Here is a 56,191-nt window from a genome sequence, read left to right as displayed (position 1 = left end):
GGCCGACAGCGACCTGACCTCGACGTTGCAGGACGGAGCTGCGGTCGTGGCCAGCCGGATCAGCGCTGCGCTGGCCCGGGAACTCACCGATCCGCGGCGCAACGGTGACCCGGCCGGCGAGGGTGTCGGCACCGGCCACGAAGTCGGAGTCGCCGGTCCGATGTGGCTGCACGGACCGGCCGCGATCTGGCGGTCGCAGGTTCCCGTCGCGGCCGGGATCCTCACCGTCGCGCTCCAGCTGACCCTGTCGGATGCGGTGGCCGTGCTCCGGGCACACGCCTTCGTCACCGACCGGACGGTCGACCAGGTCGCCGACGACCTGGTGCACCACCGCATCCGCCCGGAGGAGCTGGCACCCGGAGCCGGGTGATCCACCCACGGCCGCGGGCCGTCCACCCCGGGAGCGGCGAGACGCCGGGGGCGGGCGGCGTTCTCGGGGTGTCCGCTCATCCCGAGGTGGGATCTCAGGAGCGGCCCCGCCGGCGGCGCGGCGCCGCCGACCGCGGCGGGGCGGAGCGCATGTGGTCGCGCACGGGCGTCAGCAACCGGGCGAGCGTCTCGACGTCGTTGGGCGAGAGCGGTTGCAGCAAGAGGCTGTTCACCACCTCGATGTGGCCCGGCAGCACCTGCTCGAGCAGCGCGCGACCGGCGTCGGTGATGGTGACCGTGACGCCGCGTTCGTCGTCCGCCGCGGGCGCGCGCACCACCAGGCCGGCCTCCTCCAGTAGCCCGGCCTGATAGGTCAGCCCGCTCCGGCTGTAGACGACGCCGTCGGCCAGGTCGGTCATCCGGGCACTGCCGTCCGGTGCGTCGAGGCCCAGGCGTGCCAGCAACTGGAACTGCACGTAACTGAGATTGCCCGCCTCGCGCAACTGCTGCTCGACCGCGTGCCGGAGCAGGCCGGCCACCTCGATCAGTGCGAAGTAGGCGCCGAGCTGGACCGGGTCGAGCCTGGGTGCGGGATCCGACATGCACCGAGTCTACTTGCTTCGGATTTGAAGCACTGCTACTGTCGTCCCTAGTGCTTCAAGTTCGAAGCACAACGACACGAGAGCGAGCAGGATCATGAAGGCAGTGCGTTTCCACCAGTACGGCGATCCCCAGGTGCTGCGGCACGAGGACGTCGAGCAACCCGTCCCCGCCGCAGGTCAGGTCCGGATCCGGGTCGCGGGCACATCGTTCAACCCGGTCGACGCGAGCATCCGCGCCGGCGGCATGCAGGGCCCGATCCCGGTGGCGCTGCCGCACACGCCGGGCATCGACGTCGCCGGCACTGTCGACGCGCTCGGGCCGGAGGTGACCGGCCTGGCCGTCGGTGACGCGGTCGTCGGATTCCTGCCCATGGTCACGGACGGCGCGTCCGCGGAGTACGTCGTCGCGCCGGCCGACGTCCTGACGGCGGCTCCGACCACCATCCCGCTGGCCGACGCCGCGGCGCTGCCGCTCGTCGGCCTGACCGCTGACCAGGCACTGTTCGACCACGGCGGGCTGGTCGCCGGCCAGCGGGTGCTCGTCAACGGCGCCGGGGGAGCGGTCGGTGGGTACGCCGTGCAGCTGGCCAAGGCCGCGGGCGCCCACGTGGTCGCCGTCGCCGGTTCGCGCAGCCGCGACCGGCTGGAGTCCGCCGGCGCCGACGAGGTGGTGGGCCACCTCACGGCCGACACGGTCTCGGCCGTCGCCGGGCCGTTCGACGTCGTCCTGAACCTGGCGCCCGTCGACCCGGCGGTGCTCTCGGCCCTGGTCGGCCTGGTGCGGGACGGCGGCGTCCTCGTCAACACGACGGTGTGGATGCCGGCCGCGTCCGACGAGCGTCGCGGCGTGCGAGGTGTCGACCTGTTCGTGCGCAGCGACGCCGCGCAGCTTGCCGAGCTCGTCGCCATGGTGGACACCGGCCAGCTGCGGGTCGACGTGGCCGAACGCCTGCCGCTGGCGCAGTTGCCGGAGCTGCACGCCCGGGCCGCCGCCGGCACGGTGTCCGGCAAGGTGGTCGTGGTTCCCGACGCCGGCTGACCGGCCGGCGACCGCGCCGGTGGACGGGCGTCTGTGAAGACGTTGCCCGGGCGTCGCGCGCAGGCGCCCGACCCGGACTCGCGGAACCGTGGTCGGGCGGTCAGTCGGCCGTCGATGGATCGTCGGGGTCCATCGCACCTGCTCTCGGCCGCGGCAGGCCCAGGTGCTCGCGCAGGGTGGCGCCGGTGTACTCGGTGCGGTACCGGCCGCGGCGCTGCAGCAAGGGGACGACATGGTCCACGAAGGCGGTCAGCTCGTACGGCAGCGTCGAGCCCATGAGGGTGAAACCGTCACTGGCGCCGGCGTCCTGCCACGCCAGGACATGGTCGGCGAGCTGCTCCGGGGTGCCGACGAAGTGCATCTGTCCGGCGCCGCCGGTGACCTGCTGCGCGACCTCCCGCAGCGGCACCTGCGGCCGAGCCTGCGCCGCGGCGAACAACTGCCGCGCCCGCTCCGAGACCGTCGAGGGGTCCGCCCACAGGCTCGCCGGCAACGGCGCGTCCGGGTCGAAGGCGTCCGGGTCGAGACCGGCCGTGTACAGGGCGTTCTGCCACCGGAAGTCCGCACTGGCCAGCTCCTCCAGCCGTCCCGCCCGGGCCCGGGCCTCGGCCTCCGTGCCGCCCAGCGTGATCATCAGCGCCGGCAGCAGGGTGACGTGGGCCGGATCGCGGCCGGCGGCGACCACCTGCTCGTCGAGCCGGCGCCGGAATGCGGCGGCGGCCTCGATGGACGGCGGACCCGAGAACACCAGCTCCGCGTAGCGCGCCGCCAGCGCGATGCCGTCGGCCGACTGCCCGGCCTGCACCAGGACCGGGCGGCCCTGGGGTGAGCGCGGGAACGGCAGGATGCCCTCGACGTCGTAGTGGCGGCCGTGGAAGTGCGGGGCGTGCAGCTTGCTCCGGTCACCCCAGACGCCGCGGGCGCGATCGGCGATCACGGCGTCGTCGTCCCAGCTGTCCCAGGCCCGGATGGCGACATCGACGAACTCGTGCGCGCGGGCGTACCGGTCGGCGTGCTGCGGCAGCGGCGGTTCGCCGTAGTTCGCCGCGGCGAGCGGCGTCATGGTGGTGACGATGTTCCACCCGGCGCGGCCGCCGCTGAGGTGGTCGAGCGTGGCGAACCGGCGGGCGAGGTCCCACGGCTTGTTGTACGTGGTCGAGCCCGTGCCGATGAGTCCGATGCGGGTGGTCACAGCGGCCAGTGCGGAGAGCACGGAGATCGGGTCGAACTGGGTCTGCGGCAGGTGGGTGACCCGGTACTCGGCGATCGCGATGTTGTCGGCGAGGAAGACGGAGTCCATCAGGCCGCGCTCGGCGAGCCGCGCGAGGTCGGCGTAGTAGGGCAGGCGCAGCACGTCCTGCCCGTCGTCGCCGACCACCCGCCACGCGGACTCGTGGTACCCGTTGGGCCAGACGAAGGCGTTGAAGTGCAGCTGCCGTGCGCTCATGGGGACGACTCTGGCGGATGCGGCGCCGGCCGACCGCGTCCGCCACGCGGGAAGCCGTGCCGGGAGCCGTGGACCGGAGCGGCGGTGGACCGCGCCCGGGAACCTCCCCACCGTCCGGCGGACGTCAGGACGGCACGGGTCGGACGAACGGGAAGGCCAGCACCTCGCGGATGGTCGAGCCGGTCAGCATCATGACGATGCGGTCGACACCGAGCCCGAGACCGCCGGTGGGCGGCATCCCGAGTTCCAGGGCGGCCAGGAAGTCCTCGTCGAGCTCCATCGCCTCCTCGTCCCCGGCGGCGGCCCGCAGGGACTGGGCGGTCAGCCGGGCCCGCTGCTCGACGGGATCGGTCAGTTCGCTGTACGCCGTGCCGATCTCCATCCCGAACGCGACGAGGTCCCACCGCTCCGCGAGTCGGGCGTCGCGCCGGTGCGTCCGGGTCAACGGCGACGTCTCGACGGGGAAGTCGGTGAAGAAGGTGGGCTCCCAGGTGGCCGGTTCGACGAGGTGTTCGTACAGCGCCGTCACCAGTTCGCCGGCCGATGCCCGTTCGGAGACCGCGACGCCCCGGCGGCGGGCGAGGTCCTGCAGGGCGGCCACCGGCGTCTCGACCGTGACGTCGCACCCGCACGCCAGGCCCACCGCTCGGTGGACGGTCTGCGTGCGCCACGGGCCCGACAGGTCGACCGTCGTCCGCTCACCGGCCGGGCCGGTCCGGATCGCGACCGGCGCGCCGTTGACCGCCTCGGCGACCTCGCGGACCACGTCGGCGGTGATGTCGCGCATGCGGAGGTAGTCGGCGAAGGGCAGGTAGGCCTCCACGGAGGTGAACTCCGGGTTGTGGGTGCCGTCCGCCCCCTCGTTGCGGAAGTTCCGGCCGATTTCGAACACCGGCCCGCTGCCGCCGACGACCAGCCGTTTGAGATACAGCTCCGGGGCGATCCGCAGCGACAGGTCACGGTGGTAGGCGTTGATGTGGGTGCGGAACGGCGCGGCCGACGCCCCGCCGTGCACGGCGTTCAGGATGGGCGTCTCGACCTCGTCGAACCCGCGGCTGCGGAAGGCGTCCCGCAGCGCCGCGACGGCGGTGCTGCGCCGCCGGATCATCCGGGCCGCGTCGCGGTTCACCAGCAGGTCGGCCGACCGGTCCCGGAGCCGGGTCTCCGGGTCGCGCAGCCCCTGTCGCGCCGGCGGCAACGGGCGCAGGGACTTCGCCGCGGTGCCCCACCGGTCGACCAGCAGCGACGGCTCGCCGGTGCGGCTGGCACCGACGACGCCTGTCGCGCTGACGATGTCACCGCGGTCGACACCGCGCCGCCACAGGCCCATCGAGTCCGGTCCGGTCAGCGCCCGGTCCAGGACCAGCTGCAGCCGCGCGTCACCGTCCCGCAGGTCCGCGAACAGCACACCGCCGAGGTCCCGCACCGCCTCGACCCGTCCGACGGCGCTCACCGGCGAGCCGTGCGGACGGTGCCGCAGCTCGGCCAGGTCCGCGGTCCGGGGCACCGCGACGGGGTAGGGATCCATGCCGGCCTCGCGCAGCCGCGCGAGATGCTGCCGGCGGATCCGCTCCTGGTCGCGCAGACGCCGGACCGGTGCCGCCGAGACCGCCGTCCGCGCGGCCAGTTCCGCGACCGCGGCGATCAGCGCACCCTCGCTGACGGGCGCGGCGGCCGCGCCGCCCGCCGGCAGGAAGCCCTCGGCCATTCCGGCCGCGACGGCCACCCGCGGCAGGGACAGCGGCGAATCGATGCACAGGTAGCGCGGCACCCAGCTGGGGCGGTACTTGGCGTTCGACCGGTACAGGCTCTCGAGCTGGAAGAACCGCGAGAAGACGCCCAGCACCGCGTTGTTCAGGCGGACGACCGGTCCGGCGCCGAGTTCCTCGGCCGCGGCGAACACGCCCCGGAACATGGCGAAGTTCAGCGACACCCGCCGGACACCCACGTCGACGTGCCGCTGCACCAGCGCCACGACCATGGCCTCCAGCAGGCCGTTTGGGGCGTCCGGAGCCCGCCGCATCAGGTCGAGCGAGACCGCGGACGGCCCCCACGGCACGAACGAGAGCACACCCGCGGGCCGCCCGTCGGCACGGTGCCCGACCACCATCAGGCAGTCGCCGTCGACGGGATCGCCCAGGCGCGAGAGCGCCATGGAGAAGCCTCTTTCAGGTGCGTCACCGCGCCAGCGGTCGGCCAGCTCCGCCAGCTGCGCGAGCTCGGCGGGGTCGACGTCGCGGTGCCGCCGGATCGACACGGTGAAGCCTGCGCGCTCGATCCGGTGCACGGCCTGCCGGACCGGCTTCATCCGCGGCCCGGCGAGGCTGAAGGACGGCAGATCGAGGATCGCCTCGTCGCCCAGCGGGATCGCCCGGAAGCCGGCCGCGACGTACGCCTGCGCCGCCTCCCGGCCCACGGAGATGGCCGCCGGGACCCACCCGTAGCGTCGGGCCTGCTGCAGCCACTCGCGGATCGCCGCCGGCCAGTCCCGCGGATCGCCGAGCGGATCCGCGGAGGCCAGGCACACCGACGCGAGCACCCGGTAGCTCACGGCCGCCCGACCGTCCGGTGCGAACAGCACGGACTTGTCGCGGCGGGTCGCGAAGTACCCGAGCGAGTCCTGGTGGCGGCTGGTGGCCAGCAGCCGGCGGACGGCGAGCTCGGTGCCCGCGTCGCCGGCGGCCGGCGCCCGACCGGACCGCAGGAACACCGCCACCGCCGCGATCAGCACCAGCGCGGACAGCGTGCTGGTCAGGCTCACCGCCCACGGCGGCAGCCGCGGGGCACCCGCCGGGCGGGGCAGCAGCGAGTCCAGGCCCAGTGCGGCCCGCACCGCCTCGACCACCCGGACCCACGGGTGCCGGACGTCCGGGAGCTGCCACTGGGTGACGGCGATCGCCACGCCGACCGAGAGCGCCCCGCCGGCCAGCAGGACCAGCAGCGCGGCCCGCCGCGATCCGGGCGACCGTCGAGCGGGGAAGGCCGAGCGCGCCGACCACAGCACCACGGCCAGCACGGCACCGACCACGCCTCCGAGGTAGGTCAGCACCGCGTCGCCGACCGACGGCGAGGGCGCGGGACGGGGGAACCAGAACCAGTGGCCGGTCGCCGCCCTGGCCAGCACGACCAGTGCCCACACCACACCGAGCAGCTGGGTGGCGAGCACGATCCACAACGCGAAGCGCTTGCGCCGCACCAACGCTCCGGTGAGCAGGAACATGATCAGGACGCCGAGGACGTTGTGCAGCACGGGAAGGTTCAGCGTGTCGGCCACCGCGTCGAGGGGGTCGAACTCCCGTGCACCGATGCGGTGCGGCAGGTCCAGCACCGTGAACAACGACGCGACGACGTAGACGACGACGGTCCACCGGGCCACCCGCTCGGCGGACCCGACGGGATGCCTGCGGACCTGGGTCGCCACGTCGCGCAATGTACTTACCCGCCGCGAAATTCCGCGTGAGCCGGGTACACCGACGGCCGCCGGACGCGGAGCCGGTCGTCAGCAGCCGTCGTCGGGGGCAGCCGGCACGTCGTCGCCCGGGAGCCGGAGCAGTGCCCGCACCAGCAGCAGCAGCATCCCCGCGTCCCACGGCGGCGAGTACGAGGTGTCCGTCTCGCACCCGCCTTGCCGGTGGCCGCCGATCAACCCGACGACCACCGGCTCGCGGCCGGGTCCGGCCGTGCCGGTGGCACCGGCCAGCCAGGGCGCACCGCTGGTCCCGCCCGGGTAGCCCTCGCAGTCGAACGCCGGATGTCCGTCGTCGAGGTACACGGTCGCCGTGCACGCGACCGGCGCGTCGCCGGAACCGGCCGCGTACGCGGGCACCCACACCGGGGCGCCCGCGGGCGCCGCGTCGCCGAGCTCGACGCCACCGCCGGTGAGATGGGCGAGCCGGCCCGCCGTCCCCGCCGGTCCTGCCACGCGCAGGATGGCGTAGTCGTCCGCCTCGTCCGCATGCGTCCGCCACCCGGCGGGGACCCAGGCCGTCACGACCCGCCACTCGCCGAACGGCGCCGGATCCCGTGCCGTGCCGTCGTAGCCGGGGACGAACGTCGTGCCGACACCGGTGCCGGACACGCAGTGCGCCGCGGTCAGCACCAGGTCGGCAGCGCCGGCCAGCACGGCGCCGGTGCACTCGTGGTCGCCGGATCCCAGGCCGCGCGGGAAGAGCGGCCCGACAACCGGATCCGCGGCCACGGTCACGGCGTGCGGCGTCGCGGACGCGACGTCCGCGCGCGGGCCGGCGACGCCGAGTGCCGTCGTGGCGACGACCGCGGCGGCCAGCGTGCGCAGCGCCCTCCGGTGTGCCGCGCCTAGCCCCGGCGTCGGGCCACCCCCGTCCCTGCAGGGCCGCCGCCTCGGTCGACTTCCACGGCGACGACGGCGACGACGACACCGACGACACCGACGACACCGACGACACCGACGACACGGTGTGGCGGAGAGGGCATCCCGACAGTGTCCGCCGGAGACCTGTGAAGCCGGCGTGTTCACACCTGTTGCCCATGGGCCTCCGCCCGCGCTCGCGGCAGGCCGGCCTACGGTCGCGCGGTGCCGGACGGCCGGCGCAGTGTCGCTGCGCCCGGTCGCATCCGGCGCGGGACAGGGGATGAGGGACCGCCATGTCGCTGACCGGACCGCTGCTGGAGTGGCTGCTCTGGGTCGCCGCCCTGGCGCTCTTCGTCTGGTGCGTCGTCGGCTGGGCGCGCTGGGCGCGTCCGGGTTGGTGGCCGGTGGTGGTGCGCATCCTGCACCAGCTGGGCATCGTGACGCTCGTCGTGCTGGCCCTCGCGGTGACCCTGAACGACGACTATCTCTGGTACGCCGACTGGTCCGACCTGCTCGGCGGCGGAGGCGTCACGGCGGCCGGTGTGGTCACGGCCGGTGCGGCGGCGTCGGCGGCCGCCGCCGTGGTACCGGGCGGAACCCGCCCGGGCGCCGGACTGGCCCAGCTGGCCCTGGAGGAACCGGCGCTGCACCTGCGGCAGCATCCCGGCGTCGACGGGCAGTACCGGGACTTCGTCATCCCCGGGCCGACGCCGGGGTCGTCGGGGCGGTTGACCGTGTGGTTCCCGACGGACTACACCGAGAAGGCCTTCCAGGACCGGCGGTACGCGGTCCTGGAGGCGTTCCACGGCGTGCCCGGCACACCGACGCAGTACACCAGGACCATGCGGCTGGGCAACACGATGGCCGCGGTGATCGGCCGGGCCGAACTCGCCGACACGGTGGTGGTCATGCCATGGATCTCGCCGGGCGGCGTGGACACCGAGTGCGTCGACGGCGGGGCGGGCGGCATCCCGATGGAGACCTGGCTGACCGACACCGTGACCGGGTGGGTGGATCAGCACCTGCGCGTCGACACGTCGCGGTCGGCCTGGGCCACCATGGGGTTCAGCGCGGGCGGGTACTGCGCGACGATGCTGGCCATGCTGCATCCCGCGCTGTACTCCGCGGCGATCAGCCTCGGCGGCTACTACCAGGCCGAGTTCGAGGGCGGCTACCAGCCTTTCACCGCCGGAAGCCCGGAAGGCCGCCACTACGACCTGGTCCGGCTCGCGCAGGACGCGCCGCCGCCGACCGCGCTGTGGGTGCAGACCTCGCCGGCCGACCCGCTGTCCTACGGCAGCACGACGCAGCTGCTGCACGACGCCCGTCCGCCGCTGTCCGTGACGGCCGAGATCCTGCCCGACGCCGGTCACCGGCTGGGCGTGTGGAACCCGCTGATCCCCGGCGCGCTGCAGTGGCTGGGGCAGGTGGCGCCCGGCTTCCGTCCGGGCGGCGCCGGGACGATGCCGGTCACCGGCTCCGCGGCGGGATCCGCGGCACCGGTCGGGGCGGGCCGGTCGACCGGCGCCGCCCCGACGGTGACCACCGGTGGGGCGACCGCCGTCCCGACGGCCCCGCGGACGTCGGCGGCGCCCGGGGCCGGGACCCGGCCGACCGGTCGGTCGGGTCGTCGGCCGGCCACCCGCCGCACCACGTCCTCGGCCGGGGCTGTCACGCCCGGTCCGTCGCGGTCAGCCCGGTAGACCGCCGGCAGCAGCGGCCGTCCCGCCAGCCGAGTCGTCGGGGACCCCGTCTCCGAAGCGGGCGAGAGCGACCGCGCCGCCGACGGCGAGCACGAATCCCACGACGGCGATCGGCCAGGAACCCGTTCGCACCCGGTCACCGAGCACGGTCACCCCGACCACCGCGGGCAGCACCGTCTCGACCGTCACCACGACCGCGGACACCGCGGTGACCGAGCCGCCGTCCAGCGCGAGCGTGAACAGCACCAGCGCGGCGACGCCCGACGACACCACCGCCCACAGCGACGGCTGCCCGAGCACGTGCCACCAGGCCGCCGGAAGCTGCACCGAGCGGGCCGCCACGGCGACCACGGTGAAACCGAGACCGGCCCCGCAGGCCAGGACCTCGGACCGCCGGCGACGGTGGCGGGCGATCGACGGCACCGCCGCGAGGGGCAGCACCAGGGCGAGAAGCGCCCACTGCCAACCGGTACCGGACGCCTCGGCCTGCCCGGGCGAGCCCGAGACGGACAGCAGCACCAGCCCGACGGCGGTGGCCGCCAGGGCCGTCCACGCGCTGCGGCCGAGAGCGGTCCCGGTGGCGGCCGCGAGGAGCGCGGTGACGGCCACGTTCGCCGCCACCACGGCCTGCACGACGAACAGCGGGAGGAACTGCAACGCCACCACGGACGCGACGAAGCCGACCCCGTCGACCACCAGACCGAGGACGTACAGCGGCTGTCGACCGAGCGCCACGGCGAGAGCCGCCCCGCCACCCGACGCCGGTCCGGATCCGCCCGCGCGCCGCACCCCGACCGCCTGCAGCACGGACGAACTGCCGTAGCAGACGGCCGCGACGGCGGCGAGAAGGAGACCGGCCAGCACGTGGGCAGTGTGGCACGATGGCGCCCGGCGGCGACGGGACGGTCCTGCGCCCCGACCGCCCGTCGACGACCGTGGTACCGCGCCGGCGGTGCGGGTTGCGCTGTGCTGCAGTGAGTGTGCTGCGCACCGACGCGATGCGCCGGAGTCCTGCAGTGGGTCGCACGGGTCAGGATGGATGCGATCCGGTCGAGTTCCGCGGGCACCGCGGGGCGACGCTGCACCACTGTGACGGCCGAGGATTAGCCGCCCGACTCGGATGTCGCCAGTCGCGCCGCGGACTCCAGGTGCAGGGCGTGCACGAACGCCTGCGGGAGGTTGCCGCGCAGTTGGTGTTCCGCGACGTCGAACTCCTCGGCGTAGAGCTGCGGGGGTCCGCAGGCCGCCTGCATGCGCTCGTACCAGGCGAGCGCGGCCACCGGCCGCTGCTGCTGGTGCAGCGCAAGGGCGGTCACGAATCCGCACAGCAGGAATGCTCCCTCGGCGTCCGCGAGCGGGGAGTCGCCGTGACGGAACCGGTACGCGTAGCCGTCCTGCGTCAGCTCCGCAAGGTAGGCGTCCAGGGTCGCGACCGTGCGGGGGTCGTCGGCGGGCAGGGCGCCGCGGATCGGCGGCAGCAGCAACGCACCGTCGAGACCCGGATCGCTGCGCGAGCGTTGCCAGCGACCGGAAGGGTGCACCGCATGACGAGCCGTGTCGGCCACGATGGTGTCCGCCAGCGCCAGCCAGTCGGCAGCCGCCGACCCGGCCTGCGCGGTGGCGGCGACGGCGCGCAGGCCGGCGGCGCAGATCAGCCGACTGTGCGTCCAGGGCTGTGGGTCGATCTCCCAGATGCCCGCGTCCGGCTCCTGCCACCGTCGGGCGATCGCGCCCGCGGCCACCCGCAACGCCTCGAGACCGTCGGTGTCGAGCCGGTCCCGACGGCCGGCCGCGGCCAGCAGGAGCAGCGACTCGCCGAAGGCGTCGAGCTGGAACTGCTCGTTGACCCAGTTGCCGACCCGGTCGTAGCCGCCGGGGTAGCCGGGCAGGCCGATGCGCTGCTGATCGGGGACCCGTCCGCCGGTCGGGGTGTACGCCGGCCGCATCCGGTCGCCGTGGTCGAGCAGGCGTGCCGAGACGAAACGGGTGGCGTCGTCCAGCAGGTCGTCGATGCCGGCCGCGGCGGCCGCCTGCCCGGCGTAGCACTGGTCGCGGATCCAGACGTAGCGGTAGTCGTAGTTGCGGCCGGCCTCCGCCCGTTCGGGCAGGCTGGTCGTCGCCGCCGCGACCATGCCTCCACCGCTCGACGTCAGACCGCGCAGCACGGCCGCTGACCTGCGCGCCCCGCTCGGGTGCAGGCAGTGGTCCAGGTCCGGGACCGCGCGGTGCCAGGCGTCCTCGGTGGCGCGCCACCCGCCGTCGGGGTCCGGGACGTCCTTCGGCAGCGGCACGTCGCTGACCTCGAACACGAAGTCGTGCTGCCGGCCGGCCGGCACGACCAGGTCGAGGACGACGGCGCCGGTCTGCCGCACCGCACGGGTGCCCGCCAGCCCGGACAACCGCAGGTGCAGGTCCCCGGACCGGCCCTGCCAGTCGGTGTCGGTCCGGTGCACGGTCCGCGTCGGTCGGTGCCCGAACTCGGCCCTGGCGTCCAGCTCGAGCCGCACGTGGGCGTCACCGGCCACCGCGACGACCCGCCGGAGCAGCACGCTGCGATGCGGATCGGCGGGGAAGCACAGCGCCTCGCGACACTCGACGATGCCCGAGGTGGTGACCCAGCGGCTGCGCCAGATCATCGAGCGGTCCTCGTAGTGGCCGCCCCAGACGTGCCGCTCGACCGGCGCGATCGCGAAGGAGCCGCGGCCACCGAGCAGGCTGGCGAAGACGGCGGGGGAGTCCCACCGCGGCACGCACATCCAGACGACCTCCCCGTGCGGGCCGATCAGCGCGCCCCGCTCGCCGTCGGCCAGCAGCGCGTACTCCCGCAGGGTCTGGGGCGGGTAGGGGAGTCGGAGGCCGCTGCCGTCCGTCCTGCTCGCGGCGCTCACCGCCGCAACCCCGACCGGAGACCGGCGAGGGCGGAGCAGGTGGCGACACTGCCGCTGACCGCGGCGGCCCGGCGGAAGCGGTGCGAGGCCACGGCCACCACCGCCATGCTGGCGGCGTGCAACGCCTCGACGGCGGCGCAGGCCAGGCAGACGGGCCGGATGGGCCACCGCAGCACCAGGCCGCTCTGCACGAGCAGCCGACCGCCGAGCAGGCGCACCATCGCCGGCGGCACGCCGGAGCCGAGCCCGTCCCACCGTGACGCCCGTTCTCCGCCGGCCAGCAGGACGAGGCCGTAGCCGGCCGTCGCGGCAGCCCAGATGCGCGGCAGTGCGGCGGGGACGGACGGCGACCTCGGGTGCGCCGTCACCGCCGGGCCAGACGCAGCCCGACCGCGCCCGCCAGCACGGCGCCGGCGAGACCGACCAGCACGCCGTGGTGCTGGGATGCCCACAATTGCGGATCGGTGGCGACAGCACGCTTGTCGAAGATCCCGTGCGAGCCGTAGTCCTTACCGTCCGGCCCGTCGGCCGGATCCCACAGGTTGGCGGGTCGCTCGCCGTCGGTCGCGGTGCCCGTCTGCTGCGAGCGGTATCCGGTCCGGCCCAGGTAGCGATCGAGCAGGCCGGGCGCCAGGGCATTGGCCGCGAGGGTGCCGGCGGTGCTGCTGCCCACCCAGTACTCGCGTCGCTTCGGGTGGTCGGCGGCGTGGAGCACGGCCCGCGCCACCCACTCCGGTTGGTAGATGGGCGGAACCGGCTGCGCCTGCCGGGGCAGGCGGGAAAGCACCCAGGAGAACTGCGGCGTGTTCACCGCCGGCATCTGCACCATCGTGACGTGCACGTTGCTGCGCTCGTGCAGCAGCTCGCAGCGCAATGCCTCGTTGAATCCCTGGATGGCGTGCTTCGCCCCGCAGTAGGCCGTCTGCAGCGGGATGCCGCGGTAGGCGAGCGCCGACCCGACCTGCACGATGGTCCCGCGGTCGCGAGGAGTCATGTGCCGCAACGCCGCCATCGTCCCGTACACGAACCCCAGGTACGAGACCTCGGTGACCCGCTTGTACTCGTCCGGCTCGATCTGCCGGAACGGCGCGAACACGGAGGTGAAGGCCACGTTGACCCAGGTGTCGATGGGGCCGATCTCCTGCTCGACGCGCGCCGCGGCCGCGAAGACGGCGTCATGGTCGGCGACGTCGGTCGGTAGGGCGACGGCGGTCCCACCGGCGTCCTGGACGTCGCGGACGGCGCCGGCCAGTCCCCTCTCGCCGCGGGCCAGCAACACCACGGTGTCCCCGCGGGCACCGAAGCCCTGTGCCACGGCGCGCCCGATGCCGCCGCTGGCGCCCGTCACCACCACGATCCGACCGCTCATGTGCCTGCTCCTTGTCCTGTGTCCGATGGGTACTCGGGTGCTGCGGTCCAGCCCAGCGCCCACAACTGCGCGGGATCCGGCTCGCCTCCCGCGACGGCGAGGATCTGCATGGCCTCGCCCACCCCTTCGCGCCGACCGGCGGGCACCCGCTCGAGGATCTCGGCGATGGCCGCCCGCCGCGCGGTCATCACCTCCTGCACCACGGCGACGCCTGCCGGTGTCAGCGCGAGCGCGAGCTGCCGCCGGTCCGCGGGGTTCTCGCGCCGGTCGAGCAGTCCGAGGCCGACCAGCCGGTCGCACGCCCGCGTCGCGTTCGACGGATGCACCCCCATGGCCTCGGCGAGTGCGTTGAGCCCCAGAGTGCCTCGGCTCGCGAGGATGACCAGCAACCGGAACTGCGCCACCGACACCCGGTCCTCCACGGCGGCCAGCGACTGCGCGCTCACCCCGACCAGCACCCGTGACGCCGCCAGGATCGCCTCGACCTGGCCGGCGAAGGGATCCGGACCCGACCGCCGGCTCGCCGTCCTCATGCCCGCACCACTCCCGCATCGCGCGAGGACGCCGGCTCCGGTGGCCGGCACCTGGGCGCCCGCCGGGATCGACCGCGGTCCGGCGGTCGCGGATCCGTGGTCCGGCAGCCGCCGGGCCCGCGGCGTCCTGGAGTCGTCACGCCGTCCACTCTGCGCCTTATCTTGCGCAGTCGCAACCATTGCGTCATGGTGTGTACTGTCGGCACAGCGCCACCCGGGCAGGAGGTGTCACCGTGGACGACCGATGCCGACCAGCAGCATGCGGCCCGCTCGCGCGCGGCGGTGTCGGTCGGCCGGTCGCCGAGGCGGCCGCGCGGACGGTCCGCCGAGCGCCACCGGGCGCGACTGGTGATCGGCCACCTGGCCGGGATCGGCGGAGCCCGCGCACGAGCGCTGATCGCAGCACGGAAGGACGACGACACCCATGACGTTCACCGAGATCGTCGAACACGTCGGGCAGGGCATCGATGCGGCCGGCGTAGCGGTCATGGTGGTCGGCGCGGTGGCCGCGGCGGTGACGGTGGCGGCATCCCGGACGGCGACGGACCGCTACCGCCGGTTCCGGCGGCAGCTCGGTCGATCCATCCTGCTCGGGCTGGAGCTGCTGGTGGCCGCGGACATCATCCGGACGGTCGCGGTGACGCCGACCCTGGGGAGCGTGGCCGTGCTCGCGGTGATCGTCCTCATCCGGACGTTCCTGAGCTTCTCGCTCGAGCTCGAGGTCTCCGGGCGCTGGCCGTGGCAGAAGCCCGACGACCAGCCGCCGGCCGCGTAGCGCGCGACCGGCGGACGGCGTCGCAGCCGTGTCTCGACCGGCTCCGGCTCACCCGGTGGCCGGACCGGTGTGGATGGTGACGCCAGCGACCCTGGGCAGGTGGCTCACCAGGTGCGCCTCGGCACGGTGGGCGACGTCGTGCGCCTGCCCGACGGACAGCCCGGGGTCGACCCGGATGTCGGCCTCCGCGTACAGGGTGTGCCCGATCCAGCGCAGCCGGAGCCGCGCCACCTCCCGGACGCCCGCGGTGTCCCGGAGTGCCCGCTGGCACCGTCCACCAGGTCGGGATCGACGCCGTCGAGCAGGCGGCGGAACACGTCCCGGGTGGCGCTGCGCAGGACGCCGAGGATCGCCACGGCGATGACCAGCGGTCGCCTGCATTGCTGCCTATCTGACTCCATGCGCAGACATCGCTCGTCAGCCCGGTGACGACGGCGGCGGCAGCACCGTCGGCGCCCGTCCGGGCGCGCAGGAAGGCGCCCGGACGGACTCAGGCCGCCACGTGGAACGTGCTGGCGAACCGGCCGAGCAGCTCCCCCTGCCCGTGGAGCACCTCGACGGCGCCCGTCGCGATCGCCCGGTCGGCCGGCAGCTCGCCGGTGATCACCCGGTGGATCGCCGGTCCCGCGGCGAACACCAGGTCGGCCGGACCTCCTCCCGGCGTGACGTCGAGGGTCGGGCCGTCGACCCGGATGAGCAGCTCCGCGGGACCGAGGCGGGCCGCGTAGGCGGTGCGCGGCAGCGTCGCGGCCACCCCCGCCTGGAACGCCGTCCGCAGGTCCACGGTCATCGACTCCAGGCTGATGACCTGCTCGTCGCGGGCATCCCCCAGGGCCTTGAACCCCCAGGCGCCGAGCGCGAGCACGACCGGCTCGAGCTCCCGGCCGTACGGCGTCAGCTCGTACACGATGACCCGCGACCGGGGCAGGCGGCGGATGACGCCCGCCGCCTGCAGCTCCTTGAGCCGCGACGCCAGGATGTTGCTGGGGATGCGGGGGAGTCCGGCAGCAAGCTCGCCGTAGCGGCGCGGGCCGACGAGAAGGTCGCGGACGATCAGCAGGGCCCAGCGCTCGCCCACGAGTTCCAGGCCGCGGGTGATCCCGCTGTACTGGCCGTAGTCACGTGCGGCCACCGGCGTCGACCGCCTCAGGCCTGCTGGCTCGCGAAGGCCTCGGGCCCCTGCTCGGCGGCCACCGGGTCCATGTAGCCGAACTCGAGGATGTTGCCGTCGGGGTCGGTCAGCTGCCGCTGATACATGAACCCGTAGTCGGACGGCGCCTGGGCCTCCGAGCCGCCGGCGGCCAGGCCCGCTGCGACGGCGGTGTCCACCTCGTCGCGGCTGTCCAGGAAGATCGCGGTGGCCACCGAGGGGTTGACCTTCGGGTCACCCAGCGGCAGCTCGGTGAAGGTCTGGAAGAACTCCCGCACCAGGATCATGAAGTAGCTGTGGCCGTCCTCGACCACCACGCAGGCCGCGTTGTGGTCGGTGAACTTCGGGTTGATGGTGAAGCCCAGGGCCGTGTAGAAGCCCTTGGCCCGGTCGAGGTCGGTCACCGGCAGGTTGACGAACATGGCGGGCATCGCGGAGTCCCTTCAGGACGGGGTCGGTCGGACCCCACGACACTTGCAAAAAGCAAGTGCAACGTCAAGACCCTCGGGACACCGACCTCGGCCGCGTCCCGGACGCTGCCGTCCTCGCCGCTGCAGCACGCAGCGGTGCGGTGTCAGGACATCCGCTTGCCGCCGAACCCGCCCATGGCCAGGATCTCGCCCAGCTCCTCGGCGCCGCACGGCTTGGCGTAGAGGAACCCCTGGGCCCGGGTGCAGCCCAGGGCGAGCAGGCTGGCAGCGGCCAGCTTGGTCTCGACGCCTTCGGCGACGATCCGCAGGCCGAAGGAGCCGGCCAGGCCGACGATGGAGCGGACGATCGCGAGGTCGTCGGCGCTCACACCGAGGTCCCGGACGAAGCCGCGGTCGATCTTCAGCACGTCCACCGGCAGCGACTTGAGCTGCGCGAGAGAGCTGTAGCCGGTGCCGAAGTCGTCGATCGCGACCCGGACGCCGATGTTCTTGAGTCCGCGCAGCGTGTCCAGCGCCTGCTCGGTGTCCCGGACGATGGCCTTCTCGGTGATCTCCAGGGTGAGGTACTGGCCCTCCAGGCCGGAGTCCCGCAGGATCTGCGCGACCGTCGAGACGAAGTCCCGGGTGATCAGCTCGGCCGGCGTGACGTTGACGCTCAGGCCCAGGGGAGTGGTCCTCGGGTACCGGCGATGCCACTCCCGCAGCTGGCGGCAGCCGGTCTCGAGCACCCAGCGGCCGAGTTCGCCGGCCAGGTTGGTGGTCTCGATCACCTCGATGAAGGCTGCGGGCGGCAGCAGCCCGAGATTGGGGTGCGGCCACCGCACCAGAGCCTCGATACCGGTCACCTCGCCGGTGAACATGTCGACTTCCGGCTGGTAGTGCAGCAGCAGCGACCCGTTGCGGATCGCAGTGACAAGGTGCAGCTCGATGTCCGTGCGGATCTCGTTCTGCCGGCGCATCTCGTCGGTGAAGACGGCGATCTCGTTGCCGCCCCGTGACTTGGCCTGCAGCATCGCCTGGTCGGCCTGGTTCATCAGCTCGGACACGTTGACCTGGCCCGGCTCGCCGAGCGCCAGGCCGATGCTGATCGCTCGGCTGATCTCCTCGCCGCCCACCTGCACCGGCTCGTTCGCCACCCGGCGCAGCGTGTCGGCGTAGCGGCTGGCTTCGGCCTCGTCCGCGGCACGTTCCATGACGGCGACGAACTCGTCGCCGCCCAGCCGGGCCAGCATGTGGTTGGCCGGGGACGCGGTCTTCAGCCGGTGCGCCAGCGTGGCCAGGAACTGGTCGCCGGCGGCGTGCCCGAGGAAGCTGTTCAACGCCTTCAGCCGGTCGACGTCGATGAAGATCACCGGCACCGGACCCGCCCCCGACGACAACCGCTCGGCCAGGTGGTCGGTGAGGGCCCGGCGGGTCGCCAGGCCGGTCAGCTCGTCGTGGTAGGCCAGGTAGCGCAGGCGCTCCTCGGCGGCCACGCGTGCCTGGAGCTGCGCGAGCAACGCGGCGACGGCGCGCAGCGCGTTGATCTCCTCCGGCTCCCAGGCGCGGTCGCCGTACTTGATGAAACCCAGAGAACCGGAGGTGATCTCCTTGTCCATCAGCGGCACGGTGGCCAGCGACACCGCCTGGATGCCCGATGCCTGCCGAACACGGTCCTGGTACTGGTCGTTGTCCTCCGCCGGGCGCACCAGCAGCACGGACGACAGCGTCTCCAGCGCAGCGAACGTCGGATCGGCGTCGGCGAAGTAGATGACGCCGAGCGGGTCGTCGGCGGGGACGTCCTCGCGGGGCGGCCACTCGGCGACCAGGATGGTGGCCCCGCGCTCGTGGTCGTTGCGGCGCAGGAAGCTCAGGTCGACCTCGAAGTAGTCGACCAGCTGGTGCAGCAACCGCTCGGACGCGGAGTGCAGGGTGGCCGCGGTGACCCCCATCAGGTCCGTCGCCACGGAGGTCACCAGGTCGTCCAAGGTCAGCTTCACGGTCATGCGTCCCGCCTGTCCACTGCCGCACCGGTTCCGGCGAGAGCCGGTGGCCCGACGTACACGGTCTCCCGGTCGAAACGCTGGCTGCGCACGGGCGCCGGCGGCACGTCGGAGCTCAATCGCACGACCAGCACCGGCACGTCGGTCGGGGCCAGCCCCACCGCGTCGCCGAAACGCCGGCTCAGCAGGGCCAGCTCGTCGGCGTAGGTGGCCGACAGCCCGGACCGGTCCGCGTCGCTGCGGGCGTAGAGGAAGACGGGCGAGACCGGGTGCACCGCCAGGCCGTGCCGCTCGGCGGTGATCCACAGCTGCTCGAGCGCCATGCCGCCCCGCACGTAGTCGGCAGGCCGGTCGCCGTCCACGGTGACCACCGCGACCGCGGAGCTGGCGTTGACCCGGTCGCGGGTGTTGTCGCCCAGCGCCACGCCGATGCCCTCTCCCCAGTCACCTAGGCGCGCCATGACGTCGGTGCGCGCGGCGACCCGGAGCTTGGCCAGGTCCGCGTCGTCCATGCCCAAGGCTGCCACGTCGATGCCCCAGGACGCGCGTTCCGGTCCGGGCCACCGCATCTCGTGCATCATCTCGCCGTGCAGCACCCGGTCCAGGAAGCGGACCCGGTCCGACGCCGCCAGCACGTCGGCCACGGCCGCCACCCGGTCCCGGTCGGTCACCAGGTGCACCCCGGCACCCATCGCGGCCATCTGGCGCCGCAGCTCGCTCACCAGTTCGGGGGCGAGCGGGCGGACGCGCCCGTACTGCCGGTTGGTGATGCGCCGCACCATCGCAGGGTAGAGCTCCGCGAGCTCGGGATCGGCGCCCGCTTCGAGCGACACGGTGACCACCGAACCGGACTCCGGGCCCGCCGGGAACGGGGTGACGACGGCCTTGCGCCCGTGGCGGGCGGCGGCGACGGTCGCGTTGAACGCCGCGGCGCCGATGGCCACGTAACTGCCCCGGAAGGCGACGTCCAGGCCGGACGTCCGGTCCGCCGCCAGGTGGATCTCGACACCGCCGTCGGCCGTCGGCACCAGCGACCAGGGTTGGACGTTGCCGCCGGACGGCGCCAGCCGCACTGCGTGCAGCACGGCCTCCTGGACCTCGCCGGGCTCCTCGGCGGTCAGGTCGACCGCCGCAGCGACCGCGATCTCGGCAGCGCCCGCAGCGCCGGCGACACCCTCCGGCGGCCCCGCGGCGACCGCCGCGCCCAGCCCGTCCAGGGAGCGCTCGAGGTCGACGCGGATGCGCCCCGACGGGAGCGACTCGCCGCGCCCGAGGCGGCGCACCGCCGCGGCCACGGTCGCCCCGCCCAGCTGCACGTCCCCGGCCAGCTGGGGCCAGGTGGACACGGTGTGGTCGATCTCGACCATGGACGCGGCCATCCGGTCCGACAGCTGGCCGGCCTCCAGGATCCGCATGACGTGCGGGGCCTTGTCGTGGGTCGACAACCCGCGCAGCGTCTCCGGCGAGACGTCGCCCAGCAGGCCGTGGAACAGCGGCCGGTCGGGCTCCAGGTCGAAGCGCTCGACATCGAACAGGCCGCGGTCGCTGGTCTCCATCAGCACCGGGAGGCCGCGTCGGCGGGCCTCCTCCCGCACCCGGAGCTTCATGTCCAGCGAGTCGCACTCCTCGATCACCAGGTCCAGCCCGTCGAAGAACCCGGTCATGGTGGACTCGGTCAGGCCCTCGAGGAAGACCTCGGTGTGCAGGTAGGGATCGACGTCGGCGATCCGCCGCGCGACGACGACGGCCTTGTTCACGCCCAGGTCGCCCACCGACGCGGGGATGCGATTGAGGTTGGACAGCTCGATGCTGTCCGGGTCGGCCAGTCGCAGGCTGCCGCACAGTCCCTCGAGGGCCAGCGTGTGGGCGATGGCGTGGCCGACGCTCAACCCGACGACACCGATCCGCAGCCGCGCGAACCGCTCCTGCTCGGCGCGGGTGATCTTGTTGCGGTTGCGGTCGGTCCGGAGCTGCCGGAATGTGTCGGGCTGCGGCACGGACACCAGCGTGCGGCGCCACGGGTACCAGGCCCAGCGGAAGGGTGCGGCCAGAGCGGCCGCGTCCAGTGCCGGCCGGAGGTCCGCCAGCTCGGCGCGCAGGCCCTCCCGGTGGTCGAGGACGACGACGTCCCGGCGCCGGCGCAACCGGCGGAGGTGGCGGGCCTGGGCCGGGTCGGACTCGTCCAGGACCACGGCTCGGAAGTCGTCACCGAGGTCCGGCCGACCGAGGGACAGCAGGTGCAGCGTCATCACGCCACCGAGGGGAAGGAGCCCGCGGCCGGGACCCGGCCGAACAGATCGTCCGACTCCTGCAGCAACGCCTCGTGGTCGGCCGCAGCGACGACCTCGGCGACGGCGGTCCGGTCCCACCACATGAGGACGGTCCGGTACCGCTCGTCCGGGTAGGGAACGGCGGGCACGGTGCTGCTGACGATGCCGCCGCTGCTCTGCCAGCGACCGACGGCGTGGCGGGCGGCGGTGCAGAGCGCATACCGCACCTGCAGGACGTCCATGACGTGCACGAAGGCGCGCGCCATCGCCGCCGTCAGCGCGAGCCGGCCGGCGGCGTCCGCGTCGACCCAGACGGCCTTGATCTCGACGACACCGGCCGCGAGCCGGTCACCGATCTGGGCGCGGATCTCGGCGGTCCCCGGTCGCCCGTCCCACTCACGCACGGCGTGGGCCTGGTCCGGCGCGACGAGCGGTCCGTGGGCGCGCAGGCCGGCCACGACGCGGCCGTCGGGCTCGACCGCGGTGACGAACAGCGACGTCGACCGGCCGTCCCGAACCGCCGGGTACTCGATGACGGACTCGACACCGTGGCTCCGGTAGCTGCGCAGCGCGCCGTCGAGGTACGCGGCCCACAACGCCGGCTGTTCGCCCGGTCGGGCGACCAGGACCCGGCGGCCGCTGCCTGCCTCGCAGTACTCCCCGACGATGCCGGGCGCGGTGGGGCCGTCGGCCTCGGGCGCGGACCCGGGCGGTGCGGCGGACACTGTGAGCAACACGCAACCAAGTGTAATCGAACCACTTCACCGAGTGTTGACGGCGGGCCGAGTCCAGACCGTCGGGCCAACGGGCGTCGCAGCATGTCACACACGGTGCGTCGGACCGGTCGGCGGACGGGTCGCCCGCACCGGCGGCACCGTCGGGACGTGACCGTGCGTGGTGGTCCGGGCGGGAAGCGCCACGGACGACCGCGCGGGCGCTCGGCCCCGCACCGGCGGGTGGCCGCAGGATGCCGGTGTACCGTCCGCGACGGATGGCCGGCACACAGCCGCTTCCTGCACCGTCAGTCGCGGGGGGCCAACGACATCACCCACTCGTCCTCCACCATCGGCACGTCGTCGTACTCCCGGCAGCCGGTCACGCCGTAACAACGACAGCGCAACCGTTCGCCGTTCACGTCGATGCGCAGGAAGTTCTTGAAGAACGGCGGGTCGCGCCAGGCGATGACCGGCGCCAGGAGGCGCTGGGTGGCCCGGCCGCCGAGATGTCCGACGATGTACGCGGCGAGGCCGGTCAGCGGCCCTCTGCGGTCCGGTCCGACGGGGCGCGAGGCGAGCGGTGCGACGCCGTGACGCCGTGCCAGTGCATGGGCAGCCTGATCGGTGGACAAGGGCCGTAGCCGGCCCCGGCTGAGAATGCGCAGGCGATGTGCCAGCACCCTGGAGAAGGCGGCGAGCGAGTCGCGGCGGAGCGGGAAGCAGCGGAAGCGTTCCTCGTTCACTCCGTCCGCCTGCGCGGGTTCCACCCGGCCTACGGTGTGTGTCGCGTGCAGGAAGGCGCCGCCACCACCTGCCACCACGAACTGGATCGTCCGGCCCGCTGTCCGAACGGGGTAGCGCTGGTAGTTGTGGGTGTTGCCGCCGATCGCCGCCACGTACTCGTGTCGCGGTTCGACGACGACCTGGTGCACGTCGCCGTACCCTTCGGGTGCCCCGCTGATCCGGCACTGCTCGCGTCGACCGTTGGCGATCAGCGGCGCGCCACCCGTGATGAGCACCTTCGGTCCGGGTTCGCGCGACACCCGGAGCAGCCATCGACCCTGTTCCTCGTCGACCCTGTTGTGGATGCCGGACTCGATGCAGACCAGCGTCAGAGGACGGGTCCGCACCCGGAAGTACGGCGTCCGCTGGGCGACCGGCTGCTGCTGGGACGGTTGGTCGCGCAGCGCCGGACCACCTTCCGCGACGAAGCGGGCACGGTCGAACTGCGGTGCGGGGCGGCCGCAGAGGTGGTGCAGGAAACCCGTCAGACCGTCGTACCAGTCGTGATTGCCCGGGACGGCGTACAACGCGCCGGGGTAACTGTCGAAGGGCCGGTAGAACAGGTCGACGAAGTCGTTGACGTCTCCGGCCGGGTACTGCAGGTCGCCGCAGAGCACGCCGAAGGTGGTGTCCGCGGCGAAGGTCGCGAGCGCAGACATGACCGCGTACTGGGACCGGTCGCCCTCGCCGGGATCGCCGAGGACGACGAAGGAGTGGTCCCCGAGCTGCAGATCCACGTCGAAGTCCGCGGGTGACGATCCCGCCAGGATGCGGGACCGTCGCCGGTCGACGCCATCGAGCCACCAGGGCACGAGCTGCCGCCGGGACTTCCACAGCACGACGGGATTGGCCCAGGACAGTTGGCGGCGGGGCAGGGGACGTGGCAGCAGATCCACGAAACGACCCGGCGAGCATGCCCGGTCGGCAGCGACGTCCTCGACCCGGGAACTGGTCGGCGGCGCGGTGCGCTCTGACACGGCGCTCCTCTCCGGTGCTCGCGCGCTCGTCCCGGCCACCGGTTGCGGTCAGGTCTCATGACGCCAGTGCCCTGCCCGGGACGCCCCTGTCGGCGCTGCGGGCAGTGCCCGGGGCGCCGCCCGTGCGGCTACCCCTGTGGAACACCTTCCGAAACGACTTCCCGGTCCTTGGCTCTTGAACCCGCCACGCCCGGCCTCCGCGGGACTGGTTCGTCTCTCACGGCCGACCCGGGGACAGACCGCGGAGACCCGATCGCGGGGCCGGCACGGGGTCGCCTCCGCGCACCCGGACGGGTTCCGGATCGGACCGAACCGTCCGCGGCAGTCGGGCGGACGGCGCCGATGACAGAACAGGACGCGGACCGTCCGCATGCCGCTCTAGCGTCGAGGCATGGACGACTCCTCTGCCCAGACCGGGAACAGCCAGCCGCCGTGGGAGCCTCCGCTCGCCGGCAGCGAGACCCAGCACCTTGCCGCGTCGCTCACCCGACTGCGGACCACGTTCCGCTGGAAGGCCGACGGGCTCGACACGGCAGACCTGTCCCGCTCGGTGGGCTCGTCGACGCTGACCCTCGGCGGGCTGCTCAAGCACCTCGCGTGCGTCGAGGACGAGAAGTTCGGCATCTCGCTGTCGGGCGCGGGCTACGGCCCGCCGTGGGCGGGGATGCCGGACTACCCGGGTCCGCCCGGCGCCTACACCTTCGACATCGACGGATGGGCGGCCGAGGACCTGTACCGGCTGTGGGACGAGGCCGTCCGCCGGTCCGAGGAACGCCTGCGAACGGCCCTCGCCGCGGACGGGCCAGGACAGCGCATCGCCATGGGCGCCGACGAGGGACTGGAGGTCAGCCTGCGCCGCCTGCTGTTCGACCTGCTCGAGGAGTACGGCCGCCACACCGGCCACGCGGACCTCATCCGGGAGTCGATCGACGGCCGGGTCGGCGAGGATCCGCCCGAGGACTGGCACGCCGTCAGCGGGTCCTCCCCGGTCGGGAGGTAGCCAGAGCGGCCGTGCCCGGCCGTCCGCGGCGACCCTGCCCGGCAGGGCCACCACGGACGGCGGGCCGGCCGTCGCCGGCGGCTCTCGACGGTCCGGTGGTTCTCGACGGTCCGGTGGTTCTCGACGGTCCGGTGCCCGGCGCCGCGGGAGATCGGAATCCGACGATCTCCCCATGGTGCGGGTCCGTGTGCCACCATCCACGGCATCTCCCGTCGCCGCGGATCAGGAGCCCGCCATGGCACATGCAGACCGGCCGACGTCCGCCGCTGGCGTCGGGACCACCTCCCGCCGGGCGCTGCTGATCGGCGGCTCGGCGGCCCTGCTGGCCGGATGCACCAGCGCAACGGCGGAGGCGGTCGGTTCGACGGGAACCGCTGCATCGTCGGCAGCGACCCCGACCGGTCCGCCCGCTGCCACCCTGTCGACGCCGGCGGGCTCGACGCCGCCCTCCGCGGCTGCCGCCAGCACCACTGCCAGCGGCAGCACGGCCGCGACCGGCACAGCTGCGGCCACCCCGGTGGTGATGCCCGGGCTCGCGCCTGTCGGCAGGACCGCGCAGTTCGCCTACTCGGCGGTCGACATCCCCGAGGCCCGGATCACCGCAGCCGTCGGTGCTCTCGACGCCCTCATCGCCGACGTGATGCAGCGCTCGGGCGTCCCCGGCCTCTCGGCTGCCGTCGTGCACGGTGGAAAGGTCGTCTATGCGAAGGGTTTCGGCGTCCGCGAACTCGGCAGACCGGGGAAGGTCGATGCGGACACCGTGTTCCAGCTCGCGTCGCTGTCCAAGTCGGTGGGCAGCACGGCGGTCTGCTGGGCGATCACCCGGAAGAAGGCGACCTGGGCGGACAAGGTCACCGCGCACCTGCCCGACTTCCGGCTCTCGGACCCCGCGGTCACCTCGATGCTGCAGATCTCCGACTGCTACGCGCACCGCACCGGGCTGTCCGGCGGGGCGGGCGAGGACCTGGAGGCGCTCGGGTTCGACCGGGCGCAGATCCTGCAGCGGCTGCGCCAGCTACCGCTCAAACCGTTCCGGATCACCTACGAGTACACCAACTTCGGCATGACGATCGGCGGCGAAGCGGTGGCCGCCGCGGCCGGCATGTCGTGGGAGGACCTGCAGGACGCGGCGCTGTACCGGCCGCTCGGCATGAGCCGGACCAGCTCGCGCCACTCGGACTTCCTGGCCCGCAGCAACCGGGCGGCGCTGCACTTCTACTACGACGGCTACCGGTTCCGCCCGACCTACCTGCGGGACCCGGACCAGCAGTCCCCGGCGGGCGGCGTCTCGTCGTCCGCCAACGACATGGCGCGCTGGATGCTGCTCCACCTGGCCGACGGCCGGTGGGACGGCCGGCAGCACATCGACCCGGCGGCGTTGCAGGCGGCACGGAACCCGCACATCCCCAACATCCCGGGCACGACTCCGGCCGAGCGCAGCGAGTTCTACGGCTACGGCTTCAACGTCGAGGCCACGTCCACCGGACACGTGCGCTGGGGCCACTCCGGCGCCTTCTACGTCGGCGCCGCCACGGCCTTCGGCATGCTGCCGGCCGCCGACGTGGGCATCGTCGTGCTCACCAACGGTTCCCCGATCGGCGTCCCGGAGGCCATCGCGGTCACGTTCACCGACCTGGTGCGCACGGGTGTGGCCGAGCGCGACTGGTTCGACCACTACAAGGCCATCTTCGTGAACACCTTCGTCAACCGGTCCCCGGTGGCCGGCGATCCGCCGGCGGACGCCCGCCGACCGCGGGCCGCGTCCGCATACGTCGGCACCTACACCAACAGCTACGTCGGCGACGTGGTCGTGAGCGCGCGGGGGCGGACGCTGACGGTGACGCTCGGACCCAAGCGGCTGTCGGCACCGCTGACCCCCTGGGACGGGGACAACTTCAGCTGGCTGCCGCCCGGCGGCTTCGCCGATCCCAGGTCCGCGGTCACCTTCGGCGGCTTCGCCGGCGGCCGAGCCACCACGATGACCATCGAGTCGTTGCAGATCCCCGAGCTGCGCCGGACGTCCTGACCGGTCGGGATGACGGACGGGCGAGCGGGATGGAGGCGTTGTGCGCAAGGTCGTCGTCTACGAACTGGTGTCCCTGGACGGTGTCGCCCAGGACCCGGACGAGTGGGTCACCGACTGGGACGAAGCCCTCGACGGCCACCTCGCCGAGGTCATCGCGTCGCAGGACGCGGTGATCCTCGGCAGGCGCAGTTACGACGAGTGGGCCGCGTACTGGCCGGGCAGTGACGTCGAACCTTTCGCCGGCTTCATCAACAGCGTCGCCAAGTACGTCGTGACCTCCAGACCCCTGCACCGGACCTGGACCGGCTGCACCCCGGTCCACGCGGATCTCGAGGGGTTCGTGCGGGACCTGAGGAAGCGTCCCGGCCGGGACATCGGCGTCCACGCCAGCATCTCGGTCGCCCGGGCGCTGCTGGCGGCGGACCTCGTGGACGAGCTGCGGCTGGTCGTCGCGCCGGTCGTCGTCGGCGCGGGACGACGGCTCCTGGACGGTGTACCGGCGACCCGGCTCCGGACCCTGCGCGGCGCGATGACGCCCACCGGTCACCTCGTGGCGGACTACGGCGTGTTCCGCTGACCCTGACCACGCATCCCTGTCCGGCCCGGACGTCGGCCGCGGATGCCCGAGTCCGTCGGGCTGTCCACGGGCGGCGGCGGACGGCCCCGGAACCCGGGACAGGAACGACGGACGGTCCTACGATCCGCTCACCCGCCGGACCGACTGGACGAGATGTCCGGCGGCGACCGAGTTCGGACGCGACGGCTGGCCGCCGTTCACCGGGGTCGAGCCGTCCGGGAGAAGGGACGGAACGATGGCACAGCGCCCACCGGTCGTAGGGACGACGATCGCCGCCGTCCTCCTCGCCGCCCTGCTGAGCGGCTGCACCGCGGATGTCGCCGGTTCCGGCGGCAGAGCCGATCCGCCCGTGACGAGCACCGGCACCGTCGTCGACACGACACCGACGGTCCCGTCGGACTCGACAGGACGGATCACGACCGGCGTCGGGTCGTCCGGCGGACCGTCGACCGGACCAGGAACCACCAGCGGCCGGTCGTGCTCCGACGTGACGCACGCGGATCCGAGCACGGCCTTCGAGTCGTCGCTCCGGGACGGTGACGAGCTCGCGGTCGGCGACACGGGATGGCTCGACGGCAGCGGGCGGGCGGCCGACGTACAGGTGCAGGGACGTTCGGGGGTGGTGACACTGACCGACCGGTCCGTGGCCACCGTGGTCGCCTGCGGCACGGTCGTCTCGACGACCAGGTGGATCGAGGTGCGTGCCGAGAAGCCCGGAACAGCGACGCTCCGCCTGTCCCGCAAGGTCCTCCGGATCACCGTGACGGCCGGCTGACGCCACGCCCGGATCGGTCCGGCCGGTTCAGCCGGTCGGCGCCGCGGCCACCCCGGACAGCAGCGCCAGCCGCAGTTTCGTCTCGTCCTCGGTGTCGGCGGCCGCGGTCAGGACGACGATCTTCAGCGCGCCGTCGCCGTCGGACAGGACGTCGCAGTCGACGGTGATCGGTCCGACGGTCGGGTGGCTGACCACCTTGGTGTCCTCGCGGTGGGTGCCGACGGCGCCCTCCGCCCACAGCGCCGCGAACCGTGGGCTGGCCGCGGTGAGATCGGTGACGAGCCGCCGCAGCCGGGCGCTGCGCGGGTACCTCCCGGTGGCCGCGCGCAGGTCCGACACCACGGCCGCCTGCACGTCCGTGCCGGACGACGACGTGACGGCCCAGTGGGCGAGCATCGGCTCGTCGCCGTCGAGCCGGAAGGTGCTGCGGGCGAAGTTCCGCGCCTGCGGCGGCGCGCCGGACGGATCGCCGAAGAGCGCCGCCCAGCCGCGGTTCCACCAGAGCAGCTGCCAGTCGGCGGCGAAGACCCCCACCGCCACGTCGGTGCCCAGCCGGTTCACGACACGCTGGACACCGCGCGGGATGTGGTCCGACACCTCGCCGTCGGCGGGTGGCGCCAGACCGGCCAGCCGGTACAGGTGGTCCCGCTCGGCCGTGTTCAGCTGCAGGGCGCGGGACAGCGCGGCGACCACCTGCGCCGACGGCGTGGTGGCCCGCCCCTGCTCGAGCCGTACGACGTAGTCGACGGAGATGCCGGTCAGTTCCGCGAGTTCCTCGCGACGGAGCCCATGCGCCCGGCGGGCGCGGCCCGTCGGCAGGCCGGCGGCCGCGGGGGAGAGCCGATCCCGCCAGGCCCGCAGCGTGGCGCCGAGATCCTGGTCGACGGTGGTCACGACGCCATTCTCCGCGCGCTCCGCGGCGGCAGGGTGGTACTGCTGGTCCTACTGCAGCGGCGTCTCTGGTCCGGACCCGCGGACGGTCCGACGATGGCTGCATGACAACAACCTTCATCACCGGGGCCAACAAGGGCCTGGGGTACGAGACCGCCCGCCGACTGCTCGCCGAGGGCCACGCGGTGATCGTCGGAGCCCGCGACCCGGAGGCCGGCGCCGCCGCCGCGGACCGGCTCGGCGCGCGGTTCGTCCGCATCGACGTCACCGACGACGCGTCGGTGGCCGCTGCGGCCGCGGACGTGGCGCAGCACGAGGGTGCCGTCGACGTCCTGGTCAACAATGCCGGCATCGCCGGCTCGCAGCCGGACGTCGGGACCCTGACCGCCGACGACGTGCTGCAGGTGCTGGACGTCAACCTGCTCGGCGTGGTCCGCACCACCACGGCATTCCTCCCGCTGCTCCGCCGGTCGGCGGACCCGGTCATCGTGAACGTCAGCAGCGGGCTGGGCTCGCTGGCGCTGACCCACGACCCGTCCCGCGTCGAATCGCACGTCATCGCGCCGGCGTACACCTCGTCCAAGGCGGCGTTGATCATGCTGACGACGCAGTACGCCAAGGCCTTGCCCGACGTCCGGATCAACGTCGCGGATCCGGGCTACACCGCGACCGACCTGAACGGGCACAGCGGACCGCAGACCGTGACGGAGGGGACGGACGCCGTCGTGCGCCTGGCCACCGAGGGGCCCGGGCACGGATCGGGCCGGTTCGTCGACCGCACCGGGGAGATCGGCTGGTCCTGACCGACCGTGCACACCGCGGACGGGCCGGCGCGCACCGTTCGCGGCGGACCCGCGTCGACGGTGCAGCGCCGGCCGGTCGGACCTGGACGGCTCAGCCCCGCAGCTCCGCAATGACCGGGCCCATCCGGTCGGCGAGATCGCCGGGGACCACGATCTCGTCGATGCCGTACTCGTCCCGCCACCGCACGAGCTGTCCGGCCATGTCGGCCGGCGAGCCGTCCAGCGCCCCCGCCGCACCCCGGACCGCCGCCGCATCCAGGCTGCGGGCCGTCCAGGCCGGCAGCACCCCGGCCACCGCCGCCACCTGGAAGGACAGGTGGACCGTTAACGGCCGGGACCGCGGATGGTCCCGCACCCGGGTGACCGCGGCCCGCAGGTCGGCGTCGGTCGCGGTCGGCGGGAGTGCCAGGCAGATGCGGTCGGCGATGTCGGCGGCCCGCGCCAGCATGCGCGGGCCGCCCGCGGCGACCACGACCGGAGGCGGCGGGTGGACCTGGGCGCGGACCTCGGCGACCACCCGCTCGAGCTGGGCGATCCGCTCGTCCGCCGTGCCCCAGGAAACGCCGAGCCGTTCGGCTTCCCGGCGGGCGTCCGGCCGGCCCGTGCCGATGCCGAGCTCGAACCGACCGTCCGACAGTTGCTGGAGCGCCCGCACCTCGCGGACGGTGGCGGTCGGAGAGCGGAGCGGAGCGGCGATCACCCAGGTGCGCACCCGCACCGTGGGCGATGCCGCGGCGGCCGCGGCGAGAGCCGGGAACGGCGAGGCGGTCCACAGCGTGTCGGGCACCAGCACGGTGTGGAAGCCGAGGGTCTCGACGGCGCGGACGCGCTCCAGCCAGCCGGCGCCCGTCTCCGGGGCGAGGACGGTGGCCCGGCGCAGGCCGCCGGGTGCAGTGCTGGTCATCGCGCGACTCTCCCGCGGGCAGGCCGCGACCACCATCGGGGCTGACCCCGATCCGGCCCCGACCGCTGCGCCGATAGCCCGCCGCGGCCGGACGGATCCCGGCTCAGCTGCACCCGGGCAGGCCCTGCAGCACCCCCGTGCGGTAGGCGGCGATGCGGTCGAAGCCGCTGACGCCGCCGGTGTCCTCGGTGCGGTTAAAGGCCAGCAGCGCCGCGACCGCCTCGTCGAGATCACCGGGCGAGAGCCGGATGTCGTCCGCCGCGCTGCCTGCGAGCAGGCTGTTGGTCCAGCTGCCCGTCAGGCAGTCGATCTCCAGTTGTCCGGCTCGTCCCGTCGTCGGCTGTCCGCGCCGGACCTGCACGGCCTGCGCGAACAGGCCGCCGAGCAGCGTCCCCACGGCGTTGTCGCCGATGCGTTGGTACAGCGCCGGCCCCAGGCGGACGGCGTCGAAGGCCGCGTAGTCGCCCGACACGCAGTAGAAGGCGGTCTCGGCGGCGCCCGGGTCGGGCTGAACCCGTCCCTGGCACGCCGGCGGACTCGCCGGGTCGAACGGCCGGACCGGCAACGCCTTCCAGGACTGCCCGGGGTCGACTTCCGGGTAGGTCCGGCTCCAGTAGGACTCCAGGGACTCGTCGAGGACGGTGACGGTGTCCTGGAACGAGGGCAGGTCCCCACCGGTGGCCGCCTCCTGCTGGGTACCGAACGGGACCTCGGTCACCGGGAGGTTGTTGGTCCGGTACGCGGCGCAGGTCCGCGGTCCACGGTCGACGCCGTCCTGGAAGGCGCGGATGCGGTCGAATGCGTTGCCGTGCGCCTGCGGCTCCTGGGCGGCGGTTCCCGGCTGGTCGCGCAGCTGGAGTAGGCCGGCCAGTGTCGTGTCCAGCTGTTGCGGCGTCACCGTGCCGAAGGCGGTCGAGGCCCCGCTCTCGACGTTGCCGACCCATGCGCCGGCGAAGCAGTCCGCCTGCTGTTCCAGGACGATCGTCGGCTGCCGGGACAGGCCGAGGCGGTTCTGGACGGCGTGGCCGTACTCGTGCGCGATGACGACACCGACCAGGAGCGGCCCGAAGTCCGACAGCAGCTCCGGGACGAGCACCTGTGAGTCCCAGGCGATGAAGTCGCCGTCCGGGCAGTAGAAGGCATTCGGTTGGTACTGCGCCGGCTCCCGGCCGCACGCCGGCGGCGGCGACGTCCTGGTGTACGGGTGGTAGCCACCGCGGACGGGTTGGAAGGCCTTGCCGCCGGACAGGCGGGGGTACTCCGCCGTCCAGTAGCGCTCGACGTCCTTGATAGCCGTTTCCACGACCCGGTTGGCCTCGGCGGGACCGGCGGTCACGGCGGTGTTCTGCAGATCCCCGGTCGAGGCCGCCGTCGTGGCGGGTGCCGGGCTGCGGGTCGCGGTTGCGCTGCCGGTCGATGGTGTCCCGCTGCTGCCGGTCGAGGCTGTGTCGCCGGACGTTCCCGCTGCGGTGCCGCCGGCGGCGGTGCCGGCCGGTGTCGCGGTCGCCGCGCTGGCCGAGCCGCCTGCGCTGGTCGCCGTTCCGGCGCTCGTCGTGCCCGCGGGCCCGGCGGCACCGGTCGAGGTGCAGCCGGAGAGGAGCAGGACCGTGACGGCCAGCGCGACAAGGCCGGGCGACGGACGTCCACGCACGGGTGCTCCCTCCGCGGCGACCGGCACCGACGACCAGCCGGTCGACGTGGTCGATATCCCGGTGGCTCCGGCGCCAAACCGCCGGGACCGCGCCCACCGGCCGAGACCGGCCGAGACCGGGCGGGGCCGGGCGGGGCGGGGCGGGACGGGGGTGGGGGTCCGGGTCCGCCCGGGCAGCCGTGCGCCCGGCGCGCGCGTGCCGGCGTGCGCGACGCGCTCGGATCGCGCGCATCCCGCCGGCGGAACCGTTCCGCGGTCCGGCCGCGCGCTCACCCGCGGTCGTGCAGCGTGACGTGGTAGCCGTCAGGATCGGCGAAGGTGAAGGTCCGGCCGAAAGGGCCGTCGACGGGTGCCGCGACGACGGTGTGGCCGTCGGCCACGAGTGCGTCGTGGATCTCTCGGACGTCGGTGGCGTGCAACCAGATCGCCGCGCCGATACCCGGCCGGGCGGCGGACGCGAGGTCGGTGCCGGGCACTACGTCGCGGAGCGCGAAGGCGATCGGGGCGGTCTGGAAGACGACGGCGTGTGGAGGACCGGTAGGCGAGCGGACCAGGCCGAGATACCGCTCGTAGAACGCGCGCGACGCCTCGAGGTCGCGCGCCTGGAGCGAGATGAAGTCGGGACCGGTGACGGGCATGGGACGAGCTCCTCTGTGTTGTGTCAGCTATCTGACACTCCGACCGTATGTCAGACTTCTGACATGAGTCAAGACGGCGCCGGCATCGACCTGGAGACTTCGCTGGGCTACCTGCTCAAGGAGGCGTCGAGCGTCCTCCGGGCTGCCATGGAGGAGGTGTTGCGGCCGCTCGGGATGACCGTCACGCACTACTCGTGCCTGGAGCTGCTGGCTCAGCGTCCGGGGCTGTCGAACTCGGACCTGGCACGGGGCGCGTTCGTGACACGGCAGTCGATGAACGTCCTGCTGCAGGCGCTGGAGCGGGACGGCGTCGTGACCAGACCGGCGGAGGCGGCCGTCGGGAAGGTGCTCCCGGCCCGACTGACGGCGCGCGGCCGGCGCAGCCTGGACAAGGCCACCGCAGCGGTCCGTTCGGTGGAGCTCCGCATGCTGTCCGGGCTCGACGACGCCGAGCAGGCCCAGGCGTCCCGGGCCCTGCGCAGCATGATCGACGCGTTGCGGGGATCAACGTCGATCCCGGTGACGTCGCCGGCACGGAGATCGCCCGCCGGTTGACCCGGTAGCCGGGACGGGATCGATCGAGCCGCCCACGGCCGTTCGGTGCGCTGGGCTCAGGTCGACCGGAGGCTCGAGGCCCGAGCCACACCCCTGCGCACCCAGCGTTCGAGAGCGGCGTCGTCCAGGTGCGCCGCCGGGACGCGGAGCCAGCCGTCCATCTCCCGTCCCCGCATGACCATCCGGTGCGCACCGCCGTCGGCCACGAGGCCGTCCGACTCCGCCGGATCCACCCGCACCATCACATCACCCTGGCTGCCCGCGGCCACGGCCATGGCGCCCCCGACCAGAAAGGCCAGGCCGCCGAACATGGCCTTCTCCGTCAGGTCCGGCTGGTCGTCCAGGAGCGCGCGAATGCGGTCGGCGAGTGCACGGTCGTACGGCATGGGGAGCAGTATGCGTCCGCGCCGCCCGCACCGACCTGGTGCGCCAGCACCCAGAACTCGAAGGCGATCCCGCCCTCGACGTGCCGGCCGGCAGCAGGTTCACCGCGGTGCGGAGCTGATCGACCGGGTGCGCACCGCTCGCTACACGGACCCGGCCGTCGGCGACGAGCCGGGGTAGCCCTTCCCGCGCCTGCGGAGGCGCGGGCGTGGGGAGAGCAGAGCCGCCGGGCTCGCCTCGACGCCGTCTGCAGCCGCGACGACGTGCTGGCCGTGGCATCCCGCGTCGGCGAGCACCGAACCGGCCCTGCGGTCGATCGCGAGCAAGGCCGGAGGGGCATCGCGACGCGGTACCGCCGCCCGTCCGGGGAAGCGCTCGTCGACGCGGTCCACCGGGACCAGGTCGGCCGGTCGACCGCCGGCGCCCGCGACCTGCTCGACCGGTTCGAGCCCGGCACGACGCTGCCGCGGTGGATGGACCTGTCTGGGGACCGGGGCGACCGGGACCGCCGGGCCGGGCCCCCTGCCGGGGCTGAGGGCTGCGGGCGAGTCGCCCACGGCACACCTGCCGGTCGAAACTGCCGGCCGCCGTCGCGACGATCCTGGAAACCGGCCGCAAGCGACGTGCGCTACGGCCGGACGTCACCGCCGACGAGGGGGCCGCCGCCTTCGTCGGCGCCGTCACGGTGACCCTCCGACGGCAGCGCGACGCCCTCGTCGAACCATTGCCGGACCTGTTCCTGGACGGGTTCCGGTCCGACCGCTGACGACCGACGGTCGACTCCGCCCGGGACGGCCGCCAACTCGACCCAGGACGGTCCACCTGACCAGTCGCGACCCCCGCTGCCGGCGACGCCCGAGAGCTCCTGCCCGTACGGACGGACCGCCGCCGGAGCCCTCCGGTGGTCCCTCCACCAGAACACGGCCAGTACCAGCGCTTCCAGCACCAGCACCACGCCGGTGTTGCGCAGCGCCGGCCAGAGGCCGAGCCGGTGGGCGTCGAGAAACGGGTAGGGGTACCAGCCGGTGAGGGCGCCGTGCACGAAGGTGTACACCACCCACGCGGCCGGCCAGAGGCAGGCCCGGGCGACGGTGCGCCGGTCGATCCGGCCGCCCGGACCGAAGAGGAACCAGCCGAGCACGGTTGCCCACGGTGCGATGTAGTGGAACCCGATCGTCGCGACCAACTGCCAACCCGACGGGTGGACGTAGTGGATCAGCACCAGGTCGAAGACGATGCCGGTGACGGTGATCCCGACCAGCGCGTCGAGCTGGAGCACGCGCCACCACCGGCCGTCACGGCACGGGTTCGCGACCAAGGTCACGGCCAGGACCAGCACGAGCAGGTTGCTCTGGATGGTGAAGAAGCTCACGGTCTGCACCAACCGGACCGCGACACCGACCGTCGCGACGGTGTCACCCGTGTTGGGATCCGGCCCTCCGGCCAGGACGAGCCAGATCTGGATGACGAAGGCGGCGACGACGACGACGGCGACCACGGCGAACCAGATCCTGGCCCGTCGAACCGACGGATGCGCCGAGGGGTCGCGGCGGAAACGGTGCAGCGCGTCGTTCATCGGTCCGTGGTCCTCCGGTCGGGAAGTGTCCTGTCCACGGTGGCAGCCACCCGGCGCGTGGCGACTGTTCGGAATTGCCAGCTCTACCCGCCGCTCCGGCTCGCGGACCGCCGTCCTGGTCGCGGTCGGGAGCGCGGGATACCGGTGTCGCGGTCGGCGCCGACGCTGAGGTCTCTGCAGTGTCGGGAGCGACGGGTGCTCGAAGAACGACGCGAGGGCTACTCCTCGAGACCCAGACATCTAGGCCGCGGACTGGTCTGCTTCAGCGGTGCCGCGGCAGCAGTTCAACGTCAATCTGGACCCCGAGCTGGTGCGCTCGACCGAGCACCACGCCATCGACATGCAGTCGTCCCTATCCGATCTGGTCGGGCGGATCCTGGCCAGCCATCTCGAGAACTGGAGGCGGACCCCCGTGTCCGACCAACCGCGCTTGTCCCTGCAGCCGATGGTGCATGTCGACGACATGGCCCCGGCAGTCGCGTTCTACGAGGCGCTCGGCGGTCAGGTGGTCCACGGTAGCCGGGACGGCGATTTCGTCTTGATGTCCGTCGGGAGCGGGCAGCTGGGCCTGCTGGCCCACCCACCGAACCCGAGCAGAACGAGGGCGTCGTCGAGCTCAACTTCGAGACCGGCCAATCTCTGCACGATCTCGAGGAACGGCTCCGCCGCGCCGGCGTCACCATCGCGGCATCGACCACCGACGAGGGCTTCGGCCGGCAACTGCAGGTGTTCAGCCCGGTCGGTCTGCTGGTCAAGATCAACCAATCGGATCCGGAGCTGTACGCGTGAGGACCGTCGCGGGTCGCCCGCCACGGTCGCCCGGAAGACCGGCCCGACGGGCGGCGAGATCCCGATCGGCGCGTTCGCGGTGCTGGCCGTGCTGGCTGCCGCGTGCGGCGCCGCATCCGGCAGCGGCTCCACCCACCGTCCGCTGCCACCGGATCCGCACAGTCCCTCCTGAACTCGGTGGTCGCCCAGCTCGGCGTCGTCGGCGCCGCCGTCGCCGTCGTGACCCCCGGCGCGGACGGAGCTCCGCACTGCGACTTCTCCGTCTCCGGGTGTTGCCGACTCGACCATCCACCAGCCGGTGACGGCGCAGACCCGGTTCGAGATCGGTTCCCTCACCAGGACCTTGACTGCCGACCTGCTGGCGTCGTTGGTCGCGCTGGGCACGGTGGCCCTGTCGGATCCGGTACAGAAGTTTGCACCGCCCAGCCGGTACCGACTGGCTGTACTCCGGTTTCGGCGTCCTGGGCACGGTGCTGGCCGACCTGGTCGACCCGGGCACGGCGGCTCCGCCCTACAGGGCGGCGCTGCAGTCGCGTGCTGTCCGGCCTGCCGATGCCGGCGACCGCGGTGGAGGTGCCGGGACAGGAGATGGCCACCGGCCACCTGGTCGACGGCGGATCGCCACGGGCCACGCCGCAGTGGTCGAAGACCAACGCCCTGGCGGCCGCCGGCGGCCTGGTCTCCGATGCGGCCGACATGGCCGTCATGGCCGTCTGGACGGCCGCACATCTCGGCTCTCCGGTGGCCGCGGACGGCGCTGTCGACCCTCCACTGGTCCGCACCGTCCAGCTGTGGGCATCGCCCGGGTGCGGTGCCAGCAGACGGATCCGAAGGACTGCTCGAGCACGCCGCAGACAGTGGGCCCGGCCTGTCGGTTGGACCCGGCGGCGGGCTCGGTCCCGCAGCCGTTCGCGACCGAGAACGGTGCCACCGCCGGCTTCCAGTCACAGGCGTTCCTGGTCCCATCTGCCACGGTGGGCGTCGTCGTGCTCGCGAACACCGTCACGCCGACCGACCTCGTCCCGCTGACCACCCCGCTGGTGGGGCAGGCGTTGAGCCGCGAGCAGCCGGCCCCGGGGTCAGTCCGTGGACGGCGCGGCGGTGCACCCGGTGAAGAACGACGCGTGATGGGTGTGGATGCCGATGTCGGTCAAGTGCACGTACGCCGTGGATCCGACGATGCTGATCGAGTCACCCGGGTAGTCGACCTCGTCGATGTGGATGTCCTCGCCGACGGCGGTGATGCTGTCGTGCACCGGCACCAGACCGTTCGGGCACGTCGCGACGAACAGCGCGTTGCGGAACGGCGCGATCGGCATGGTCGGGCTCTGCGCCGCGGTCCCCCTGGCCGACGGTGTCGTCGATGCCGCAGCGGGGACCGCGACGGGTGCGGCGACCGCCGTGGCGGCGGACGGACGCACATCCTGCGCACCCGGCGTCGCAGCCGACGAGACTCCGGCGCCGAGGATCAATGCCGTACTGCCGGCCGCCGCGACGACCGCCGTCCTGGCCCACACGGACATCGACGTCATGGTCGGTCCTCCTTCTTCCGCGGGGACTCGTCGCCGGTCCCGGCTGTCGGTGTGGCGACCGGATCGGCCGCTGTGAGAGCAGCTTCCGAGCGGATCCGGCCGAGAGCCGTCCGCCGTCGGGAGGAGGACGCGGACCCCTTCGGGTCGCCGGGCGGGGGACCGTCCCTGTCCACCGATCGGACCACTGACTGTGCGGACTACTCCAGGTGTGCCGGCGACGCCACTGTGGGCCGCAGAATGGTCACTCACCGAACGATCGGCACTGCACCGTCACCATTTCTGCGCCGGGCCGCGGTCCGCCGACAGTGCCAGCAAGCCGCGCTCCGCCGACAGTGCCAGCAAGCCGCGCTCCGCCGACAGTGCCAGCAAGCCGCGCTCCGCCGACAGTGCCAGCAAGCCGCGCTCCGCCGACAGTGCCAGCAAGCCGCGCTCCGCCGACAGTGCTAGCTTGGGAACGGGTTCGAGGAACAGCCCTACCGGCGCATCGACACATAGGTCGGCGTCGGTCCGCACGGTTGCGGTGCGGAGTACGTCGCTGTTTCTCTTCGACGTCATCTCCGTGCAGCCACTCGGATCGCCGTCGACGACGTGGGACGACGCGACCACAAAGACGGCTGGGCTTCGCCAGGGAGCCTGGTGGAAGGACCGGATCGGGCCACACCGCGATCGGGTCGGACCGTCGACGTGGGGCGGCCGTCACCTCTAGTCCGCGACCGGACGGTGCGGCGCCGCGTCGCGGAACGGAGCAGGACATGACGGAGTCCGAATTCAGGTCACCATCGCGATTCCAGGCGGTGCAGGAGATGGTCGGCGGGTTCCCGACAGACTGGTCTGCCGGGAACCTTCCCGACCTCCGGCGCACCGCCGACGGGTCGCCGTGCGCCGTCCGGACGACATGTCCGACGGCGATCTTCGTGGTCGACGGCGAGGGACGGCAGGTGCTCGCCACCGAGGTCGGGGTCGATGCGGACATCGACCTTGAGCTCCGACGAGCGGGGTGGCGGTGCACGGCACCGTGGCGCGTGGACCAGTTCGGGCGGCCGTGTGTCGTGGTCGAACCGCTGGAACCGTCCGCCTCGCCCGTCCGCATGGCCCTCGGCCTGCGACCCGCGCCGTGAGAGCCGCCCGACGCTGCCGGTCGAGCCACCGGTCTCGGTCGGTCGGTACGCCTGCCCTGCGACGACGGATCGATGTGCTGGAGGGCCGGCGTGCACGCCTTCGAATAGTTCCGGTGAGTGGGCGGAGGAGGCGACCGGCAGGCCGGACTCCGGAGCGGACGGACTCCGCTACGGCGTCGTGGCCGTCGATGGGAGGACTGCCGGCGCTCCGACGGACTGCCTGGGAGGACACAGTCTCACACTGTCCGACAGGGAAGGAACGACGTTGCAGATGTCCGGGTTCGGCGTTCATTCCGGCTGCGAGGTCCGCTTCGAGCAGGACACCGGGTCCCCCACCGAAACGCGATGGTGGCAGGTGCGACGAGGGACCGGTGGCGCGCTCGTAGCGGTTCGGCATCAGCCATGGTGAGCGGCGAGGACCAGCGGCGAGAGCCGGCTCGGCGACGGTGGATATGCCGATGGCGTTGAGCGAGCAGGAACGTCGACAGCTGTCCGAGCTGGGTCAGCAGCTGGCCAGAGAAGATCCCGAGCTGGCTCTGCGTCTTGCGGCCGGACCGAGGGGGGCGTCACCTGGTCGGCCGGCCACTCGGCGGTGGTTGCTGCTGTCGTCTGCGGCGCTGGTGCTCGGTGCCGTCATCGCCGGCGTTCTCGGCTACATCATGGACCAGTCCGCGGGGTTCGGTCTCGCAATGGTCTGCTGCACGCTCGCTGGGGTCGGCAGCATCGTCGCCCATCTGCCCGCACCGGCCCCACGGGCAGCCGTACCCGGCCGGCATCGCGGACGTCGCTGACTGCGGGCCGGCGTCCCTCCCGCACGGCGACCGGGAACCGACGGTCGGGCACCGACGCGGGTCGACCAGCCTGGCCGCGACCGCCCGACCGAGGGCTGCGCCACCGAGGACACCGACCGCAGGGCGAGCGTCGACGTCGCCCTGCACCGCCGGTCGTCGTTGCAACCGCGCTCCCCGGTCCGGGCAGCAGTACGTCGCAGGTCTCCGTCGCCCCTCGCCACGACGAGACGGTGGTCGATCAACCACTTACCACCAAGGATCTGCCCAGGGCCGCGAAGCAGGCCGCCGTCGATCTGGACATCCCTGCTTCTGTCCTTGGCCGACAGAGCGCCCTCCGGTTGCGGGACAGACCGGCGTCCGTCGGTAGAGATCGCCGAACTCCGGGCGTACGACGCGACGGTGTCGTGGTCGTCCGGCGGGCACCGTCCGGACGAGGGGACCTGTCCGGCGCCGCAGTGGGTCGGTCCCTGGTACTCGCGGGACGGACTCCGGACCGCCAGCGGTCGACGGCGCCGCTCGCCGACGCCTCGAGCCGCCGCCGTCCCGCTCGTGTCACTGTCGGGGGGTTCGACGGCAACCGCCGGCGAGGGCGCGAGCGTGACCGCTACCGTCGGCTCCGCCGATCGGTGGACATCGGGATCCTCCCGTCCGTCCTCCCGCCGGTGGGCGACTCCGACGGCCGCGGTGACGACGCTGACGTTCGACCCGCCCCAGCCCTGCCTCAGCCATGTGAGAGGAACCCGGGATGACCACCGACACCGCCGCGCTGACCGACGAGACGCTCGCCGCGGTCACCGCCGCCGCGCACGGCGACGCATCCGCGGACGGACTGCTGGACACGCTGCTGCTCCGTGGCTGCACCGGCTCTGGCGCGCCCGCCGACCCGCTCGTCCTCGACCACGCCGCCGTCCGCGACGCCGACCCGCTGGGGCTGGACGCGGTCCTGCGCCGCCTTCCGCTGCTCAACGACGCCGGCGACACCGGTTCGTTGACGGCGGTTCTCGCGGCGGCGGTGGAGCGCGGAGGATCCGTCACCGGCCCGGAGCCCGCGGCGGCCGCTCTGCGGGACACCGGCATGGTGATGGCCTCGTTGCGCCGGCACGGGGTGGACCCGGTGGCGGCGGTGCCCGGACTCGCGGCGCTGCTCACCCGGTGGGCGGCGGCGTCGGGCACCATCCCGCGGGACACCGTCGTGCACTACGGCTGGTGGAATCCGACCGGTCCCCGGGAGCGGCACTACACCACCGCGACGGCACAGGAGTCCTTGCTCATCGACAGCGTGCGGCAGAGCTGCCGGACGCTGCCCGCGGCCAGCATCGGGCTCGACCGCGCCTGGCATGCCGGGCTGACCACTCCCGTGGCGTTGCTCGCGCTCGGCGCAGCGGTCCAGGCGCTGCAGTCCTACGGCGCCATGTTCGAGACGGTCCGCACCGGCGTCTCGCCGGTGTGGTTCGCACAGCAGCTGCGGCCCTACTTCGACCCGATCACGGTCGACGGCGTCGCGTACTGCGGGCCGGCGGCGGCCTTCGTCCCGCTGTACCTGGTGGACGAGCTGCTGTGGGGGACCGGCGCCGACCACACGGCGCTGCACCGGGAGGCCGTCGAGTACGGCCGCACGCTGTGGCGCGACCGCCGCGGCGAGCTCGCCGACCACCCGCCGCTCGACGAGGTGGTGGCCGAGCGGCTGCACCGGGAGGGCGAGACGGCCGAACTCGCCGAGGCGGCCCGGTTGTTCAGCCTGGCGACCCGGGCCCTGGTGCGGTTCCGCGGCCAGCACGCCACGCTCGCCAGGGGCGCCTACCGCACGGACGTCACCGGCTACTCGACGGGCAGCGGGGGATGGGCGCCCGCCACCCTGCTGTCGATCACCACGGAGAACCGCGACGCCGCAACGCATCTGGACGACGAGCGGCGCTGCGCGGGCCACCACCGTCAGCAGCGGCCATGAGCGCGACCGCCGGGGCGGACGCCTCGCCAGGCGACGAGCGCCCGCTACCCGAGGATGCGTGCATTGCCGCGCTGCGTCGGATGTACGGCGCCCGCGGCCAGGCCGGCGCGGACCACATCCTGCCCTTCCTCACCGACGACTTCGCCTTCGTCCCGGCGGGCACCGACCGGTCCAGCCTGCAGGAGGACTACACCGGACCTGCCGGCTTCGCCCGCTTCATCCGCCGTCAGGCCGACTGGACCGACGACACCTGGTGGCCGGTGCTGGACGAGATGCTGGTGGGCGAGCGGTGGGTCGTCGCCGTCGTCCGGGTCGAGACGACCCGCACCGACGGCACCGCGGGACGGTTCCGCATCCTGCATCGCTGGCAGCGCCGCGGCGGTCTGTTCGCCGCCTTCCGCAGCTTCGTCGACGACCAGGCGGCCTACGACAGGTTCCACACCGCCACCGACGCCGACTCCGCCACCGACTCCGCCGGGCAGCCCTGACGGACGCGGCTGCCGGCGGTGGTGACGACGCGGACCGGGCAGCCGGTGGTCGGGCCCACCGTCCAGCACCCGGTGTCGCCGTCGCTGACTTCCTCGGACGGTCCGGAACCGGTACTCCGTGCCGTCGACCGGATGCGGCCGACCTGGTGCGCGGAGGCGCCGCGCCGACCCGACGGCCCGGTCCCGGTGGACGCGTCGGGGTGCGGCGCTCAGCCGGGCCCGAGGTGCCGCACCCAGAAGTCGACGGTGTGGTCGAGGACGCCGTCGACATCGGGCCACCCGTCGAAGCAGTGCCCGGCGCCGGGGATCCGCCGCAGCTCCACGGGGACGCCGGCTTCGTCCAGGTCGCGCCGCATCTGCTCGCTCTGGGCGATCGGGACGACGGTGTCCTGCTCGCCGTGCACCAGCAGGAACGGCGGCGCACCGGCCGCGACGTACGCGGCCGGGCTGGCGCGGCGTGCCAGGTCGGGGCTCCGGCCGCCCAGCAGGGCGGCGACCGGATCGTCGGGGGCCTCGCCGAGGTGCAGCCCGCGGGCGTCGAGGAACGGGTACCACAGCGCGGCACAGGCCACCGCCGACGAGGCACCCGTCACGCCGACGGCACCCTCCAGCTCACCGCTGTCGTCGGCGGTGAGTGCCGCCAGTGCCGCCAGGTGCCCACCGGCCGACTCACCGCCGACCCCGATCCGTCCACCGTCGATCCCGAGCTCGCCGGCGTACCGCCGGACGTAGCGGATGGCGGACTTGACGTCGTGCAACTGCGCCGGGAACGTCGCCTCGCCGGACAGCCGGTAGTCGACGGTGACCAGCGCCAGCCCGGCGTCGACCACCGCGGTGAAGAGCGACTCGTGGGCCAAGGTGGGTGGCAGGTAGCGGCGGTCGCCTTCCCGCCACCCGCCGCCGTGCACCCAGACGACGACCCCAGGCGGATGGGTCCTGGGCGGCACCCACACGTCCAGCAGCAACGGCCGCACACCCCGGAACAGGGCGAAGCTCAGCCCGTCGTACCGGGTGACCCCTGCCTCGTGCCTGGCCCCGGCGGGCGCCCACCAGCGGGACGGGGCAGGCACAGCCATCCGCCCATCCTGCGGGTACCGCTGCGGATCGGCCCGGCGGCGACGACATGGCCCGCCGGCCGCCGGGATGCGACGCCGCGGACCCTGGCCGCGCGGGGGGTCGAGCTCAGGCCGGGCCGGCGTGCAGCCCGAGGACGTAGGTCTGGATCGCGATGACCCCACCGCCGCGGCACCACTCGGCCTCGTCACCGACGTTGACCCGGATGTCCAGCGGCGAGGTGAGCGGATCCCGGTCGCGGGCGATGCCCTCGGCCATCGCGTCGGCGGCCACCTCGGCCAGTCGGACACCCTCGCCTCCCAGGATGATCCGCTCCGGGACGATCAGGTTGGCCACCGCCGCGATCAGCCGGCCGAGCCCGCGGCCGGCGTCGTCGATGATCCGGCGCGCCGCCGGGTCGTCCGCCGCGGCCAGGTCGAGGCACTGCTCGTAGGACAGCCGCCGGCCGAGCGCGGACGACACCGACCGTTCGACGCCCTCGGTGGACAGCACCGCGGCCGCGCAGCCCCGGTGCCCGTCCTTGCACACCGGTCCGGCTGCGTCCAGCGGCCAGTGCCCGACCAGACCGATCCCGGAGTCCGGCCCGGCCACGATCTTGCCGTTGACCACCGCGCCGTAGCCGATGCCCGCGCCCAGCGTCAGCACCGCGAACCTGTTCAGCCCGCGTCCGGAGCCGAACCAGTGCTCGGACTCGGTGAACGCCAGCACGTCGTTCTCGATGACGGTCGGGACGCCGAGGCGCTCGGCGAGCAGGTCGCCGAGCGGCACCCGCTCCCACTCGAGGAACGGCGCGCGGACCACCAGCGACGAGTTCTCGACGAGTCCACCGAGCCCGACCCCGACGGCCGTCACCGCCGGGACGCCGCGCCCCAGCCGCTCGGTCAGCGTCGCCATCGTCTCGACCACCTGCGCCGGATCCATGGACGTCAGCGGGATCCGGTCGAAAGCGCGCACGGTGGACCGCAGGTCGATCAGCGCGCCGAGCACCTCGGTGCCGGTCAGCTTCAGTCCGACGAAGTGCTTGGACCCGGGGACGACGTCCAGGGGGCGGGTCCGGCGATCGGCGCCCGCGCCGTCCGTCTCCACCAGCAGCCCGGATTCGATCAGCGGCGTGCTCAGCCGGGTGAGCGAGCCCTGGGACAGCTCGAGCCGGCGGGCTATCTCGCTGCGCGAGATGGGGCCGTGGATCAGCACTTCCAGCGCGACTGCCCGGGAAGCGCCGTTGTCCGGCGCCCACTGGGTCGAGCTCACCGCCATCCGTGCACCTCCGGCTCCGCACCGGGACCGCCCCGGGGCCGGCTCATGCTGGCACCCGCGATGCTTTTGCACAAGAAGCAGCACCCGTGGTCCGACACCGGTCTTCCCGGCTCTTGACAAGCCGACGGTTCCGCGACAAAAGTATTGAGCTGCTGCGGGATCACCGCACGCAGCCGTCCGGCGGGGCTGGATGCATTCGCACCGGCCGGGCCCGTTCGCCCGACAGCACGATCCGACTCCCCAGCACAGCACCCCGAAGGGAAACGCGATGAAGCGTTCGACCGCCACCAGGGCCGGCGCGGCCCTGGTCGTGGGCCTCACCCTGATCACCGCGGCCTGCTCGTCGAAGACGGACGCAGGCAGCTCGGCCGGCTCCACCACCGCGGCCACGTCCGCCACCTCCGCGGCGAGCACCGCGTCGGCCGCGGCGTCGACGAGCGCGGCAGCGTCGACCGGAGCGGCGTCCGGCAGCACCGCCGCGTCGTCGGCGACGGTCTCCAGCGACGCGTCGGCCGGATCCAGCACTGCCGCGACCGGCGCGGGCGGCAGTGGTGCGGCCCTGACCACCGCTGCTCCGGTGTCACCGGCGGTCACCCTGACCCTGTGGGGGACCTACGGCAACGGCGGCAACAAGTCCCAGACCGACGTGCTGACCACGACACTCATCCCGGAGTTCGAGAAGCTGAACCCGGGCGTCACCGTGAACTACGTCGACATCCCGTACGACTCGCTCAAGCAGAAGTTGACCACCGGCGCGGCCGGGGGCGAGCTGCCCGACCTGGTCCGCTCCGACATCGGTTGGGTCGCGCAGTTCGCGAAGCTCGGCGTCTTCGCCCAGCTCGACGGCTCCATGCCGAACTTCGAGACGCTGTCCAAGGCCGTCTACCCGGGCACCCTGGCCACGAACCTGTGGAACGGCCACTACTACGGCCTGCCGCTGGACACCAACACCCGGGTGCTGATCACCGACCAGAAGGCGCTGCAGGCGGCCGGCATGACCGCCCCGCCGAAGACCTTCGACGACCTGAAGACCATGGCGGGCAAGCTCAAGGGCACGGACATGGCACTCTTCGCGGACAGCGGCCTGCAGGGCTGGAACATCCTGCCGTGGATCTGGTCCGGCGGCGGCGAGATCACCGACCCGAAGCTGACCAAGGCCAGCGGCTACCTGGACAGCGACACCAACGTCGCCACCGTGCAGATGCTGGTGGACCTGTACAACGCCAAGCAGATCCCCAACCTCATCACCGGCAACCAGGGTGCGACGAGCACCTCCGACGGCCTGCCGACCGGCAAGTACGCCACCATCTTCGACGGTCCGTGGATGAAGGACATCTGGGCCGGCCAGTACCCGGACTTCCAGCCGGTCTACGCGCCGATCCCGGCCGGCGCCGGCGGCTCGATCTCCGTCGTCGGCGGCGAGGACATCGTGATCACCAAGGCGTCGAAGAACCAGGCCGCTGCCCAGGCGTTCGTGGCCTTCACGCAGAGCGCCGACTACCAGCTGGCGATGGCCAAGACCGGTCAGATGACCGTCGTGTCGGCGCTCGGCGACCGGGAGGTCGCGGCCGATCCCTATCTGAAGGTCTTCGCCGACCAGCTCAGGACCGCCAAGCCGCGGCTGGCCATCCCGGACTCCGGCCAGGTCGACACCATCCTGCAGAACGCGCTGACCCCGGTGTTCCAGGGCCAGGGTTCGGTCAAGGACGCGCTGACCGCGGCCGCCAAGCAGATCGACCCGCTGCTGGCCAGCGGTACCTGACCGCGATGACGACCCTCCACCCGCGCACCGCTTCCCGCAAGGACCGGCCGATGACAGTGCAGACCGTCGCACCGGAGTCGATCTCCCGGGCCGTGTCCGATCCTCCCGGCCGCCCGCGCAGGCGGTCCCGGCGGGGCGCGGGTGGAGTGGCCCCCTGGTTGTTCCTGGCACCCGGATACCTGCTGTTCCTGGCGTTGATCATCTACCCGACGCTGCGGGCGTTCCAGATCAGCTTCTACGACTGGGGGATCATCGCCGGCTCGGTGAGCAGGTTCCTGGGCGTCGACAACTACGTCAGGGCCTTCCACGACCAGCACTTCTGGACGAGCCTGGGCAACAGCGCCGTCTACATGGTGCTCACCGTTCCGCTGCAGATCGTCCTGGGGCTGGCCGTCGCCCTGCTGCTCAAGGCCAGGAGCCCGGTGCAACCGCTGTTCCGGGTGCTGTTCTACCTGCCCGTGGTCACCAGCTGGGTGGTCGTCTCGCTGCTGTTCAAGTTCCTGTTCGCCGACGCAGGGCTGGTCAACTGGACGCTGGGCAGCGTGCTGCACGTGTCCGACGGCGGGACGTCGTGGCTGTCGGAGCGGTGGACCGGGATGGTGGCCATCTCGGCGCTGGGCGTGTGGAAGGGCATCGGCTGGTCGATGATGATCTTCCTGGCCGCGGTGCAGGGGGTGCCGAAGAGTCTGGAGGAGGCGGCGACCGTCGACGGCGCCGGCCGCTGGTCGCGGTTCCGCGCGGTCACCCTGCCGGCGATCTGGCCGGCGATGGCCTTCGTCACCGTGATGCTGGTGATCGGCGGGTTCAACGTGTTCACCTCGGTGGTGCTGATGACCGGTGGCGCGCCGGGCGGCCAGACGGATGTGCTGCTGACGTACATGTACCAGCAGGCGTTCCGGCAACCTGGACTTCGGCTACGGCTCGGCGATCGCCGTGCTGCTCACGGTGGGAGTGTTCCTGCTCTCGCTGTTCCAGATGCGCGCCTTCCGCCGATCGGCGAATGCGTCATGACTGTTCTCGCCCCGGGGCGGCGGTCGTCCGCGCCGGCCGTGGTCCGCTACGTCCTGCTGACCGTCGGCGCCGTCGTGATGGTCACGCCGTTCGTGTACATGGTCTCGACGTCGTTCAAGGCACAGGCGTACGTGCTGACCCTGCCGCCGCAGTTCGTTCCCCACCCGGCCACCGTCGCCAACTACACGGAAGCGTGGGGGTCGCAGGACTTCTCGCGGTACTTCCTGAACTCGGTGATCGTCGCGGTGGCGTCGACCGCCCTGTCGCTGCTGCTGTCGTCGATGATGGCGTACGCGTTCGCCCGCTTCCGGTTCCGCGGTCGCGAGACGCTCTTCCGCATCCTGTTGCTCGGCCTGATGGTGCCGACGATCATGTTGATCATCCCGCAGTTCGTCCTGGCAAAGTACCTGGGTCTGCTGGACTCGCTGACCGGGCTGGTCGTCTTCTACGTCGCGGGCTCGTTGTCGCTCAACACGTTCCTGCTGCGCGGGTTCTTCGAGTCCATCCCGGCCGAGCTCGACCAGGCGATGCAGGTCGACGGTGCCGGCGCCTGGACCCGCTACTCCCGGCTGGTGCTGCCACTGGCCAAGCCGGCGCTGGCGACGGCGACCATCTTCACCTTCCTCGCCTCGTGGGACGAGTTCCCCTGGGCGCTGACCACCATCAACACACCCGAGAAGCGCACCTTGCCGGTCGCCATCCAGCTGTTCCAGGGGCAGAACGCGACGCAGTGGGGTCTGGTGTTCGCCGCGTCGCTGATCGCGATCGTGCCGGTGGTCCTGGTGTTCATCGCCTTCCAGCGCTACTTCGTGCAGGGGCTGACGTCGGGCGCGGTGAAGGGGTGACCGCGACGGTGACGGCGGCGCTGCCGCACAAGGCGCTGTACCGGACGGCGGAGCCGGTACTGGTGGACGGGCCGGCCGGACCGGTCACCGTGTACTCGCTCGGTGCGCCGGTGCGCACGGTCGACAGTGCCGGCGGAGTCGTTGATCTCGGCGTGCTCCCGGCCGGCGGGTACGGCGTCGAGTTCGCGGCCGGGCCGCGGACCGCTGTCGAGGTCGTCGACGATCCGCGGACCCGGATGCGCTACGGCTTCCTCGTCGACTACGCGCCGGGCCGCGACGTGGACGCGGTGGCGGAGCTCGTCCGCCGGCTGCACCTGACGGCGGTGCAGTTCTACGACTGGGCGCACCGGCACGCCGCGCTGCTGCCCGGGGATCCCGCGGTGCAGGAGTACGCGGACGCCCTGGGACAACCGGTCTCGCTGGCCACCGTGCGCCGGTTGGTCGGTGCGGTGCAGCGGGCGGGTGCGGTGGCGCTGGGCTACGCGGCGGTGTACGGGGTCGGCACCGACGAGTGGCCGCAGTGGCGGCACGACGCGCTGCTGCGGCCCAGCGGTGTGCCGTACGGGCTGGGCGATTTCCTGTCGCTGGTCGACCCGGCCGCTCCGGACTGGTCGGCGCACCTGCGGTCGGATCTGGCGGCCGCGGTGCGGGCACTGGGCTTCGACGGCTTCCACCTGGACCAGTACGGCTACCCGAAGTTCGCCCGGCGGGCCGACGGCGCGGACGTCGACGTCGCGGCCTCGTTCGACGCGACGATCCGGGGCATCCGGGACGAGCTGCCCGCGGCGCGGCTGGTCTTCAACCAGGTCAACGACTTCCCGACCTGGCGCACGGCGTCGTCGCCGCAGGACGCGACCTACATCGAGGTGTGGCCACCCCAGGTCACCCTCGGCGACCTGGCCCGAACGGTGACCCGGGCGCACGCCGCAGCCCCGCTGCGGCCCGTGGTGATCGCGGCGTACCAGGCCGTGTACCTGCAGGCCGAGCCCGACAGCGCGGACCGGGCGACGATGCTGACCATGGCGACGCTGTTCTCCCACGGCGCGACGCAGCTCCTGGCGGGGGAGACCGGTCACCTGCTGGTCGACCCCTACTACGTCCGCAACCACGGCGCCGGACCGGAGACCCTGGCGGTCCTCACCCGCTGGTACGACTTCCTGGTCGAGCACGGTGAGCTGCTGCTCGACCCGGCCGCCGCCGATGTCACCGGCTCCTACGCCGGCAGCTACAACGGCGACCTGGACGTGACCTATCCCGAGGCGGAGGTGACCGGGGATCCGGTGGCCGGCGGGGTGTGGCGGCGCATCGTCGAACTGCCGGGCCGGCTGGTCGTCCACCTGATCAACCTGGTCGGACAGCCGGACACCGTCTGGGACAGCGCCCGCCGGCCGTTCGGGGACCCGGGCGGCGGTCTGCTCCGTGTCCGCCGGTTCGGACCGGGCCTGCCGCGCGTCCGGGTGGCCGATCCGGACGGCACGCCGCGGCTGACCGAGGTGGTGGTCCGGGCCGACGGCGACGACGCGGTCGTGGTGCTCCCGCCGATCACCGCCTGGCAGCTGATCTCCATCGAGACCAGGAGTGGGAACTGACGTGTCGACCGACCTTGCACCCGAGATCGCCGACGTCGCCACCGCGCAGTGGTGGCGCTCGGCGGTGGTCTACCAGATCTATCCGCGCAGCTTTGCCGACGGCAACGGCGACGGCATCGGGGATCTCGCCGGCATCCGGCAGCACGTGGACCACCTGGTCGACCTCGGGGTCGACGTGGTGTGGCTGTCCCCGGTCTACCCTTCGCCCGGGGACGACAACGGCTACGACATCAGCGACTACCGCGGCATCGATCCCGTGTTCGGCACGCTGGAGGACTTCGACGGCCTGCTCGAGGACCTGCACGCCCGCGGCATCAAGCTGGTGATGGATCTGGTCGTCAACCACACGTCCGACGAGCACCCCTGGTTCGTCGACTCCCGCTCCGGCCGGGACAAGCGCGACTGGTACATCTGGCGGCCGCCCCGGCCGGGCCGGGTGGGCGGTGAGCCCGGAGCCGAGCCCAACAACTGGTCCTCCTTCTTCTCCGGGCCGGCCTGGCAGTACGACGCCGCCAGCGGTGAGTACTACCTGCACCTGTTCTCGGCCCGGCAGCCGGACCTGAACTGGGAGAACGCCGACGTCCGGCGCGCGGTGTACAACGTCATGAACTGGTGGCTGGACCGCGGCATCGACGGCTTCCGGATGGACGTCATCAACCTCATCTCCAAACGGTCGGAGCTGCCGGACGGACCGGTCGCGTCCGGTCGGCAGCTGGGGGACGGCTTCCCGCACTACGGCGACGGGCCGAGGATCCACGAGTTCCTCGCGGAGATGCGGCGCGAGGTCTTCGCCGGCCGGCCCGGCGCGTTCCTGACGGTCGGTGAGACCCCCGGGACGACCGTCGACGTCGCCCGCCACTACACCGATCCGGCCCGGGCCGAACTCGACATGGTCTTCCACTTCGAACACGTCGGCGTCGACCACGGCCCGTCCGGCAAGTTCGAGCCCGCGCCGCTGGCGGTGCCGGTGCTGCTCGACGTGTTCGAGCGCTGGCAGACCGGCCTCGCCGGCGCCGGCTGGAACAGCCTGTACTGGAACAACCACGACCAACCCAGGGTGGTGTCCCGCTTCGGCGACGACGGGCGGTTCTGGCGCGAGTCGGCGACCGCGCTCGCCACGGCACTGCACCTGCAGCGCGGCACGCCGTACATCTTCCAGGGCGAGGAGATCGGCATGACGAACATGCCGTGGGCCTCGACCGACGAGCTCCGGGACATCGAGTCGCTGCGGTACCACGCCGAGGCCGTCGGGAGCGGGTTGGATCCGGCCGAGGCGCTGACCCGGATCCGCCGGATGGGCCGGGACAACGCGCGCACCCCGATGCAGTGGTCCTCCGGCCGGAACGCCGGGTTCAGCAGCGGGACGCCGTGGATCGCGGTCAACCCGAACGCCGAGCGGATCAACGCGGAGGCGCAGCGACGGCAGCGGGACTCGATCTTCGCCTACTACCGCGAGCTCGTCCGGCTGCGCCACGACCTGCCGGTCGTGGCCCACGGTAACTTCGTCCGCCGGCGATCACCGGCCGCGGACGTCTTCGCCTTCAGCCGCAGGTTCGACGGTACGGAACTGGCCGTTGCGGTGAACCTCTCGGGTCGCGCGGTACCCATCGCGCCGTTGACGGGGGTGCCGGTCCTCGCCAACTACGACGGCGCCGGGGACCCGGCGACCCTGCGGCCGTGGGAGGCCAGGGCAGTTCTGCAGCACTGAACGCCCGCACGACGCCTGGCGTCGTGGACTGCTCCCCTCGACGGCGAGCAGCGCACCGGCACCGGGTCAGTGGCCGGTGGTGTGCCACCCGGCCGGCGTGCGGCTGGCCAGCCAGCCGCCCGCCGCTACCAACCCCACCAGCGCGGCGGCGACCGCCAGCGCGGCCGCCGGCGAGGCGTGCAGCACCAGCAGCGCGCCGGCCAGCCCGCCCACCAGCATCGCCAGCACCGCGAGCAGCCGGCGGAACAGCACCCGGCCGTTGCGGGCACGCAGGTCGGCGGCGATGCCGGTGACCGTCATGGTGAGCACCGTCGTGGTCGCATCGGGCACCGCCAGCGCCCGGGCGGTGGCGTTCTGCAGGCCCAGCGCGACCGCCGCCAGGACGGCGATCAGGTCCCGCGGCGCGGTCCCGAACGGCTCTGCAGCCGGCACCGCCACCGCCAGGGCGCCCAGCAGCAGCAGGCACTCGGCCGTCGCCGTCACCGCGAGCAGCCGACCGCGGTGTGCGAGCCGGCCGATCAGCACGCCGCCGGCTCCCGCCCCGACCACGAAGCCCAGCAGGGCGAACAGCGCGGCCTGCAGGGAGAACCCGGGGGCCCCGGCCAGGGCGAAGCCGATGAAGACGATGTTGCCGGTCATGTTGGCGATGAACACCCGGCCCAGGGACAGGATGCTGACCGCGTCGACGACCCCGGTGGCGAGCGTGAGCAGCCGCAGCAGCGCGGGGAGCGGCCCGTGCTGCGGGTGGCCGAGGTAGTCGCGCAGCAGGGTGGGCCGGTGCCGGGTGGGGGAGACGCGCATGACCCGAGCGTTCTCCTGCTCGCCCGCCTCCCACCAGCGTCGTGGAAGCGTCGTCGGTCACTCCGCAGGGGCGGGTCGCCGGAGGGGTCGGTCGAACTCGCCGAGCCGGACGGTGCGCTCGCCGCCGACGTCGCCGGTGTTCACCGTGCCCTGCCGCTCGACCATCACGACCTGCACCGGCCCGTGCGCCAGCGGGCAGTGCTCCACCCCGCGCGGTACGACGAAGACGTCGCCGTCCCGGAGCTCGACGTCACCGTCCCGCAACTGCATGGTCAGGTGCCCGGCCACGACCAGGAACAACTCGTCGCTGTCCGAATGGCGGTGCCAGACGAACTCCCCCTCGAGGACGGCGACCTTGACGTCCTGGTCGTTGACCGAGGACAGCCGGTGCGGCTGCCACGGACCGGGTATCGCGGCCAAACTCTGGTGCAGGTTGCGGACGGTGCTCACGCCGGCCGACGCTACGACAGTGCGGCTCCACGCGACGAGCCGCCGTACGGGACCTGTCCGCACGCCTGCAGCGGGCGTTGCTGCCCGGGGGTCCCGCCTCCGTTCGGGATCAGCGTCTCCGCCCGGTCACAACTGGTCGCGTGGGCACGGTGACCTCGACGCCGGGCAGCACGATCCGCGCCGTGATCTCGGGCGCGAGGCGAGCCAGCGCGTCCGTGTAGTGGCGGGGGTCCTGGTCGGCTCTGGTGATCATCCGGTCGCCGAGGAAGCCACTGTGGAAGGCGTAGTGGTGCGGGATGGCCAGCGTCGGCTGGAGCACGGCGGTGAGGTCGGCCGCCTGCTCGGCGTCCATCACCACTTGTTCGAAGGCGGCCGGGCGGATGCAGAGCCCGTTGACGGGCAGGATGGCCAGGTCGATGGGGCCGAGCCGGTCGGGGATCTGGTCGAGCTCGGGGATCCGCAGCGAGTCGCCACCGAAGAACACCGTCCGGCCGTAGGCGGCGAGAACGAAGGTGACCTCGTGGACGCCGTGCTTGCCCGGAGTCGCGGTCACGGTCAGGTCGCCGACGCCCGCCGTCTCCCAGGCCTCGACCGTGTGCAGATCGGTGAACCCCTTCCCCGCCGCCAGCGTGGTGACGGTGCCGGGCCCGACCAGCGGGGTGCCGGGGTCGAAACCTCCGGCGAGCAGGGCGTCGAGGTCGCAGTGGTCGTAGTGCTCGTGGGTGACGACAACGGCATCGATGGGACCCAGCGACGCGACGCCGCGGGCCACCGGTTCGCCGTGGTAGTAGGTGGCGGTTTGGGTGAACCAGGGGTCGGTGAGGATGCGCAGGTCGCCGATGGTGATCAGCTGACTGGCGTGGGCGATGCGCGTGACGGTCAACGGCGTGGTCATGGTCGGAGGTCCTCTCGATGGGGGAGCGGAGTTCAGCGGCCGAGGTCGAGGATGGCGCCGAGCAGCTCCTCGGGACTCTCGACCTGTGGCAGGTGTCCGGAGCGGGGCAGCAGCGTGAACGTCGACAGGGGGAGGGCGTCGGCATAGGCCCGGCCGTACGCCGGGCTGACGATGCCGTCGCTCTCGCCCCAGATGACGTGCACCGGCAGGTGCAGCCGGCCGAGCCGGTCGGCCAGCGTCGGGTCGGACATGGCCGGCCCGGCGTAGGCGATCAGGGCCTGGAGGTCCGGGCTGGGACCGGCGCCGCCGACCGCCGCCGGGCGTGGCGCCTTGGCCGGGTCGTGGAAGGACAGCTGCGCCAGCTGGGCGGGCTCGAGACCGGCCACGCTCGTCACGGGATGGCCGTCGACCTCGATGCCGATACCGTCGACGATCACCGCACCGCTGACCCGGGGGCTGTCCATCAGTGCCATCTCGGCGGCGACCCAGCCGCCGAAGGAGTTGCCGACGACGGTCACGTCGGTCAGGTCCAGCGCGTCCAGGAGCGCCACGTAGGTCGCCGCCAGGTCCGTGGTTGCGGCCAGCGAGGCGGGCCGGCGGGTGCCGCCGAAACCCGGGTGGGTCGGCACCAGCACTCGGGAGTGGGTGCGCTCGGCGAGCAGATCGGCGAAGCCTGCCATGGTCGCCGGCCCTGCGCCCCCGTGCAGCAGCAGGAACGGGCGGGTGCGGTCGCGGTCGGCCACGGCCACCTCGGCGCCGTTGACGGTGATGCTGCTCGACCTGGTCGGCCGCAGGCTCCCGGCCGGAATCGTTGTGCTCATGCCCGCTCCCTCGTGGACGTCGGATCGCTTGTATCAGGAACCTTATCTTCGGGTCCGTAGATAAGCAACCTTGCTGCGGGAGGACGGGCTCGGTACGCTCCGGGCATGGCTTCGCAGCAGGACGTCGCCCTGGCCGTCAAGCGGCTGCAGTGGCGACACCACCGTGAGGCCAACCGGAAATTGTCGGCGCAGGTGGGCATCTCGCTCGTGCAGTGGGATGTGTTGCGCCGCATCGAGCAGAGTCCTGGCCTGTCCCTGCACGCCCTGGCCGAGGCCACCTTCCAGACGGATCAGTCGATGGGCGAGCTGGCCAAGCGGATGATCGACCGTGAGCTGATCAAGCGGGTCGACGGCGCCGGCCGAGCCGTGCGGCACGAGCTCACCAGCAGGGGTCGGACCGCGTACCAGGCGGGCGCCGGCATCCTCGACGAGGTCCTCGCCGAGACGCTGGGCCGGCTCGGCGTCGAGGAGCGCTCCACGCTGCTGGGCCTGATCGACAAGGCGCTGGGCGACTGAGCAGCCGGCGGCCGTGGCCCTGCACAGGCAGCGCACCGGAGAGGATCGCGACGAGCACGTGCTGCGCGACGCGGCGACCGCCGACGACGGACCGGCGCCTCGCATGACGGGGCGCAACCGCACGACGCCCCCGGTCTTCTCCGAAGCCCGGCTGCCCGCACTCTGCGACGAACTGGCGGAGCGTGACTCCGACCTGAGGAGGATCATCGACGCGTTCGGGTACCCGCCGTTCTGGGACCGCCCGAACACGTTCGAGTCCCTGGTCTGGTTCATCCTCGAGCAGCAGGTCTCGCTGGCGTCCGCCAGGGCCGCCCTCGAGCAGCTCCGCCGCCGCGTGGGTGCGGTCACGCCCGAGAGCGTCCTGTCCCTCACCGACGAGGACCTTCGAGCCGCCTCCTTCAGCCGCCAGAAGGCCGGCTATGTCCGCGGTGTCGCCCGAAGCACGGCATCGGGCGAGCTCGACCTCGAGGCCCTGGCCGGGCTGCCGGACGACCAGGTCCGGAGCGCCTTGACGCGACTCAAGGGCATCGGCAACTGGACGGTCGACGTCTACCTGATCCTGGTCCTGCACCGCGTCGACGTGTTCCCGACCGGCGACCTGGCCGCCGTCAACGCGCTGAAGAGCATCAAGGGACTGTCGACGTCGACGGGGAGAACCGACCTCGAGACGGTCGTGCGGGAGTGGGTGCCGTACCGGACGATCGGCACCCTGCTCGTCTGGCACCACTACCTGTCACAGCGGGACGCGCAGCGTCGGCGACCACGTGGGAAGGGACCGCCCGCCTGACACCCGGTGGTGCTGCGACGCCCTGGTCCTCCCACCACGGACTATCGCGGCCTGCCGGCGTGCACCGACGATCGTCCTGACGACCTGCAGCTGCTCCGCCACCGGGTGCAGGTCGTGGGTCGGGGGGTGTCGAGGTCGGAGAAGGCAGTCATCGCCCGACTGGTGTTGGTGCGCATGCCGGGCCAGATCCCGCTGTGCGCGGCCGTGGTGTGCCACTGTCCGCCGAGGTCGTCGCTGGCTTCGAAGACAGTCACGTCGAACCCGGCCTCGATGGCGTGTTTGGCCGCCACCAGCCCGCCCGGCCCGGCGCCGACCACCGCCACCCGCGCACCGTCCGCAAGCCGCATCCCGCGCGCACCTGCCCTTCGCGTCGCCGTTGCCGCATGCTCGGGCTCACTCTGCCGTAGCGGGTCCGTCGACGTCGACAGCGACGGTCGACGATGACGCGGCGCACCTCGGCGATGCCGCGCCATCCTCTCCGCAGCGGACCGCGGTCGCGGGGTCGGAAAGAGCCCCCGGAGCGGCTATCGTCCAGGCGTGCCATTGCTGGTTGCGCAGGATCCGCTCGCCTACCGGCCCTGCCGGTTGCTGGTGGCGGGGACATCGGGAGCGGGCAAGACCACACTGGCGCAACGGATCGCGGCGGTGCTCCAGATCGGCCATGTCGAGATCGACGCTCTGCACCACGGTATCCAGTGGACCCCACGACCGACCTTCGCCGCCGAGGTCGCGGCTCTGGCCGCCGAGCCGACCTGGGTGACCGAGTGGCAGTACAGCCGGGTCAGGCCGCTGCTGGCGACCGCAGCGGACACCATGGTCTGGCTCGATCTGGGCCGGGGGCGCGTGATGTGGCAGGTGACCACGC

The 56,191-nt window shown here is 72.9% G+C and carries 54 protein-coding genes (2 of these 54 running past the window's edge); 22 read left to right on the top strand and 32 right to left on the bottom strand.

The window, feature by feature from the left end; genetic code table 11:
- A protein-coding gene (locus IEY37_RS04860; RefSeq protein ID WP_188940394.1) for a hypothetical protein crosses the window boundary here: on the top strand, positions 1-370 show its 3' end. It extends 398 nt beyond the left edge of the window; only the last 370 of its 768 coding nucleotides appear in the window; its start codon lies off the left edge, out of view; its stop codon occupies positions 368-370.
- A gap of 94 nt (positions 371-464) precedes the next feature.
- Here IEY37_RS04860 and IEY37_RS04855 read toward each other — a convergent pair whose 3' ends face one another.
- A complete protein-coding gene (locus IEY37_RS04855; protein ID WP_188940393.1) occupies positions 465-971 on the bottom strand; it encodes a MarR family winged helix-turn-helix transcriptional regulator in 507 nt (168 codons plus the stop codon).
- A 94-nt stretch (positions 972-1,065) separates the two neighbouring features.
- Between IEY37_RS04855 and IEY37_RS04850 the strand changes: the two genes are divergently transcribed.
- Positions 1,066-2,010, top strand: coding sequence for an NADP-dependent oxidoreductase (locus tag IEY37_RS04850; RefSeq protein ID WP_188940392.1), 945 nt, complete (start codon positions 1,066-1,068; stop codon positions 2,008-2,010).
- Between the two features lie 100 nt (positions 2,011-2,110).
- Here the strand turns inward: IEY37_RS04850 and IEY37_RS04845 are convergent, their stop codons facing one another.
- The 3 genes from IEY37_RS04845 to IEY37_RS04835 all read right to left on the bottom strand — a co-directional run bounded on the left by IEY37_RS04845 (position 2,111) and on the right by IEY37_RS04835 (position 7,661).
- Entirely contained in the window at positions 2,111-3,457 is a 1,347-nt protein-coding gene (locus IEY37_RS04845; RefSeq protein WP_188940391.1) for an NtaA/DmoA family FMN-dependent monooxygenase, read from the bottom strand.
- 124 nt (positions 3,458-3,581) lie between these two features.
- Positions 3,582-6,878, bottom strand: coding sequence for a bifunctional lysylphosphatidylglycerol synthetase/lysine--tRNA ligase LysX (lysX, locus tag IEY37_RS04840; protein WP_188940390.1), 3,297 nt, complete (start codon positions 6,876-6,878; stop codon positions 3,582-3,584).
- Positions 6,879-6,956: 78 nt separating this feature from the next.
- On the bottom strand, positions 6,957-7,661 hold the full coding sequence (locus IEY37_RS04835) for a trypsin-like serine peptidase (protein WP_188940389.1): 705 nt from the start codon (positions 7,659-7,661) through the stop codon (positions 6,957-6,959).
- Positions 7,662-8,080: 419 nt separating this feature from the next.
- On the opposite strand from IEY37_RS04835, the gene IEY37_RS04830 reads away from it, so the two are divergent.
- Positions 8,081-9,490: an alpha/beta hydrolase gene (locus tag IEY37_RS04830; protein WP_188940388.1), complete on the top strand. Its 1,410-nt coding sequence runs from the start codon at positions 8,081-8,083 to the stop codon at positions 9,488-9,490.
- Here the strand turns inward: IEY37_RS04830 and IEY37_RS04825 are convergent.
- From IEY37_RS04825 to IEY37_RS04805, 5 genes are all read right to left on the bottom strand, one after another.
- Positions 9,479-10,354: a hypothetical protein gene (locus IEY37_RS04825; RefSeq protein WP_188940387.1), complete on the bottom strand. Its 876-nt coding sequence runs from the start codon at positions 10,352-10,354 to the stop codon at positions 9,479-9,481. The two genes, IEY37_RS04830 and IEY37_RS04825, sit on opposite strands and share 12 nt — an antisense overlap.
- A 239-nt stretch (positions 10,355-10,593) precedes the next feature.
- Complete coding sequence (locus IEY37_RS04820) at positions 10,594-12,378, bottom strand: glycoside hydrolase family 15 protein (RefSeq protein WP_229673882.1); 1,785 nt, start codon at positions 12,376-12,378, stop codon at positions 10,594-10,596.
- A complete protein-coding gene (locus IEY37_RS04815) occupies positions 12,375-12,746 on the bottom strand; it encodes a hypothetical protein (protein WP_188940386.1) in 372 nt (123 codons plus the stop codon). Before IEY37_RS04815 ends, IEY37_RS04820 begins: the two co-directional genes overlap by 4 nt.
- Entirely contained in the window at positions 12,743-13,747 is a 1,005-nt protein-coding gene (locus tag IEY37_RS04810) for an SDR family oxidoreductase (protein WP_188940385.1), read from the bottom strand. Before IEY37_RS04810 ends, IEY37_RS04815 begins: the two co-directional genes overlap by 4 nt.
- On the bottom strand, positions 13,744-14,280 hold the full coding sequence (locus IEY37_RS04805) for a MarR family winged helix-turn-helix transcriptional regulator (RefSeq protein WP_188940384.1): 537 nt from the start codon (positions 14,278-14,280) through the stop codon (positions 13,744-13,746). The genes IEY37_RS04810 and IEY37_RS04805 overlap by 4 nt, the downstream gene beginning before the upstream one ends.
- A gap of 424 nt (positions 14,281-14,704) precedes the next feature.
- Here IEY37_RS04805 and IEY37_RS04800 point away from each other — a divergent pair, with 424 nt between their 5' ends.
- On the top strand, positions 14,705-15,055 hold the full coding sequence (locus tag IEY37_RS04800; RefSeq protein ID WP_188940383.1) for a DUF1622 domain-containing protein: 351 nt from the start codon (positions 14,705-14,707) through the stop codon (positions 15,053-15,055).
- A gap of 48 nt (positions 15,056-15,103) precedes the next feature.
- Here the strand turns inward: IEY37_RS04800 and IEY37_RS22770 are convergent, their stop codons facing one another.
- The 7 genes from IEY37_RS22770 to IEY37_RS04765 form a co-directional block, all read right to left on the bottom strand.
- Positions 15,104-15,286: a cation transporter dimerization domain-containing protein gene (locus IEY37_RS22770; RefSeq protein WP_188940382.1), complete on the bottom strand. Its 183-nt coding sequence runs from the start codon at positions 15,284-15,286 to the stop codon at positions 15,104-15,106.
- A 259-nt stretch (positions 15,287-15,545) separates the two neighbouring features.
- Positions 15,546-16,187, bottom strand: coding sequence for a winged helix-turn-helix transcriptional regulator (locus IEY37_RS04790; RefSeq protein ID WP_188940381.1), 642 nt, complete (start codon positions 16,185-16,187; stop codon positions 15,546-15,548).
- Positions 16,188-16,201: 14 nt separating this feature from the next.
- Positions 16,202-16,636: a VOC family protein gene (locus IEY37_RS04785; RefSeq protein ID WP_188940380.1), complete on the bottom strand. Its 435-nt coding sequence runs from the start codon at positions 16,634-16,636 to the stop codon at positions 16,202-16,204.
- A 143-nt stretch (positions 16,637-16,779) separates the two neighbouring features.
- The gene (locus IEY37_RS04780; protein WP_188940379.1) at positions 16,780-18,621 is read right to left on the bottom strand and encodes a putative bifunctional diguanylate cyclase/phosphodiesterase; all 1,842 of its coding nucleotides are present in this window, start codon (positions 18,619-18,621) and stop codon (positions 16,780-16,782) included.
- Complete coding sequence (locus IEY37_RS04775; RefSeq protein ID WP_188940378.1) at positions 18,618-20,867, bottom strand: Rv1355c family protein; 2,250 nt, start codon at positions 20,865-20,867, stop codon at positions 18,618-18,620. Before IEY37_RS04775 ends, IEY37_RS04780 begins: the two co-directional genes overlap by 4 nt.
- Positions 20,867-21,625, bottom strand: coding sequence for a hypothetical protein (locus IEY37_RS04770; protein ID WP_188940377.1), 759 nt, complete (start codon positions 21,623-21,625; stop codon positions 20,867-20,869). Before IEY37_RS04770 ends, IEY37_RS04775 begins: the two co-directional genes overlap by 1 nt.
- A gap of 284 nt (positions 21,626-21,909) precedes the next feature.
- Positions 21,910-23,364 (bottom strand): metallophosphoesterase, encoded by a 1,455-nt coding sequence (locus IEY37_RS04765; RefSeq protein WP_188940376.1) that lies wholly within the window; start codon positions 23,362-23,364, stop codon positions 21,910-21,912.
- A 391-nt stretch (positions 23,365-23,755) separates the two neighbouring features.
- Here IEY37_RS04765 and IEY37_RS04760 point away from each other — a divergent pair, with 391 nt between their 5' ends.
- The 4 genes from IEY37_RS04760 (at position 23,756) to IEY37_RS21900 (ending at position 27,742) form a co-directional block, all read left to right on the top strand.
- The gene (locus IEY37_RS04760) at positions 23,756-24,364 is read left to right on the top strand and encodes a mycothiol transferase (protein WP_188940375.1); all 609 of its coding nucleotides are present in this window, start codon (positions 23,756-23,758) and stop codon (positions 24,362-24,364) included.
- 235 nt (positions 24,365-24,599) lie between these two features.
- Positions 24,600-26,390 (top strand): serine hydrolase, encoded by a 1,791-nt coding sequence (locus tag IEY37_RS04755; protein ID WP_188940374.1) that lies wholly within the window; start codon positions 24,600-24,602, stop codon positions 26,388-26,390.
- A 40-nt stretch (positions 26,391-26,430) separates the two neighbouring features.
- On the top strand, positions 26,431-26,967 hold the full coding sequence (locus tag IEY37_RS04750; RefSeq protein ID WP_188940373.1) for a dihydrofolate reductase family protein: 537 nt from the start codon (positions 26,431-26,433) through the stop codon (positions 26,965-26,967).
- Between the two features lie 487 nt (positions 26,968-27,454).
- On the top strand, positions 27,455-27,742 hold the full coding sequence (locus IEY37_RS21900; RefSeq protein ID WP_229673880.1) for a hypothetical protein: 288 nt from the start codon (positions 27,455-27,457) through the stop codon (positions 27,740-27,742).
- A 27-nt stretch (positions 27,743-27,769) separates the two neighbouring features.
- Here IEY37_RS21900 and IEY37_RS04740 read toward each other — a convergent pair whose 3' ends face one another.
- A complete protein-coding gene (locus IEY37_RS04740) occupies positions 27,770-28,636 on the bottom strand; it encodes a helix-turn-helix domain-containing protein (protein WP_188940371.1) in 867 nt (288 codons plus the stop codon).
- Between the two features lie 101 nt (positions 28,637-28,737).
- Between IEY37_RS04740 and IEY37_RS04735 the strand changes: the two genes are divergently transcribed.
- Positions 28,738-29,436, top strand: coding sequence for an SDR family NAD(P)-dependent oxidoreductase (locus IEY37_RS04735; protein WP_188940370.1), 699 nt, complete (start codon positions 28,738-28,740; stop codon positions 29,434-29,436).
- A gap of 91 nt (positions 29,437-29,527) precedes the next feature.
- Here IEY37_RS04735 and IEY37_RS04730 read toward each other — a convergent pair whose 3' ends face one another.
- The 3 genes from IEY37_RS04730 to IEY37_RS04720 form a co-directional block, all read right to left on the bottom strand.
- A complete protein-coding gene (locus tag IEY37_RS04730) occupies positions 29,528-30,340 on the bottom strand; it encodes an LLM class flavin-dependent oxidoreductase (protein ID WP_229673878.1) in 813 nt (270 codons plus the stop codon).
- A gap of 103 nt (positions 30,341-30,443) precedes the next feature.
- Complete coding sequence (locus IEY37_RS04725) at positions 30,444-31,991, bottom strand: neutral zinc metallopeptidase (protein WP_229673876.1); 1,548 nt, start codon at positions 31,989-31,991, stop codon at positions 30,444-30,446.
- A gap of 269 nt (positions 31,992-32,260) precedes the next feature.
- Positions 32,261-32,629: a VOC family protein gene (locus IEY37_RS04720; RefSeq protein WP_188940369.1), complete on the bottom strand. Its 369-nt coding sequence runs from the start codon at positions 32,627-32,629 to the stop codon at positions 32,261-32,263.
- Positions 32,630-32,692: 63 nt separating this feature from the next.
- Here IEY37_RS04720 and IEY37_RS04715 point away from each other — a divergent pair, with 63 nt between their 5' ends.
- A complete protein-coding gene (locus IEY37_RS04715; protein ID WP_188940368.1) occupies positions 32,693-33,184 on the top strand; it encodes a MarR family winged helix-turn-helix transcriptional regulator in 492 nt (163 codons plus the stop codon).
- A gap of 56 nt (positions 33,185-33,240) precedes the next feature.
- Here the strand turns inward: IEY37_RS04715 and IEY37_RS04710 are convergent, their stop codons facing one another.
- The 3 genes from IEY37_RS04710 to IEY37_RS04700 form a co-directional block, all read right to left on the bottom strand.
- Complete coding sequence (locus IEY37_RS04710) at positions 33,241-33,570, bottom strand: TfoX/Sxy family protein (RefSeq protein WP_188940367.1); 330 nt, start codon at positions 33,568-33,570, stop codon at positions 33,241-33,243.
- A 626-nt stretch (positions 33,571-34,196) separates the two neighbouring features.
- Positions 34,197-35,144: a Pr6Pr family membrane protein gene (locus IEY37_RS04705; RefSeq protein WP_188940366.1), complete on the bottom strand. Its 948-nt coding sequence runs from the start codon at positions 35,142-35,144 to the stop codon at positions 34,197-34,199.
- Positions 35,145-35,645: 501 nt separating this feature from the next.
- Positions 35,646-36,317, bottom strand: coding sequence for a hypothetical protein (locus tag IEY37_RS04700; RefSeq protein WP_188940365.1), 672 nt, complete (start codon positions 36,315-36,317; stop codon positions 35,646-35,648).
- Here IEY37_RS04700 and IEY37_RS22765 point away from each other — a divergent pair.
- Complete coding sequence (locus IEY37_RS22765) at positions 36,232-37,047, top strand: serine hydrolase (RefSeq protein WP_373298252.1); 816 nt, start codon at positions 36,232-36,234, stop codon at positions 37,045-37,047. The genes IEY37_RS04700 and IEY37_RS22765 overlap by 86 nt on opposite strands.
- Here IEY37_RS22765 and IEY37_RS04690 read toward each other — a convergent pair.
- Positions 37,013-37,465 (bottom strand): hypothetical protein, encoded by a 453-nt coding sequence (locus IEY37_RS04690; RefSeq protein ID WP_188940364.1) that lies wholly within the window; start codon positions 37,463-37,465, stop codon positions 37,013-37,015. The genes IEY37_RS22765 and IEY37_RS04690 overlap by 35 nt on opposite strands.
- A gap of 270 nt (positions 37,466-37,735) precedes the next feature.
- The gene (locus IEY37_RS04685) at positions 37,736-38,020 is read right to left on the bottom strand and encodes a hypothetical protein (protein WP_229673874.1); all 285 of its coding nucleotides are present in this window, start codon (positions 38,018-38,020) and stop codon (positions 37,736-37,738) included.
- 197 nt (positions 38,021-38,217) lie between these two features.
- On the opposite strand from IEY37_RS04685, the gene IEY37_RS04680 reads away from it, so the two are divergent.
- The 4 genes from IEY37_RS04680 (at position 38,218) to IEY37_RS04665 (ending at position 41,810) form a co-directional block, all read left to right on the top strand.
- Positions 38,218-38,583 (top strand): hypothetical protein, encoded by a 366-nt coding sequence (locus tag IEY37_RS04680; protein ID WP_188940362.1) that lies wholly within the window; start codon positions 38,218-38,220, stop codon positions 38,581-38,583.
- A gap of 452 nt (positions 38,584-39,035) precedes the next feature.
- Complete coding sequence (locus tag IEY37_RS22760; RefSeq protein ID WP_373298251.1) at positions 39,036-39,374, top strand: DUF3040 domain-containing protein; 339 nt, start codon at positions 39,036-39,038, stop codon at positions 39,372-39,374.
- 745 nt (positions 39,375-40,119) lie between these two features.
- The gene (locus IEY37_RS04670) at positions 40,120-41,322 is read left to right on the top strand and encodes a monodechloroaminopyrrolnitrin synthase PrnB family protein (RefSeq protein ID WP_188940360.1); all 1,203 of its coding nucleotides are present in this window, start codon (positions 40,120-40,122) and stop codon (positions 41,320-41,322) included.
- Positions 41,319-41,810: a nuclear transport factor 2 family protein gene (locus tag IEY37_RS04665; RefSeq protein ID WP_188940359.1), complete on the top strand. Its 492-nt coding sequence runs from the start codon at positions 41,319-41,321 to the stop codon at positions 41,808-41,810. The genes IEY37_RS04670 and IEY37_RS04665 overlap by 4 nt, the downstream gene beginning before the upstream one ends.
- A 209-nt stretch (positions 41,811-42,019) precedes the next feature.
- Here IEY37_RS04665 and IEY37_RS04660 read toward each other — a convergent pair whose 3' ends face one another.
- Positions 42,020-42,886, bottom strand: a complete 867-nt coding sequence (locus tag IEY37_RS04660) for an alpha/beta hydrolase (protein ID WP_188940358.1) — start codon at positions 42,884-42,886, stop codon at positions 42,020-42,022.
- Between the two features lie 106 nt (positions 42,887-42,992).
- Positions 42,993-44,141, bottom strand: a complete 1,149-nt coding sequence (locus IEY37_RS04655) for an ROK family transcriptional regulator (protein WP_188940357.1) — start codon at positions 44,139-44,141, stop codon at positions 42,993-42,995.
- Positions 44,142-44,409: 268 nt separating this feature from the next.
- Here IEY37_RS04655 and IEY37_RS04650 point away from each other — a divergent pair, with 268 nt between their 5' ends.
- From IEY37_RS04650 to IEY37_RS04630, 4 genes are read left to right on the top strand one after another with little or no spacing between them, the layout of a single operon-like run.
- Positions 44,410-45,903 carry an extracellular solute-binding protein gene (locus tag IEY37_RS04650; RefSeq protein WP_188940356.1) on the top strand — a complete coding sequence of 498 codons (1,494 nt, stop codon included), beginning with the start codon at positions 44,410-44,412 and terminating at the stop codon, positions 45,901-45,903.
- 50 nt (positions 45,904-45,953) lie between these two features.
- Entirely contained in the window at positions 45,954-47,759 is a 1,806-nt protein-coding gene (locus IEY37_RS21895) for an ABC transporter permease (RefSeq protein ID WP_229673872.1), read from the top strand.
- Positions 47,756-49,348 (top strand): glycoside hydrolase family 66 protein, encoded by a 1,593-nt coding sequence (locus IEY37_RS04635; RefSeq protein ID WP_229673870.1) that lies wholly within the window; start codon positions 47,756-47,758, stop codon positions 49,346-49,348. Before IEY37_RS21895 ends, IEY37_RS04635 begins: the two co-directional genes overlap by 4 nt.
- A gap of 1 nt (position 49,349) precedes the next feature.
- Positions 49,350-51,056: an alpha-glucosidase gene (locus IEY37_RS04630; RefSeq protein ID WP_229673868.1), complete on the top strand. Its 1,707-nt coding sequence runs from the start codon at positions 49,350-49,352 to the stop codon at positions 51,054-51,056.
- A 66-nt stretch (positions 51,057-51,122) separates the two neighbouring features.
- On the opposite strand, the gene IEY37_RS04625 is transcribed toward IEY37_RS04630, so the two are convergent.
- The 4 genes from IEY37_RS04625 to IEY37_RS04610 all read right to left on the bottom strand — a co-directional run bounded on the left by IEY37_RS04625 (position 51,123) and on the right by IEY37_RS04610 (position 54,023).
- A complete protein-coding gene (locus IEY37_RS04625; RefSeq protein ID WP_188940354.1) occupies positions 51,123-51,857 on the bottom strand; it encodes a YoaK family protein in 735 nt (244 codons plus the stop codon).
- A 57-nt stretch (positions 51,858-51,914) separates the two neighbouring features.
- Positions 51,915-52,307 carry a cupin domain-containing protein gene (locus IEY37_RS04620; RefSeq protein WP_188940353.1) on the bottom strand — a complete coding sequence of 131 codons (393 nt, stop codon included), beginning with the start codon at positions 52,305-52,307 and terminating at the stop codon, positions 51,915-51,917.
- Between the two features lie 109 nt (positions 52,308-52,416).
- Positions 52,417-53,202: an MBL fold metallo-hydrolase gene (locus tag IEY37_RS04615; RefSeq protein ID WP_188940352.1), complete on the bottom strand. Its 786-nt coding sequence runs from the start codon at positions 53,200-53,202 to the stop codon at positions 52,417-52,419.
- Positions 53,203-53,234: 32 nt separating this feature from the next.
- The gene (locus IEY37_RS04610) at positions 53,235-54,023 is read right to left on the bottom strand and encodes an alpha/beta fold hydrolase (protein ID WP_188940351.1); all 789 of its coding nucleotides are present in this window, start codon (positions 54,021-54,023) and stop codon (positions 53,235-53,237) included.
- A 105-nt stretch (positions 54,024-54,128) separates the two neighbouring features.
- Here IEY37_RS04610 and IEY37_RS04605 point away from each other — a divergent pair, with 105 nt between their 5' ends.
- Both IEY37_RS04605 and IEY37_RS04600 read left to right on the top strand, forming a co-directional pair.
- Positions 54,129-54,539 carry a MarR family winged helix-turn-helix transcriptional regulator gene (locus tag IEY37_RS04605; protein WP_188940350.1) on the top strand — a complete coding sequence of 137 codons (411 nt, stop codon included), beginning with the start codon at positions 54,129-54,131 and terminating at the stop codon, positions 54,537-54,539.
- Positions 54,540-54,552: 13 nt separating this feature from the next.
- Positions 54,553-55,326, top strand: coding sequence for a DNA-3-methyladenine glycosylase family protein (locus tag IEY37_RS04600; protein WP_229673866.1), 774 nt, complete (start codon positions 54,553-54,555; stop codon positions 55,324-55,326).
- Between the two features lie 41 nt (positions 55,327-55,367).
- Here IEY37_RS04600 and IEY37_RS04595 read toward each other — a convergent pair whose 3' ends face one another.
- Positions 55,368-55,673: an FAD-dependent oxidoreductase gene (locus IEY37_RS04595; protein WP_308426364.1), complete on the bottom strand. Its 306-nt coding sequence runs from the start codon at positions 55,671-55,673 to the stop codon at positions 55,368-55,370.
- A 190-nt stretch (positions 55,674-55,863) separates the two neighbouring features.
- Here IEY37_RS04595 and IEY37_RS04590 point away from each other — a divergent pair, with 190 nt between their 5' ends.
- Positions 55,864-56,191 carry the 5' portion of an adenylate kinase family protein gene (locus IEY37_RS04590; RefSeq protein ID WP_188940348.1) on the top strand. 257 nt of this gene lie beyond the right edge of the window, so the window shows 328 of its 585 coding nt (coding positions 1-328); the start codon lies at positions 55,864-55,866; its stop codon lies beyond the right edge, outside the window.

It is taken from the genome of Nakamurella endophytica (assembly GCF_014646215.1).
GTDB classification, from domain to species: domain Bacteria; phylum Actinomycetota; class Actinomycetes; order Mycobacteriales; family Nakamurellaceae; genus Nakamurella; species Nakamurella endophytica.
This window is presented reverse-complemented; position numbering and strand designations above follow the sequence as displayed.

What these genes read in the sequence shown, in the direction of transcription:
- IEY37_RS04855 (WP_188940393.1), bottom strand. Translation starts at nt 971, where the DNA reads ATGTCGGATCCCGCACCCAGGCTCGACCCGGTCCAGCTCGGCGCCTAC.
- IEY37_RS04850 (WP_188940392.1), top strand. Translation starts at nt 1,066, where the DNA reads ATGAAGGCAGTGCGTTTCCACCAGTACGGCGATCCCCAGGTGCTGCGG.
- IEY37_RS04845 (WP_188940391.1), bottom strand. Translation starts at nt 3,457, where the DNA reads ATGAGCGCACGGCAGCTGCACTTCAACGCCTTCGTCTGGCCCAACGGG.
- IEY37_RS04830 (WP_188940388.1), top strand. Translation starts at nt 8,081, where the DNA reads ATGTCGCTGACCGGACCGCTGCTGGAGTGGCTGCTCTGGGTCGCCGCC.
- IEY37_RS04810 (WP_188940385.1), bottom strand. Translation starts at nt 13,747, where the DNA reads ATGAGCGGTCGGATCGTGGTGGTGACGGGCGCCAGCGGCGGCATCGGG.
- IEY37_RS04805 (WP_188940384.1), bottom strand. Translation starts at nt 14,280, where the DNA reads ATGAGGACGGCGAGCCGGCGGTCGGGTCCGGATCCCTTCGCCGGCCAG.
- IEY37_RS04800 (WP_188940383.1), top strand. Translation starts at nt 14,705, where the DNA reads ATGACGTTCACCGAGATCGTCGAACACGTCGGGCAGGGCATCGATGCG.
- IEY37_RS04785 (WP_188940380.1), bottom strand. Translation starts at nt 16,636, where the DNA reads ATGCCCGCCATGTTCGTCAACCTGCCGGTGACCGACCTCGACCGGGCC.
- IEY37_RS04780 (WP_188940379.1), bottom strand. Translation starts at nt 18,621, where the DNA reads ATGACCGTGAAGCTGACCTTGGACGACCTGGTGACCTCCGTGGCGACG.
- IEY37_RS04775 (WP_188940378.1), bottom strand. Translation starts at nt 20,867, where the DNA reads ATGACGCTGCACCTGCTGTCCCTCGGTCGGCCGGACCTCGGTGACGAC.
- IEY37_RS04760 (WP_188940375.1), top strand. Translation starts at nt 23,756, where the DNA reads ATGGACGACTCCTCTGCCCAGACCGGGAACAGCCAGCCGCCGTGGGAG.
- IEY37_RS04755 (WP_188940374.1), top strand. Translation starts at nt 24,600, where the DNA reads ATGGCACATGCAGACCGGCCGACGTCCGCCGCTGGCGTCGGGACCACC.
- IEY37_RS04735 (WP_188940370.1), top strand. Translation starts at nt 28,738, where the DNA reads ATGACAACAACCTTCATCACCGGGGCCAACAAGGGCCTGGGGTACGAG.
- IEY37_RS04730 (WP_229673878.1), bottom strand. Translation starts at nt 30,340, where the DNA reads ATGACCAGCACTGCACCCGGCGGCCTGCGCCGGGCCACCGTCCTCGCC.
- IEY37_RS04720 (WP_188940369.1), bottom strand. Translation starts at nt 32,629, where the DNA reads ATGCCCGTCACCGGTCCCGACTTCATCTCGCTCCAGGCGCGCGACCTC.
- IEY37_RS04715 (WP_188940368.1), top strand. Translation starts at nt 32,693, where the DNA reads ATGAGTCAAGACGGCGCCGGCATCGACCTGGAGACTTCGCTGGGCTAC.
- IEY37_RS04710 (WP_188940367.1), bottom strand. Translation starts at nt 33,570, where the DNA reads ATGCCGTACGACCGTGCACTCGCCGACCGCATTCGCGCGCTCCTGGAC.
- IEY37_RS04705 (WP_188940366.1), bottom strand. Translation starts at nt 35,144, where the DNA reads ATGAACGACGCGCTGCACCGTTTCCGCCGCGACCCCTCGGCGCATCCG.
- IEY37_RS04690 (WP_188940364.1), bottom strand. Translation starts at nt 37,465, where the DNA reads ATGACGTCGATGTCCGTGTGGGCCAGGACGGCGGTCGTCGCGGCGGCC.
- IEY37_RS04685 (WP_229673874.1), bottom strand. Translation starts at nt 38,020, where the DNA reads ATGACGTCGAAGAGAAACAGCGACGTACTCCGCACCGCAACCGTGCGG.
- IEY37_RS04680 (WP_188940362.1), top strand. Translation starts at nt 38,218, where the DNA reads ATGACGGAGTCCGAATTCAGGTCACCATCGCGATTCCAGGCGGTGCAG.
- IEY37_RS22760 (WP_373298251.1), top strand. Translation starts at nt 39,036, where the DNA reads ATGCCGATGGCGTTGAGCGAGCAGGAACGTCGACAGCTGTCCGAGCTG.
- IEY37_RS04670 (WP_188940360.1), top strand. Translation starts at nt 40,120, where the DNA reads ATGACCACCGACACCGCCGCGCTGACCGACGAGACGCTCGCCGCGGTC.
- IEY37_RS04665 (WP_188940359.1), top strand. Translation starts at nt 41,319, where the DNA reads ATGAGCGCGACCGCCGGGGCGGACGCCTCGCCAGGCGACGAGCGCCCG.
- IEY37_RS04660 (WP_188940358.1), bottom strand. Translation starts at nt 42,886, where the DNA reads ATGGCTGTGCCTGCCCCGTCCCGCTGGTGGGCGCCCGCCGGGGCCAGG.
- IEY37_RS04655 (WP_188940357.1), bottom strand. Translation starts at nt 44,141, where the DNA reads ATGGCGGTGAGCTCGACCCAGTGGGCGCCGGACAACGGCGCTTCCCGG.
- IEY37_RS04650 (WP_188940356.1), top strand. Translation starts at nt 44,410, where the DNA reads ATGAAGCGTTCGACCGCCACCAGGGCCGGCGCGGCCCTGGTCGTGGGC.
- IEY37_RS21895 (WP_229673872.1), top strand. Translation starts at nt 45,954, where the DNA reads ATGACAGTGCAGACCGTCGCACCGGAGTCGATCTCCCGGGCCGTGTCC.
- IEY37_RS04625 (WP_188940354.1), bottom strand. Translation starts at nt 51,857, where the DNA reads ATGCGCGTCTCCCCCACCCGGCACCGGCCCACCCTGCTGCGCGACTAC.
- IEY37_RS04615 (WP_188940352.1), bottom strand. Translation starts at nt 53,202, where the DNA reads ATGACCACGCCGTTGACCGTCACGCGCATCGCCCACGCCAGTCAGCTG.
- IEY37_RS04610 (WP_188940351.1), bottom strand. Translation starts at nt 54,023, where the DNA reads ATGAGCACAACGATTCCGGCCGGGAGCCTGCGGCCGACCAGGTCGAGC.
- IEY37_RS04605 (WP_188940350.1), top strand. Translation starts at nt 54,129, where the DNA reads ATGGCTTCGCAGCAGGACGTCGCCCTGGCCGTCAAGCGGCTGCAGTGG.
- IEY37_RS04595 (WP_308426364.1), bottom strand. Translation starts at nt 55,673, where the DNA reads ATGCGGCTTGCGGACGGTGCGCGGGTGGCGGTGGTCGGCGCCGGGCCG.